The sequence below is a fragment of the Myxococcales bacterium genome, assembly GCA_016706225.1.
GTDB lineage: Bacteria > Myxococcota_A > Polyangia > Polyangiales > Polyangiaceae > JADJKB01.
The window spans coordinates 345729-403105 of the sequence record JADJKB010000008.1; the positions used below are offsets into that span (position 1 = coordinate 345729).

50 protein-coding genes and 2 pseudogenes (2 of these 52 cut by a window edge) are annotated in these 57377 nt (G+C 68.0%); 30 read left to right on the forward strand and 22 right to left on the reverse strand.

What is annotated here, in order from left to right; all coding sequences use genetic code 11:
* The 8 genes from kdpA to IPI67_15570 form a co-directional block, all read left to right on the forward strand.
* Window positions 1–1025 carry the 3' portion of a potassium-transporting ATPase subunit KdpA gene (kdpA, locus tag IPI67_15535; GenBank protein ID MBK7581607.1) on the forward strand. The gene continues 718 nt to the left of window position 1, outside the view, so the window shows 1025 of its 1743 coding nt (coding positions 719–1743); the start codon falls outside the window, past its left edge; the stop codon is at window positions 1023–1025.
* A gap of 11 nt (window positions 1026–1036) precedes the next feature.
* On the forward strand, window positions 1037–3148 hold the full coding sequence (gene kdpB / locus IPI67_15540; GenBank protein ID MBK7581608.1) for a potassium-transporting ATPase subunit KdpB: 2112 nt from the start codon (window positions 1037–1039) through the stop codon (window positions 3146–3148).
* A gap of 12 nt (window positions 3149–3160) precedes the next feature.
* Entirely contained in the window at window positions 3161–3748 is a 588-nt protein-coding gene (gene kdpC, locus IPI67_15545) for a potassium-transporting ATPase subunit KdpC (GenBank protein MBK7581609.1), read from the forward strand.
* Window positions 3749–3775: 27 nt separating this feature from the next.
* On the forward strand, window positions 3776–6475 hold the full coding sequence (locus tag IPI67_15550) for a sensor histidine kinase KdpD (GenBank protein MBK7581610.1): 2700 nt from the start codon (window positions 3776–3778) through the stop codon (window positions 6473–6475).
* On the forward strand, window positions 6472–7173 hold the full coding sequence (locus IPI67_15555) for a response regulator (protein ID MBK7581611.1): 702 nt from the start codon (window positions 6472–6474) through the stop codon (window positions 7171–7173). Before IPI67_15550 ends, IPI67_15555 begins: the two co-directional genes overlap by 4 nt.
* Before the next feature lie 146 nt (window positions 7174–7319).
* On the forward strand, window positions 7320–7820 hold the full coding sequence (locus tag IPI67_15560; protein ID MBK7581612.1) for a transcriptional repressor: 501 nt from the start codon (window positions 7320–7322) through the stop codon (window positions 7818–7820).
* A complete protein-coding gene (gene katG / locus IPI67_15565) occupies window positions 7817–10006 on the forward strand; it encodes a catalase/peroxidase HPI (protein ID MBK7581613.1) in 2190 nt (729 codons plus the stop codon). The genes IPI67_15560 and katG overlap by 4 nt, the downstream gene beginning before the upstream one ends.
* Before the next feature lie 20 nt (window positions 10007–10026).
* Window positions 10027–10494, forward strand: a complete 468-nt coding sequence (locus IPI67_15570; protein MBK7581614.1) for a DNA starvation/stationary phase protection protein — start codon at window positions 10027–10029, stop codon at window positions 10492–10494.
* A gap of 19 nt (window positions 10495–10513) precedes the next feature.
* Here IPI67_15570 and IPI67_15575 read toward each other — a convergent pair whose 3' ends face one another.
* Window positions 10514–12217 (reverse strand): hypothetical protein, encoded by a 1704-nt coding sequence (locus tag IPI67_15575; GenBank protein MBK7581615.1) that lies wholly within the window; start codon window positions 12215–12217, stop codon window positions 10514–10516.
* Window positions 12218–12738: 521 nt separating this feature from the next.
* Between IPI67_15575 and IPI67_15580 the strand changes: the two are divergent.
* Window positions 12739–12825 (forward strand): annotated as a pseudogene (locus IPI67_15580) (lipoprotein Hlp).
* Window positions 12826–13584: 759 nt separating this feature from the next.
* Here the strand turns inward: IPI67_15580 and IPI67_15585 are convergent.
* Together IPI67_15585 and IPI67_15590 are read right to left on the reverse strand one after the other, a co-directional pair.
* Entirely contained in the window at window positions 13585–14325 is a 741-nt protein-coding gene (locus tag IPI67_15585; protein ID MBK7581616.1) for a hypothetical protein, read from the reverse strand.
* 481 nt (window positions 14326–14806) lie between these two features.
* The gene (locus IPI67_15590) at window positions 14807–15199 is read right to left on the reverse strand and encodes an RNA-binding protein (protein MBK7581617.1); all 393 of its coding nucleotides are present in this window, start codon (window positions 15197–15199) and stop codon (window positions 14807–14809) included.
* 305 nt (window positions 15200–15504) lie between these two features.
* Between IPI67_15590 and IPI67_15595 the strand changes: the two genes are divergently transcribed.
* Complete coding sequence (locus tag IPI67_15595; GenBank protein ID MBK7581618.1) at window positions 15505–15819, forward strand: hypothetical protein; 315 nt, start codon at window positions 15505–15507, stop codon at window positions 15817–15819.
* Complete coding sequence (locus tag IPI67_15600; GenBank protein MBK7581619.1) at window positions 15816–16451, forward strand: DTW domain-containing protein; 636 nt, start codon at window positions 15816–15818, stop codon at window positions 16449–16451. The genes IPI67_15595 and IPI67_15600 overlap by 4 nt, the downstream gene beginning before the upstream one ends.
* Here IPI67_15600 and IPI67_15605 read toward each other — a convergent pair.
* Window positions 16448–18442, reverse strand: a complete 1995-nt coding sequence (locus IPI67_15605) for a PAS domain S-box protein (protein MBK7581620.1) — start codon at window positions 18440–18442, stop codon at window positions 16448–16450. The two genes, IPI67_15600 and IPI67_15605, sit on opposite strands and share 4 nt — an antisense overlap.
* A gap of 145 nt (window positions 18443–18587) precedes the next feature.
* On the opposite strand from IPI67_15605, the gene IPI67_15610 reads away from it, so the two are divergent.
* Window positions 18588–20237: a fumarate hydratase gene (locus IPI67_15610; protein ID MBK7581621.1), complete on the forward strand. Its 1650-nt coding sequence runs from the start codon at window positions 18588–18590 to the stop codon at window positions 20235–20237.
* Window positions 20234–21958 carry an arginine--tRNA ligase gene (gene argS / locus IPI67_15615; protein MBK7581622.1) on the forward strand — a complete coding sequence of 575 codons (1725 nt, stop codon included), beginning with the start codon at window positions 20234–20236 and terminating at the stop codon, window positions 21956–21958. The genes IPI67_15610 and argS overlap by 4 nt, the downstream gene beginning before the upstream one ends.
* A gap of 9 nt (window positions 21959–21967) precedes the next feature.
* On the opposite strand, the gene IPI67_15620 is transcribed toward argS, so the two are convergent.
* Window positions 21968–22384, reverse strand: a complete 417-nt coding sequence (locus IPI67_15620) for a hypothetical protein (GenBank protein ID MBK7581623.1) — start codon at window positions 22382–22384, stop codon at window positions 21968–21970.
* Between the two features lie 214 nt (window positions 22385–22598).
* On the opposite strand from IPI67_15620, the gene IPI67_15625 reads away from it, so the two are divergent.
* From IPI67_15625 to IPI67_15635, 3 genes are read left to right on the forward strand one after another with little or no spacing between them, the layout of a single operon-like run.
* Window positions 22599–23282, forward strand: a complete 684-nt coding sequence (locus IPI67_15625; protein ID MBK7581624.1) for a pseudouridylate synthase — start codon at window positions 22599–22601, stop codon at window positions 23280–23282.
* Window positions 23283–23304: 22 nt separating this feature from the next.
* A complete protein-coding gene (locus IPI67_15630; GenBank protein MBK7581625.1) occupies window positions 23305–23949 on the forward strand; it encodes a hypothetical protein in 645 nt (214 codons plus the stop codon).
* A 31-nt stretch (window positions 23950–23980) separates the two neighbouring features.
* On the forward strand, window positions 23981–25423 hold the full coding sequence (locus IPI67_15635) for a hypothetical protein (protein ID MBK7581626.1): 1443 nt from the start codon (window positions 23981–23983) through the stop codon (window positions 25421–25423).
* Window positions 25424–25660: 237 nt separating this feature from the next.
* Here the strand turns inward: IPI67_15635 and IPI67_15640 are convergent, their stop codons facing one another.
* The 3 genes from IPI67_15640 to IPI67_15650 all read right to left on the reverse strand — a co-directional run bounded on the left by IPI67_15640 (window position 25661) and on the right by IPI67_15650 (window position 28956).
* On the reverse strand, window positions 25661–26527 hold the full coding sequence (locus IPI67_15640) for a hypothetical protein (protein MBK7581627.1): 867 nt from the start codon (window positions 26525–26527) through the stop codon (window positions 25661–25663).
* A gap of 44 nt (window positions 26528–26571) precedes the next feature.
* Window positions 26572–27447 (reverse strand): SUMF1/EgtB/PvdO family nonheme iron enzyme, encoded by an 876-nt coding sequence (locus IPI67_15645; protein MBK7581628.1) that lies wholly within the window; start codon window positions 27445–27447, stop codon window positions 26572–26574.
* A 198-nt stretch (window positions 27448–27645) separates the two neighbouring features.
* Window positions 27646–28956, reverse strand: coding sequence for a 6-phosphofructokinase (locus IPI67_15650; protein MBK7581629.1), 1311 nt, complete (start codon window positions 28954–28956; stop codon window positions 27646–27648).
* Between the two features lie 181 nt (window positions 28957–29137).
* Here IPI67_15650 and IPI67_15655 point away from each other — a divergent pair, with 181 nt between their 5' ends.
* Complete coding sequence (locus tag IPI67_15655; GenBank protein MBK7581630.1) at window positions 29138–30397, forward strand: DNA repair exonuclease; 1260 nt, start codon at window positions 29138–29140, stop codon at window positions 30395–30397.
* Entirely contained in the window at window positions 30394–33591 is a 3198-nt protein-coding gene (locus IPI67_15660) for an AAA family ATPase (GenBank protein ID MBK7581631.1), read from the forward strand. Before IPI67_15655 ends, IPI67_15660 begins: the two co-directional genes overlap by 4 nt.
* A gap of 153 nt (window positions 33592–33744) precedes the next feature.
* On the opposite strand, the gene IPI67_15665 is transcribed toward IPI67_15660, so the two are convergent.
* From IPI67_15665 to IPI67_15695, 7 genes and pseudogenes are all read right to left on the reverse strand, one after another.
* A complete protein-coding gene (locus IPI67_15665) occupies window positions 33745–34521 on the reverse strand; it encodes a pentapeptide repeat-containing protein (protein MBK7581632.1) in 777 nt (258 codons plus the stop codon).
* Between the two features lie 88 nt (window positions 34522–34609).
* A complete protein-coding gene (locus IPI67_15670; GenBank protein ID MBK7581633.1) occupies window positions 34610–34942 on the reverse strand; it encodes a DsbA family protein in 333 nt (110 codons plus the stop codon).
* A 311-nt stretch (window positions 34943–35253) separates the two neighbouring features.
* Window positions 35254–35820, reverse strand: a pseudogene (locus IPI67_15675) (2-hydroxychromene-2-carboxylate isomerase).
* Complete coding sequence (locus IPI67_15680) at window positions 35817–37121, reverse strand: peptidoglycan DD-metalloendopeptidase family protein (GenBank protein ID MBK7581634.1); 1305 nt, start codon at window positions 37119–37121, stop codon at window positions 35817–35819. Before IPI67_15680 ends, IPI67_15675 begins: the two are co-directional and overlap by 4 nt.
* A complete protein-coding gene (locus IPI67_15685; GenBank protein ID MBK7581635.1) occupies window positions 37118–37660 on the reverse strand; it encodes a hypothetical protein in 543 nt (180 codons plus the stop codon). The genes IPI67_15680 and IPI67_15685 overlap by 4 nt, the downstream gene beginning before the upstream one ends.
* A gap of 58 nt (window positions 37661–37718) precedes the next feature.
* The gene (locus IPI67_15690; protein ID MBK7581636.1) at window positions 37719–38315 is read right to left on the reverse strand and encodes a cupin domain-containing protein; all 597 of its coding nucleotides are present in this window, start codon (window positions 38313–38315) and stop codon (window positions 37719–37721) included.
* Complete coding sequence (locus tag IPI67_15695; GenBank protein MBK7581637.1) at window positions 38312–39004, reverse strand: sigma-70 family RNA polymerase sigma factor; 693 nt, start codon at window positions 39002–39004, stop codon at window positions 38312–38314. The genes IPI67_15690 and IPI67_15695 overlap by 4 nt, the downstream gene beginning before the upstream one ends.
* Between IPI67_15695 and IPI67_15700 the strand changes: the two genes are divergently transcribed.
* Window positions 39003–40592 (forward strand): FAD-dependent oxidoreductase, encoded by a 1590-nt coding sequence (locus tag IPI67_15700; protein MBK7581638.1) that lies wholly within the window; start codon window positions 39003–39005, stop codon window positions 40590–40592. The genes IPI67_15695 and IPI67_15700 overlap by 2 nt on opposite strands.
* A 9-nt stretch (window positions 40593–40601) precedes the next feature.
* On the opposite strand, the gene IPI67_15705 is transcribed toward IPI67_15700, so the two are convergent.
* Window positions 40602–42314, reverse strand: a complete 1713-nt coding sequence (locus IPI67_15705; GenBank protein ID MBK7581639.1) for a right-handed parallel beta-helix repeat-containing protein — start codon at window positions 42312–42314, stop codon at window positions 40602–40604.
* A gap of 147 nt (window positions 42315–42461) precedes the next feature.
* Between IPI67_15705 and IPI67_15710 the strand changes: the two genes are divergently transcribed.
* From IPI67_15710 to IPI67_15740, 7 genes are all read left to right on the forward strand, one after another.
* A complete protein-coding gene (locus IPI67_15710) occupies window positions 42462–45542 on the forward strand; it encodes a thioredoxin domain-containing protein (GenBank protein MBK7581640.1) in 3081 nt (1026 codons plus the stop codon).
* Window positions 45543–45564: 22 nt separating this feature from the next.
* Window positions 45565–46029: a hypothetical protein gene (locus IPI67_15715; GenBank protein MBK7581641.1), complete on the forward strand. Its 465-nt coding sequence runs from the start codon at window positions 45565–45567 to the stop codon at window positions 46027–46029.
* Window positions 46030–46267: 238 nt separating this feature from the next.
* Complete coding sequence (gene nirK / locus IPI67_15720) at window positions 46268–47365, forward strand: nitrite reductase, copper-containing (protein ID MBK7581642.1); 1098 nt, start codon at window positions 46268–46270, stop codon at window positions 47363–47365.
* A 9-nt stretch (window positions 47366–47374) separates the two neighbouring features.
* Window positions 47375–48202, forward strand: coding sequence for a formylglycine-generating enzyme family protein (locus IPI67_15725; protein MBK7581643.1), 828 nt, complete (start codon window positions 47375–47377; stop codon window positions 48200–48202).
* Window positions 48199–48846: an SCO family protein gene (locus tag IPI67_15730; protein MBK7581644.1), complete on the forward strand. Its 648-nt coding sequence runs from the start codon at window positions 48199–48201 to the stop codon at window positions 48844–48846. Before IPI67_15725 ends, IPI67_15730 begins: the two co-directional genes overlap by 4 nt.
* A gap of 108 nt (window positions 48847–48954) precedes the next feature.
* Entirely contained in the window at window positions 48955–49185 is a 231-nt protein-coding gene (locus IPI67_15735; protein MBK7581645.1) for a hypothetical protein, read from the forward strand.
* 92 nt (window positions 49186–49277) lie between these two features.
* Window positions 49278–50192, forward strand: coding sequence for a hypothetical protein (locus IPI67_15740; GenBank protein ID MBK7581646.1), 915 nt, complete (start codon window positions 49278–49280; stop codon window positions 50190–50192).
* A gap of 15 nt (window positions 50193–50207) precedes the next feature.
* Here IPI67_15740 and IPI67_15745 read toward each other — a convergent pair whose 3' ends face one another.
* Window positions 50208–51188, reverse strand: a complete 981-nt coding sequence (locus IPI67_15745; protein ID MBK7581647.1) for an endonuclease/exonuclease/phosphatase family protein — start codon at window positions 51186–51188, stop codon at window positions 50208–50210.
* Between the two features lie 172 nt (window positions 51189–51360).
* Between IPI67_15745 and IPI67_15750 the strand changes: the two genes are divergently transcribed.
* Window positions 51361–52581 (forward strand): HAMP domain-containing histidine kinase, encoded by a 1221-nt coding sequence (locus IPI67_15750; GenBank protein ID MBK7581648.1) that lies wholly within the window; start codon window positions 51361–51363, stop codon window positions 52579–52581.
* Window positions 52578–53102, forward strand: coding sequence for a response regulator (locus IPI67_15755; protein ID MBK7581649.1), 525 nt, complete (start codon window positions 52578–52580; stop codon window positions 53100–53102). The genes IPI67_15750 and IPI67_15755 overlap by 4 nt, the downstream gene beginning before the upstream one ends.
* Window positions 53103–53123: 21 nt before the next feature.
* Here the strand turns inward: IPI67_15755 and IPI67_15760 are convergent, their stop codons facing one another.
* From IPI67_15760 to IPI67_15780, 5 genes are all read right to left on the reverse strand, one after another.
* Window positions 53124–53465: a hypothetical protein gene (locus IPI67_15760; protein ID MBK7581650.1), complete on the reverse strand. Its 342-nt coding sequence runs from the start codon at window positions 53463–53465 to the stop codon at window positions 53124–53126.
* 90 nt (window positions 53466–53555) lie between these two features.
* Window positions 53556–54128, reverse strand: coding sequence for a redoxin domain-containing protein (locus IPI67_15765; GenBank protein MBK7581651.1), 573 nt, complete (start codon window positions 54126–54128; stop codon window positions 53556–53558).
* Window positions 54113–55027: a transporter gene (locus IPI67_15770; protein MBK7581652.1), complete on the reverse strand. Its 915-nt coding sequence runs from the start codon at window positions 55025–55027 to the stop codon at window positions 54113–54115. The genes IPI67_15765 and IPI67_15770 overlap by 16 nt, the downstream gene beginning before the upstream one ends.
* Window positions 55017–55436 carry a FixH family protein gene (locus IPI67_15775; protein ID MBK7581653.1) on the reverse strand — a complete coding sequence of 140 codons (420 nt, stop codon included), beginning with the start codon at window positions 55434–55436 and terminating at the stop codon, window positions 55017–55019. Before IPI67_15775 ends, IPI67_15770 begins: the two co-directional genes overlap by 11 nt.
* Window positions 55437–55456: 20 nt before the next feature.
* A complete protein-coding gene (locus IPI67_15780) occupies window positions 55457–56413 on the reverse strand; it encodes a hypothetical protein (GenBank protein ID MBK7581654.1) in 957 nt (318 codons plus the stop codon).
* 310 nt (window positions 56414–56723) lie between these two features.
* On the opposite strand from IPI67_15780, the gene IPI67_15785 reads away from it, so the two are divergent.
* Window positions 56724–57335, forward strand: a complete 612-nt coding sequence (locus tag IPI67_15785) for a TetR/AcrR family transcriptional regulator (protein ID MBK7581655.1) — start codon at window positions 56724–56726, stop codon at window positions 57333–57335.
* 15 nt (window positions 57336–57350) lie between these two features.
* On the forward strand, window positions 57351–57377 hold the 5' end (the start) of the coding sequence (locus tag IPI67_15790) for an outer membrane lipoprotein-sorting protein (GenBank protein ID MBK7581656.1). The gene runs 801 nt beyond the window's last position; the window shows 27 of its 828 coding nt (coding positions 1–27); it begins with the start codon at window positions 57351–57353; its stop codon lies off the right edge, out of view.

The window sequence follows — 57377 nt, forward strand, 5'->3', positions numbered from 1 at the left end:
TCGGCACCAATGGCGGCGGCTTTTTCAACGTCAACTCGGCTCACCCTTTCGAGAACCCGACGCCGCTCTCGAACTTCCTCGAGGTGCTCGCGATTCTGCTCATTCCGGCTGCGCTCTGCTTCAGCTTTGGCGCGCTGGTCAGGGACCGACGCCAAGGCTGGGCCGTGTTCGCTGCCATGCTCGCGGTCTTCATCCCGCTGCTCGTGGCCACGACCTGCTTCGAGCAAGCAGGCAACCCGCGCTTCACCGGCGAAGGTGTCGATCAGGCCACGTCCACGCTCTCCGCCGGCGGCAACATGGAGGGCAAGGAAGCCCGCTTTGGCATCGCCAACAGCGCGCTGTGGGCGACGGCCACCACGGCGGCCTCGAACGGCTCCGTGAACGCCATGCACGACAGCTTCACGCCGCTCGGTGGGCTCGTGCCGATGTGGCTGATGCAGCTCGGTGAAATCATCTTTGGCGGCGTCGGCTCCGGCCTCTACGGGATGCTGGTCTATGCGGTCATCGCCGTCTTCATCGCGGGCCTCATGGTGGGGCGCACACCGGAGTATCTCGGCAAGAAGATCGAGGCGTACGAGATGAAGATGGCGTCGCTCGTCATCCTGCTCCCGGCGGCCGCGGTCCTCATCGGCGCTGCCGTCGCGTGCGTCGTGCCCGCCGGCACTGCGCCGCTCGGCAACCCCGGAGCACATGGCTTCAGCGAGATCCTCTACGCTTTCTCGTCGGGAGCGAACAACAACGGGTCCGCTTTCGGAGGCCTCAGCGTCAGCGGCACGTTCTACGCGACGGCGATCGGCCTCTGCATGTTGATCGGGCGCTTCTGGGTGATCGTCCCGGTGCTCGCCATCGCCGGCTCCTTCGCCAAAAAGAAGCTCGTGCCTGCGAGCGCCGGGACCCTGCCCACACACACGCCGCTCTTCGTGGGCCTGCTCGTCGGGACCATCGTCCTGGTGGGCGCGCTCACATTCATCCCAGCGCTGGCGCTGGGTCCCATCGTCGAGCACCTCCAGCTGTCGGGCCGCTGAAGGAGGAAACCATGTCTGATTCCGCACATCACCCGAGACCGCTGTTCGAGCTGTCCATCGTTCGGCCGGCAATCGTCGATGCGTTCAAGAAGCTCGATCCCCGGTGCATGCTGAAGAAGCCCGTCATGTTCGTGGTGGAGGTCGGGAGCGCCTTCACGACGCTTCTGTTCGTCCATGCCGCGTTCACCGGACGAGGCGATGCCCATCCCGGCTTCATCCTAGCCGTGGCACTCTGGCTCTGGTTCACGGTTCTCTTTGCAAACTTCGCCGAGGCGATGGCTGAAGGCCGCGGCAAGGCGCAGGCAGACACGCTCCGCAAGGCCCGCCAAGACGTGATCGCCAAGCGGCTCAGGCGCGGCGTCGAGCATACGGAGCAGCTGGCCGACCCGGCGCGCCGCGCTGACGCACTCGACGAGGTGGCATCGTCGTCGCTTCGCATCGACGACGTCGTATTCGTCGCCGCTGGCGAGTTGATCCCCGCCGACGGCGAGGTCATCGCGGGCGTCGCTTCGGTCGATGAGAGCGCCATCACGGGCGAGAGCGCACCGGTCATCCGGGAAAGCGGAGGCGACAGAAGCGCTGCGACCGGGGGCACGCGCGTCTTGTCAGACTGGCTCGTCATTCGTGTGACCACGAACCCTGGCGAGACGTTCCTCGACCGCATGATCGCCATGGTCGAGGGCGCCAAGAGGAAAAAGACGCCCAACGAGATCGCGCTAGACATCTTGCTCGCGGCGCTGACCATCGTCTTCCTCCTCGCGACGGTTACGCTGCTCCCATTCTCGCAGTATGCGGTCGCGAGCTCCGGTCAGGGGAGTCCGGTGCCGCTCACCATCCTGGTCGCGCTCCTGGTGTGTCTGATCCCGACGACCATCGGCGGCCTTCTCTCGGCCATCGGCATTGCAGGGATGGACCGGATGATTCAGGCCAACGTCATCGCGACGTCCGGCCGAGCCATCGAGGCAGCAGGCGACGTCGACGTGCTGCTTCTCGACAAGACGGGCACTATCACGCTGGGCAACCGGCAGGCGACCGACTTCCTACCGGCCGATGGCGTCAAGGAGAGCGAGCTCGCGGACGCGGCGCAGCTCTCATCGTTGGCCGACGAGACCCCTGAGGGGCGCTCGATCGTCGTCTTGGCAAAAGAGAAGCACGGACTGCGCGGGCGGGAGGTGGAGGCGCTCGGCGCGACGTTCGTGCCGTTTACCGCGCAGACCCGTATGAGCGGTGTCGACCTCGGCGGGAGGAGGATCCGCAAGGGCGCGACGGACGCGATCGTCCGATTCGTCGAGGAGAGCCGTGGCACTTTCCCGGCGGAGGTCCGCGCGATCGTCGACGAGGTTGCCAAGCTGGGGGCGACGCCGCTCGTGGTCGCGGATGGCTCACGCGTGCTGGGCGTGGTCCAACTCAAAGACATCGTGAAGGGCGGGATCCGGGAGCGCTTTGCTGAGATGCGTCGCATCGGAATCAAGACCGTGATGATCACCGGCGACAACCCACTCACGGCTGCGGCGATCGCCGCAGAGGCCGGCGTCGACGACTTCCTCGCTGAAGCCACCCCCGAGGCGAAGCTCGCAATGATCCGGGACTACCAGCGGAAGGGGCACCTCGTCGCGATGACGGGTGACGGCACCAACGACGCCCCCGCGCTCGCTCAAGCGGACGTCGCGGTCGCGATGAACACCGGCACGCAGGCGGCGAAGGAAGCCGGGAACATGGTCGATCTGGACTCGAATCCGACCAAACTCCTGTCCATCGTCGAGATCGGCAAGCAGATGCTGATGACCCGCGGGGCTCTGACGACGTTCAGCATCGCAAACGACCTCGCGAAATACTTCGCGATCATCCCGGCGGCGTTCGTCGCGACCTATCCGGCGCTCGGCGCGCTCAACGTCATGCGGCTGCATTCACCGACGACGGCGGTGCTCAGCGCCGTCATCTTCAACGCGCTCATCATCATCGCGCTCATCCCGCTTGCGCTCCGGGGCATCCAGTACCGGCCCGCCCCCGCGCTCGCGCTTCTCCGCAGGAACATCCTCGTCTACGGCTTCGGCGGGGTCCTGCTCCCGTTTCCCTGCATCAAGCTCATCGACCTCGCGCTGACGGCGAGCGGCGTGAGTTGAAAGGAGTCGTCGATGTTCGCCACGCTACGTCCCGCAGCCTCCCTCCTCGCGCTCTTCACGCTGCTTACCGGCGTTGTTTATCCGCTGGCTGTCACCGGAGGCGCGCAGGCCCTCTTCCCGGCGCAGGCGAACGGTAGCCTCCTGAAAGCCAACGGGCAGGTCGTCGGATCTCGCCTGATCGGGCAGCAGTTCGACGACGTGCGGTACTTCTGGGGACGCCCCTCGGCGACCAAGCCGGGCGCCTACGACGCCGCGGCATCGACGGGCTCGAACTTCGGTCCAACGAACCCCGCGCTCGCCACGGCCGTGCGTGAGCGTGTAGCTGCCATCCGAACCGCGCATCCGGAGCGAGCATCGACGCTGGTCCCCGTCGACCTCGTGACTGCGTCGGGAAGCGGGCTCGACCCGCACATCTCACCTGCGTCTGCGCTCTACCAAGTGCACCGGGTGGCAGCGGCTCGGGGGCTGGCCCCGGACCGCGTCAGGTCCCTCGTACTCGACCACGTCGAGGGCAGGTCGCTCGGCGTCCTCGGCGAGCCGCGGGTGAACGTCGTTCTGCTCAACGTCGCGCTTGACGAACTGGCCCGAGGCGGCGCCTAACTGTACGAACGGGCGGAACTTTCACGGATGAGTGACTCAGGAGACAGACCCGATCCCGACGCCCTCCTGCGGCGCATGCGGGCAGAAGAGGCACGGGCGAGGCGCGGCAAGCTGAAGATCTTCTTTGGTTTCGCCCCCGGGGTCGGCAAGACGTACCGCATGCTCCAGGTGGCACGCGACCTCGTCGCGGACCAGCGCCTCGACGTGGTCGTCGGTGTTGTCGAGGACCACCGTCGGATCGAGACTGCCCGCCTGGTGCTCGGGCTCGAGCTGTTACCCAGGCGGAAGGTTCCATATCGCGGCCATACACTCGACGAGTTCGATCTCGACGCCGCGCTCGCGCGGAAGCCGAAGCTGTTGCTCGTCGACGAGCTCGCGCACACCAACGCCGCCGGTTCGCGCCATCCGAAGCGGTGGCAGGACGTCGAGGAGTTGCTCGACGCTGGCATCGACGTGTTGACGACGATGAACGTACAGCATGTCGAGAGCCTCAACGACGTCATCGCGCAGATCTCGCGCATTCAGGTGCGCGAGACCGTCCCCGACTCCGTGGTGGATCGAGCCGACGCGATCGAACTCGTCGACATCGCTCCCGAGGAGCTCCTCGAGCGTTTGAAGGAGGGGAAAGTCTATCTTCCCGACCAGGCCAGGCGCGCCGCCGCGCACTTCTTCCAGCGCGGGAACCTGCTGGCCCTGCGCGAGCTTGCCCTGCGAAGGACCGCTCAGCGTGTCGATGAAGACGTGCGAGCGTACCGCGAGGAGCACGGCGTCGCAGTCCCCTGGCCAGCCGGAGAGCGAATCGTGGTTTGCGTCGGCCCAGCTCCGAGCTCTGGCAGGTTGATCCGCGCGGCGGCACGCATGGCGGCTGGCCTGCGCTGCCCGTGGATGGCGTCGTACGTCGAATCCACGACCGCGCGCCCCATGAGTGACACCGACCGGCTTCAATTGGAGGGGCACTTGCGGGTTGCCGAGACGCTCGGCGCTACGGTCACGCGGCTTGCGGGGCCAAGTGTCTCCGGCGCGCTGCTGGACTACGCGCGCAAGAACAACATCACGCGTCTCATCATTGGCAAGCCGACGCACTCTCGTTTCTGGGACCGCGTACGGGGCTCGCTCCTCGATGAGGTCGTCCGCGGTAGCGGTGAAATCGACGTGCACGTCATTGGCGGTGACAACACGAACGAGGCGCAACCAAGCGACGGCGCCCGGGCCAGTGGGGGTGCGACCGGGTCGCAGTACCTGTCGGCGACGATTCTCGTCTCCGGCACCCTGGGCCTCGCTCTCGTGTTGCGGGGCCTCATGGACCTCCCCGATCTCGAGATGCTGTTCTTGCTGGCCGTGATGGTCGCGGCGGTGTGGTTCGGACGCGGCCCATCCATCCTCGCCGCCGCCCTCGGTGTCGCCAGCTACGACTTCTTCTTCGTCACGCCGCTCCACACGTTCTCCGTGGACGACCGCCGCTACTTCCTGACCTTCGGGATGATGTTCGCAGTGAGCTTTGCGATGAGCGAGCTCGCCGGGAGACTTCGCCGGCAGCAGCGTGATGCACAGGCGCGGGAGGAGCGCACAGCCGTCCTTTACGCGCTGACGCGTGAGCTTTCATCCACGGGCGAGCCCGCCCGGATCGCGGCCATTGCTGCGCGGCACGCGGCGGACATCTTCTCAGCGAAGGCAATCGTGCTCGGCGTTTCGGCCGACGGTGAGCTGCATCCGCTCGGAACGTCTCCCGAGGGGGCCCAGCTCGACGTCAAGGACCTGGGCGTGGCCAAGTGGAGTCACGAGCACGACGCGCTGGCTGGGCTCGCTACCGACACGCTGCCGGGGGCGGAAGCGCTCTGCTCGCCGCTCCGCGCAGGCCAGTCCCGTCTCGGGGTGCTCGCGCTCGTGCCGCAGGACAAGGCTGAGCTCCGGTCCGACCAGCGTGGCTTTCTCGACGTCCTCTGTCGCCAAGTCGCGCTGGCACTCGAGCGCGCACGCCTCTCCGAGGAGGCGAAACAATCTGCGCTGCGCGCCAGGACCGAAGAGATGCGCTCATCCTTGCTCTCCGCGGTGTCCCACGACCTTCGCACTCCGCTTGCCTCGATTACTGGTGCCGCGACTTCGCTGCGCGATGACGCGAACCTCGGCATCGAGACGAAGGCGGAGCTCGTCGAATCGATCGTCGATCAGGCCGAGCGACTCGAGCACCTGGTCGCGAACCTGCTGGACATGACACGCCTCGAGTCGGGAGGATTTGCCCTGCGTCGAGACTGGGTCCCCCTCGACGAGATGATTGGCTCTGCCCTCACGCGCCTCGAGGTTCGCCTCGGGGCCCGCAAGGTGATGGTGTCGATCGCTGCCGACGTGCCTCTTGTCAGCGTCGACCCGGTGCTCTTCGAGCAGGTCTTCGTGAACCTCTTCGAGAACGCGGTGAAATACACCCCCGCCGGCAGCCCGATCGAGATCGACGCGCGCAGCGATGGTGAGCGCGTCGAGATCAGCGTGATTGACCACGGCCCCGGGTTGCCCTCTGGAGCCGAGACTCGCGTCTTCGACAAGTTCTATCGGGGCCCGCACATCGGGGTCTCGGGCGCGGGTCTCGGCTTGCCGATCTGCAAGGGAATCGTGGAAGCGCACGGGGGGACCATCGGCGCCGAGACCCGCTCGTCGGGTGGAGCAGTGTTTCATATCTCGATCCCTCGCGGCGGCACTCCGCCGTCCCTTCCAGCCCCGGGAGGCGCCGCATGAACGCGCTCGGCGCAGTAGTGCTCGTCGTCGAAGATGAGCCGCAGATGCGGAAGTTCATCCGGGCGTCGCTGTCCTCCCACGGGTATCGGGTGCTCGAAGCTGGGCGGGTCGCTGAAGCCGTGATGCTGCTGACGAGCCACAACCCCGAGATGATCTTGCTCGACCTTGGTTTGCCAGACGGCGACGGCATCGACCTCACAAGGCAAATCCGCGAGTGGAGTGGTGTGCCAATCATCGTGCTATCGGCCCGCGGTCGTGAGGACGACAAGGTTGCGGCCCTCGATGCCGGGGCCGATGACTACCTGACCAAGCCATTCGGCGTGAACGAGCTGCTGGCCCGCATGCGCGTTGCGCTCAGGCACGCGCAGAGCCGCGGAGCAAGGCCCGATGTCCAAACGTTCGAGTTCGGCGAACTGAAGATCGATCTGGTACAGCGAGAGGTGTTTCGCGGAACAGAGGAGCTTCATCTCACGCCCATCGAGTACAAGCTGCTCGTGCTGTTTGCCCAGAACGCCGGCAAGGTCCTGACGCATCGCCAGATCTTGAAGGAGGTCTGGGGCCCCGCTTACGCCGCGCAGACCCACTACGTGCGGGTGCACATGGCCGAGCTGCGCAAGAAGGTCGAGGCCGACCCGTCCCGGCCCAAACTCCTCGTGACGGAGCCGGGCGTCGGATACCGCCTGCGCGATCGGTCGTGAATCGTCTTGCCGAGGCGGTTCTGTCTCGCGGTCACGCCACGCTCGAGCGCCGCGGAGAAATCCCAGGTATCGGCGCCTCGGGCGGTTGACACACCCTGGTGTTGCGACTAGGTTCCTATGTGAGTAAAGTTCGCATCTAGGAACCAATGGTTAACCAGGCGCATACCAAGATCGAGCAGCGACTCGAGCACCTCAAGGCGGTCGCCAAGAAGGCGGGCGTCAAGCTGACGCATCAACGTCTCGAGATCTTTCGGGAGCTCGCCGCATCCGAGGAGCACCCCAGCGTCGACTCGATCTTCCGGGCGGTGCAGCAACGCGTGCCGACCGTGTCGGTCGACACCGTCTACCGCACGCTGTGGATGCTGCACGAACTGGGACTGGTCACGACGCTCGGGCCACTCCGTGACGGAGTGCGTTTCGACGCCAACCTCGACCAGCACCACCACTACGTCTGCGTTCGTTGTGGCCTCGTGCGCGACTTCGAGAGCGCCGACCTGAACGCACTCCGCGTCCCCGAGACGGTGAAGGCGATCGGCAGCATCGCCGATGCACATGTCGAGGTTCGGGGCGTGTGCGCGACGTGCCTGGCTCAGCGAGGGGACGAGCCATCTGGAACCGCAACCACCCCGAGGAGCAGCATCCCATGACCGACAAGAACAAGCCCGCCCCCCAACACGCCAGCTCCGGAAAATGCCCGGTCATGCATGGCGGTAGCACGACCGTGACCAGCTCGAACCTCGACTGGTGGCCCAAAGCGCTGAACCTCGACATCCTCCACCAGCACGACACAAAGCCGAATCCGCTGGGCCCCGATTTCAACTACCGCGAGGAGCTGAAGAAGCTCGACGTCGACGCGCTGACGAAGGACATGCGCGCGCTGATGACGGACAGCCAGTCGTGGTGGCCCGCAGACTGGGGGCACTATGGCGGCCTCATGATCCGCATGGCCTGGCACGCCGCAGGCACCTATCGCATCGCCGACGGTCGCGGCGGCGGTGGCACGGGCAACCAGCGGTTCGCTCCTCTCGACTCGTGGCCGGACAACGCCAACCTGGACAAGGCCCGTCGACTGCTCTGGCCGATCAAGAAGAAGTACGGCAACCGCATCAGCTGGGCCGATCTGATCATCCTGGCCGGCACGATCGCCTACGAATCCATGGGCCTCGAGACGTTCGGCTTCGGCTTCGGTCGCGAGGACATCTGGCATCCCGAGAAGGACATCAGCTGGGGCTCCGAGAAGGAGTGGCTCGCCGCGAACCGGTACGAAGGGGAGAGTCGCGAGACTCTCGACAATCCGCTGGCAGCAGTGCAGATGGGCCTCATCTACGTCAACCCGGAGGGCGTCAACGGCAAACCCGATCCGCTTCGCACGGCCGCGGACGTGCGGCTGACCTTCGCGCGCATGGCGATGAACGACGAGGAGACGGTCGCGCTCACCGCCGGCGGTCACACGGTCGGCAAGGCACATGGCAACGGCGACGCGAGCGTTCTGGGGCCGAACCCGGAGGCGACCGACGTCAGCGAGCAGGGCCTTGGGTGGAAGAACCCCAAGGGCAAAGGCTTCGGGCGTGACGCTGTCACGAGCGGCCTCGAGGGGGCTTGGACGACTCACCCGACGCGCTGGGACAACGGCTACTTCGAGATGCTCTTGAACCACGAGTGGGAGCTGAAGAAGAGCCCCGCCGGCGCCTGGCAGTGGCAGCCGGTGAGCATCAAGGAAGAAGACAAGCCCGTCGACGTCGAGGACCCGTCGATCCGCCACGACCCGATCATGACCGACGCCGACATGGCGATGATCAAGGACCCCGCCTACCGAGCGATCTCCGAGAGGTTCCACGAGGATCCGGCGTACTTCTCCCAGGTGTTCGCGCGGGCGTGGTTCAAGCTCACGCACCGCGACATGGGTCCGAAGGCCCGCTACTTCGGCCCCCACGTGCCGAAGGAAGACCTGCTCTGGCAGGACCCGGTTCCTGTCGGCAATGCCAAGTACGACGTCGAAGCCGTGAAGGCGCGCATCGCCAAGAGCGGTCTGTCGATCAGCGATAGGGTCAGCACCGCGTGGGATAGCGCGCGCACCTTCCGCGGCTCGGACATGCGCGGCGGCGCCAACGGCGGGCGCATCGGCCTGGCTCCGCAGAAGGACTGGGAGGGCAACGAGCCCAGCCGCCTCGCTCGGGTGCTCGGCGTGCTCGAGGGCATCGCCAAGGAAACCGGCGCCAGCGTCGCCGACGTGATCGTTCTGGCGGGTAACGTCGGCGTCGAGCAGGCAGCCCGGGCTGCCGGCTTCGACGTGAGCGTGCCGTTCGCACCTGGACGCGGCGACGCCACCGACGCGATGACGGATGCTGCTTCGTTCGCTGTGCTGGAGCCAATTCATGACGGCTACCGCAACTGGCTGAAGCAGGACTACGTCGTCAGTGCGGAGGAGCTGATGCTCGATCGCACGCAGCTCATGGGCCTGACTGCACCCGAGATGACGGCTCTCGTCGGTGGCATGCGCGTGCTCGGCACCAACCACGGTGGCACGAAGCACGGCGTGTTCACGGATCGGGTGGGCGCTCTCAGCAATGACTTCTTCGTGAACCTGACCGACATGCGCTGGGTGTGGGCGCCCGCCGGGAACGGCCTCTACGAGGTTCGTGACCGCAGAACGGGCGAGGTGAAGTGGACGGCCACCCGCGTGGATCTGGTCTTTGGATCCAACTCGATCCTGCGCGCGTACGCCGAGCTCTACGCGCAGGACGACAACCAGGAGAAGTTCGTCAGGGACTTCGTTGCGGCGTGGACCAAAGTCATGAACGCGGACCGCTTCGACCTGGCCGGCCGGGCTTGAACCGCACCAAGGAGAACACGATGAACATCGACATCGGCATCGAAACCAGCAAACGCCAGGAAATTGCGGGCGGCCTCGCGCGGGTGCTCGCGGACTCGTACACGCTCTACCTCAAGACCCACAATTTCCACTGGAACGTCACTGGACCGATGTTTCAGACGCTGCATCTCATGTTCGAGACCGAGTACAACGAGCTCGCGCTCGCGGTGGACCTCATCGCCGAGCGCATCCGGGCCCTCGGCGTCCCCGCTCCGGGCACCTACAAGCAGTTCCTCGAGCTGTCGTCCATCAAGGAAGCCGAGGGGGTTCCCAAAGCCGAAGACATGATTCGGCTCTTGGTAGCGGGTCACGAGACTGCCGCTCGCACGTCGAGGGAGGTCTTCAAGGTGGCGGAAGCCGCCAACGATCAGTCGACCTGCGATCTGCTCACTCAGCGCCTGCAGGTTCACGAGAAGACCGCGTGGATGCTGCGGAGCTTGCTCGAGTAGCAGCTCACGCTTCGGTTCCTCACGCGCTGCGACGACGTCGAACGAGCAGCAGGCCCAGAAGTGCCAGCGCCCCGAGCGCGTGCGAGGAGTCTCGCGCTCGGCCGGGCACTCGACATCCACAACCCGAGTCGTCTCCGCTGCCGGAGCCACCCTTTCCGCCAGGACCGGCATCCGAGAGCCCACTGCCTCCGGAGCCGGGTTTGCCGCCCGTCGCGGCTCCGCCGGAAGACGTCGAGCCCGCAGCACCGGCGGCGCCGCCCGCTGTCACGGCGCCGGCCGTCCCGGCTACACCCGCACTGCCAGCCGCGCCGCCGCTCTGGCCCGCATTGCCACCGCTACTGGCGCCGCCTGCGCCGCCGCTCGTTGTGCCACCGCTCGCCGCGCCGCCCGTGCCGCCGGTTGCAACGCCACCCGATCCGCCGGTCGCACCGCCACCCGAGCCGCCGGTCGCAACGCCGCCCGTACCACCGGTCGCAACGCCACCCGATCCGCCGCCGCCGCCCGATCCGCCGGTCGCAATGCCTCCCGTTCCACCGCTCGACGTTCCACCGCTCGACGTTCCGCCGGTCGCACTGCCGCCGCTGCCGCCGCTCGACGTTCCGCCGCTGCCGCCCGCGCCACCGCTGCCGGACACGCACGTCGACCCCTGGCAGCTCTGGCCGCTCGCGCAGGTGCCACAGCTTCCGCCGCAGCCATCCGGGCCGCATTGTTTGCCCGCGCACGACGGCACACACGCGCAGCCCGCGCCCATGGCGGGTCGCGTGCTGTTCCAGTCCGCACAGCTTGCGGCCGGACCGATGCCCAGCGAACCCGTCGAGGGGTAGGTGACCTCCTGATTCCCGGAGTCGCGAAACACGAAATAGTAGCGGTGACATCCGCTGCCCATGCCGGCGATCTTCGCCGTCCACGCGCCGTTCAGCTGCGTGCCGCGCCCGAGTGTCATGCTGGTGCAAGCGCCGTCGACGTTGACGCGCGCGGCGGACGGAGCGGCGGTGTCGTACCAGTTCGCCCAGACGTCGATGCTCGCGGCTTGACGCGGATAGTGCGACCCGGAAGGGATCTTGTAGGCGGTGCCACCGCCCGAGAAGTCGCCCACCGAGCGTCCTGCGCTGCCGGTTCCAACACTGCCCGTCGACTTCAAGATCAACCAGCGGTGACCGTTGCTCGACGAGTACTGGCAGGCAGTGGCCGCCGAGTTTTCATACAGCCACTGGTAGAAGGCCGAGTTTGGGTCGGTCGAGCTGGCGATGATCTCCCCGCTCGCCGAGGGGCCGAAGAGCTTGACCCGCGCGCTCCACGCCGTGCACGTCGGGCTGCAGGCCTTGGTGCCACCCACACACGCGCACGACGCCGCGCCGTTGCAGGTCGCGGGGTAGATGCTGCTGATGTTCGGCACCACGGTGCAGGCGGAGTCGTGGGCGAAATAGGCCTGCTGCACCATCTCTTCCGCGTGGAAGCGCGCGGCTCGGTTGAGCTGCGGGGAGTACCAGACGGGACCGATGGGCGTGTAACAAGCCTTCTCGCCGCAAGGCGCGCCGCAGGTGGTCATTTCAGTCTGCGGTGCGGAGCGCGCGCGATTCATCCACTCGTGCATCACGCGTTCGGCCCAGTTGGGGAAGCCGTCCGCCGAGCTCTCGCCAAAGGCGCCGGCCGGAACCGCCCATGACAACCCCACCAACAGCGCGCCACCGGCAACCCGCAGTCCTAGCCAACGCTTCGCCATCGTTCCCAAGCTACCGGCTTCCGCACCGGGTGGATAGCGCCGCACTTGGCGACTCGAAATTCGGCAAGTCGAGCAGCATTGCAGTGCCCTTTCAGACCGTCATCGCCCAGCAAACGCCGTTGGTTTCGTCGGCATCAGCCGCGACCCGGCGGGCGAACGGCGCAATGTGACAGAGTGGACTCCGCCAGGCGCATGGTACCTGCGGGCCATGAAGGCGGAGCGCGAGCGTGGCCAGTGTGCCATCGAAACACCGACACAGCAGCAGATGTGTCAAGGGAAGTGACGGGACAGGCGCGCGCGGGATCACCCAACCACTCGCGGCTCCGTCAAGAGCAGCCAGCCGTGTCCCTGCCCTGAGCGCGCTCAGGTGGCGTCCCGTCGCGCGTTGTCGCCGACCGGCGCGGCTGGTATGGACCGCGAGCATGCGAACGATTGGCGCTTCATTGCTCTTCGTGCTGATGACGGCAGCGGGTTTGGCGCGCGCCCAAACCGGCGCGACCGCGGCCTTTCCGCCAGACCCCGCAGCTGCGCCCGCGCCCGCAACGGATCCCGCCGCCGCGCCCGCGCCCGCGGACCCCGCAGCCGCGCCTGCCCCCGCGCCTGCGCCCGCTCCGGCTCCCGCTCCAACGCCCGCCCCTGGGCCCGCTCCTGTCGGTTACATGCAGGCTCCGCCGCCCGCGTATCCGCCGGCGCCGCTGCCGCCTCCTCGCCGCGAGCGCAGCGGCATCGTGGGCGTCGGGCGTTTTGGTTTTGTGCTGGGCGGAGCCGGCACCGGCAAGACCGAGTGCAGCGGGAGTCCGGGCGCCTGCAACAGCACGGGCAGCTCCGACGACTACGACGACAAGTCCGGCTTTGGGCTCGGTGCGGATCTTCTGTTCCACCTCTCGCCGGAGTTTCGGCTCGGCGCAGGGCTGCTCTACGTTCCGAACACCTCCGTCGAGGCCGACGGTTCGAGTCGGGAGACCGATCTCGGGAGTGATCTGTCCGTGATGGCGGTCGTCGAGGGCGTGTTCGACGTTGGCCCCACCACGGCGATCACGCTGCGGGGGCAGGCCGGGCTGTTCGTGCTGTTTCCGGGTGGCGATCTCGACGATGCGATCGATCAGCTGAAGAACAATTGCAGTGGTGCGATCACCGGAAGCTGCGACGTGGATGATGGTCCCTATCCGGGATTCACCTTCGGCGGGGGCCCCGGAGTGCGCTTTCAGCTGGAGAAGGTGGCGCTGCGGCTCGACCTGCTCTTGCAGTGGTACTCGGTCAAGAACGTACTGCGCGCGCAGGCCGACAATGGGTCCGAAAACGTCGATGTTGGCCTGACGTTCACCGGGACGCGCTTCTTCCTGGCGGGTGGCATCGAGCTCTGACGCTCACAGCTCGAGCCCGAGGAGGATCATCGAACGCGTGCCGGCGACGTCGTTCTTCAGCTCGAGCGTGGTGCCGCCCGAGGTCGTCTTGCTCCGCCAGAACGGGTAGCGGACCGCCTGCCCGAGCAACTCGGCCCGGAACGCGACGCTGCCGGCGTCGACCAGCAACCCGAACCCGAGCCCGACATGGGGCCCGAAGAACGGTCCCTCATTGGTGTCGCACGCGGCTCCGGGTGTGTTGCGGCAACCCTCGCGGCTGTCGTCGATCAGGTCGCCATGGTCGTTGCCCACGAAGAGCGCGGTGAGACCCAGCTGACCGCGCACCGTCAGCCCCACGCTCGGCCCGACCGGGAACGCTCCTTCGACGACCCCGAAGAGGGACGCTTCGAGCCCTGACTCGATCTCCTGGGTGAAGCCTGACAGCTGACCCGTGTACGTGAGTTTGTACTTGGGGTCGGGGACCACCAGCGACCCAACGCCCAAGCGCAGGCGCGGGCTGACCCGAAACAGCAGATCTGCACCGAGCACGAACGAAGCTTCGTCATCGTAGTCGATGCCGGGGCTCGACCCGCTGCAGGAGCCGACGGGCGTTCCGGATTCGTTACACTCGCTGTCGATCTGACCGGAGCCGCTGGTCACGAAGCCAAGCTTGAAGACCGGAATGATCGAGTGGGTCGCGAGGCGTTGTTCGAGGGGTTTGGCAGCCGCCACGGCCGGCGGGGGCGAGGGCGGGTTGGAGTCCATGCTCTGGTACGCGGCGGGAGCCGGAGCGGGGGCCTGAGCCGGGGCGGGGGCCTGAGCTGGAGCGGGGGCGGGAGCAGGCGGCGGGTCGGGCGCGGGCGCGGGCGCGGGTTCGGGCGCAGGCGCGGGTTCGGGCGCAGGCGCAGGCTGTGCGTGCGAGATGGATACAACCAGCCACGCCGCGGCGGCGGCAGTTGAGATTCTTCGTTTCACCCCATCACCCTTCCTTCGGACCGCGTCTCGCGCGGGGGCCGACCAGGAACACTATCAAAACCCGGCGCTCGCGGCAGCTCAGGCGAGGAACGCCTACGAGCGCCAGCAGATCCGCGCTCGCATCAACGAGCTCGACGGCTGATTGCGTCTGGCATGCGGGCTGCGACGACGCCCGACTCCCACCCCTGGAACGCTGGCCACGTAACGTCGCGCGGCGAGCGTTGCCGGCGGCGAACCGACGCTGAAGCGCCGGTCCGCCGTCAGGCCGATATCACCAGCGACCACCGCGATCGCCGCCGCCGCCGCGGCCGCCACGGTCGCCGCCACGGTCGCCGCCACGGCCACCGCCGCCACCGCCGCCGCCGCCGCCGCCGCCGCCGCCGCGGAAGCCGCCGCCGCCGCCGCCGCCGCCGCCACGGCGCTCTTCAGCGACGTTGACACGGAGCGGGCGACCATCGAGGTCGGCGCCGTTCAGCGCGTCGATGGCCTTTTGGGCAGCCTCGGCAGTCGCCATCGAGACGAAGGCGAAGCCGCGCGAACGGCCCGTCTCGCGATCGAGGACGAGCTTCACTTCGGCGACGTCGCCGTGCTCGGCGAAGGCGCGCTGAATCACGTCTTCAGTGGTGTGGAACGCAAGGTTGCCCACGTACAGTCGATTGCTCATTGTTCTGCTTCTCTCGTTTGCGGCTCCGTGACGCCGGGGGGCGTCCACTCGTCCATCCCATGGGCCGCCGCTGCTCACAGGAGGTGGCGGCGCCAGCCGCCGCCCGTTTCGTGACCGTGCCCCGAAGAAACCGACCTTCCGCGTTCCCAACCAAACGAGAGAGCAGTGAGCCGAGTGCCAGAGACGTTCGCGACGGGCAGGACTTAACACGCGCGGAATGGCTCCGCAATCTGGCTTTCGGGGGTCGGGACAGGTCCCAGTTGGCGCCCGAAATGCTATCTGTGCCGGGAAGCCGGAGGATCGAGATGACTTGGCACTTTTCGCGGGTTTGGCTGCTCATGGGGCTGGCGCTGGTGGGCTGCGGAGGCGGTGCGGTCACCCCCGCCATGGTGTCGGCGGCTCAGAAGCGTTGGCCGGACGCCACCCAGCAGTCCCTCGAGGCCGGGCGTGGGCTGTTCACCGAGAAGTGCCACGAGTGTCACGCGCAGCCGAACCCCAAGGACCACACCGCAGAGGCGTGGCCGAAGCTGCTCGACAAGATGGCAAAGCTGGCCAAGCTCTCCGACGACGGCAAGGAGAGCGTGCTCCGCTACGTGCTGGCCGCGCGAGACGCGGAGTGACCGGCGCCATCCGCAGTCGGCGGCTCGAACGTTGCGCCGGCTGTGGTCTCGACGTCACCCTCTGCATCTGCCGTGAGTTGCCCCGGCTTCGGACCCGGACCCGCGTGCTGGTCCTGATGCACAAGACCGAAGCACTGAGAACCAGCAATACCGGACGACTCGCGCTGAAGATGCTGGACTCGGCCAGCGTCGTGGTGCGGGGGGCTCGCGGAGAGCCCATGCCAGCCCCACCTCCGGGCTCACGCCGCGTCGTGCTCTACCCGGGACCGGAGTCGCGCGAGCTCAGCGCTCTCGACGCCAACGGCGACGAACCCCTCACGCTCGTCGTGCCGGACGGGAGCTGGAGCCAGGCGCGCCGCATGCTGCGGCGTGAAGCCTGGGCAATCGGTGCCGAGGTCGTGAGACTCCCCCCGCACGCTGCGAGTCGTTACAACCTCCGGCGTCAGGTTCGCCCGCAGGCGGTCTGCACTCTCGAAGCCATCGCTTGCGCGCTTGGTCTGCTCGAGGGTCCCGAGCTCCGAGCGGCGCTCGAGGCGGCGCTCGAGACTTTCCTGGTGCGCGCGCGGCACATGCGACGATCGGGCGGCGCGTTCTCGCCGGTCTTCGCGGCGAATCGCAGCGAGTCGCCCTAACCTGCGGTCCGCTTCGGATCAGCGCGGCGCTTCAGCAACTCCGCGATACTCGTCAGCAGCGCTTCGAGCCGGAACGGTTTGCCCAAGAAGCGAGTGGTCGACTGATCGGTCTCCAGCTCGAGCCCGGCGTCGCTGAACCCGCTCAGCAAGAGCGCGGGCAGCTCGGCTCTGGTTTCGCGCATGCGTTTCAGCGCCTCGAGGCCTCCCAAACGCGGCATGGTCAGGTCCAACACGACCACGTCGAACTCGGCCGGAGTCGCTCGAAATGCCGCCAGCGCGGCCTCGCCGTCCGCCGCTCGGGTCACGCGTAGGCCCGCATTGCTCAGGCTCCGCTCCAGAACCTCGAGCAGGCGGGGTTCATCGTCGGCGCACAGGGCGTGGCCGGCGAGTCGAGGGGGGCTCGACTCGCGAAGCGGTTCGGAAGTGGGCACCACTTGCGCAGCGTCGACCTTCGGCAGGTAGACGGTGAACGTGGAGCCGCGCGCTGGCGTGCTCGTGACGCGAATGGCGCCGCCGTGTGCCCGAACGATGCCGGCGACCGAGGCCAGTCCCAGGCCGCGTCCGGTGAACTTGGTGCTGTAGAACGGATCGAAGATGCGCTGGATGTCGCTATCCGTCATGCCCGAGCCCTCGTCACTGACCGCCACGAGCACGACCTGGTCGGGCAAGTTCGGCGCCGCCACGGCGAGGGACGACCGCTCTGTCGGCGAGAGCTGGGTCTGTCCCACTCGAAGTGTGACCTTTCCTGTTCGCCCACCCAGGGACTCCGACGCATTGGTGATGAGGTTCAGGAGCACCTGTCTCAGCTGGGTGGGGTCCACGGGTGTGCGCGATATGCCGTCCGGCAGGTCCAGCTCGAGGCGTGTGTTCTTGGAGATCGAGACCAAGAGCAGCTCCGAGATCTCTCGGACCACGTCGCCGACGTCGACCTGCTCGACGACGCGCGGGCTCTTGCCACTGAAGGCCAGGATCTGGTGCACGATCTCACTGGCGCGGACGGCAGCGGCGCGAGCGTGGGCGAGGGGGGCCTGCGTCGCTTCGGGAGGCGCACCTCGGTTGAGTTCCTGCTCCAGCAGATCGACGTTTCCCAGGATGACTTGCAGAAGATTGTTGAAGTCGTGGGCGATGCCACCTGCGAGCACGCCGAGGGTCTCGAGCTTCTGGGTGTTGTACATCTGCTGCTCGAGCCGCATGCGTTCGTCAGCAGCCCGGTGACTTGCGGTGAGATCTCGAAATACCGTGATGCGGGTGGATCGACCGCTGCGGACCAGGCTCTTGCCGTGGATTTCGCACGGAAACTGGCTGCCGTTCTTGCGCACGGCGACGACCTCGTAGGCCTCCGTCGCGCCGCTGCGGATGTGTTCCATCACCCGTGCGCCGCTCTCCGGCGTAGTGAAGTCGAGGGCGGTCTTGCCGAGCACTTCCGCCCGCGAATACCCGAGCAGCTCGGCGAAGGCCTCGTTCGAGTCGAGCACACGCCCGTCTTCCGAGATCGTGAGCGGGTGGAGGTAGCCGTCGACCAGGCTCCGAAGCCACTCCTCGCTCTCTTTCAAGCGGCGCTCCGTGGCTTTCAGCTCGGTGATGTCGTGGGTTACCAGGATTGCACGCTCGACGCGGCCCCGCGCGCCGACGGGGCTGATGCGATTGAGGTAATGCCGACCCGAAACCGAGCCGACCGACTCGTAGCTGGCCGGCTCTCCGCGTTGGATCACGGTGCCGAGCGCCTCGTCGAACGCTGCGTGGTTGTGAGGTTCCATCCAGCGTTTCACGCTCGACCCGAGCATGTCCGCCAGCTTGTGTCCCGGCGCCGGGCGATTCATGAACGTGATCAGTCCTCCGGGGTCCATCTCCAGGATGTAGTCCGGTGCGTTGCGGGCGATGCTGTCGAGGCGAGCGGCGCTCTCGCGGAGCTCGGCCTCGAGCTGGTCGCGTGACTCGAGCTCGGTCTCGAGCTGGCGAATGCGCGCGAGCTGTGTGTCTCGTTCGTCCACCGGGTGCCTTCGGTGCTACCACCCCTGCTCGGGCCGTGTCAGCCGCCGGCCGCGAGCTTGCAAAAGCTGCGCCGGTTCGGCTCACTCTTCCTGCACCCGTGAAGGCCGCTCGACGCCCGCTCCGCTCGGCATTAAGCGCGTCGCCATGGCCGAATTCGCATTTCAGGAGCTGCTGCCGCTGGGCCACGACCCAACGCCGATGCGCGTCGTCACGCGCGATCACGTATCGACCTTCGAGGCCGCGGGTCAGCGCTTCGTGCGCGTGGAGCCCGAGGCTCTGGCGCGGCTGGCGCGCGAGGCGATGCACGACATTGCGCACTATCTGCGTCCCGGTCACCTGGCGCAGCTCCGCCACATTCTCGAGGACCCGGAGGCCTCGGACAACGATCGCTTCGTCGCACGAGAGCTGCTCGAGAACGCAAACATCGCCGCGGGTGGCGTGCTGCCGATGTGTCAGGACACGGGCACGGCCGTCGTGATGGGCAAGCGGGGACAGCTCGTCATCACCAGCGGCGGGGATGAAGAGGCCCTCGCTCGCGGCATCTACGATACCTATCAAACCTCCAACCTGCGCATGAGCCAGCTGGCGCCCCTCGACATGTACCGCGAGGTCAACACCGGTCAGAACCTGCCAGCGCAGATCGAGATCTTTGCGACCGACGGCGACGAGTACAAGTTCTTGTTCATGGCCAAGGGCGGCGGCTCGGCCAACAAGAGCTACCTCTACCAAGAGACCAAGGCGCTCTTGAACCCGACGAGCATGCTGCGTTTCCTGGAAGACAAGCTGCGCTCACTCGGCACGGCTGCCTGCCCGCCGTACCACCTGGCGATCGTGGTGGGCGGTACCAGCGCCGAGTACGCGCTCAAGACCGCCAAGCTCGCCTCGACGCGCTACCTCGACTCGTTGCCCACCGAAGGCAACGCCCTGGGCAGGGGCTTCCGCGATCTGGAGCTCGAGGCCCAGGTGCTCGAGCTGGCCCAGCGCACGGGGATCGGCGCGCAGTTCGGCGGCAAGTACTTCTGTCACGACGTGCGCGTCGTGCGCCTGCCGCGGCACGGGGCGTCGTGCCCGGTGGCCATCGCACTGTCGTGCTCGGCGGATCGCCAGGCGGTCGGGAAGATCAGCGCCGAGGGTGTGTTTCTCGAACAGCTCGAGACCGACCCAGCGAAGTATCTGCCGGAGACCCGGCCCGACGAGCTGAAAGGACCGGTCGTGCGCCTGGATCTGACCCGACCAATGAGCGAAATCCGGGCGACCTTGAGCCAGTATCCGGTCAAGACGCGGCTGTCCTTGTCGGGGCCGATGGTCGTGGCCCGGGACATCGCCCACGCCAAGATCAAGGAGCGCCTCGACCGCGGGGAGGGCATGCCGGAGTACCTGAAGACCTCGTGTGTCTACTACGCCGGCCCGGCAAAGACGCCCGAGGGGTTTGCCTCGGGCTCCTTCGGTCCGACGACGGCCGGGCGAATGGACTCGTACGTCGACGCGTTCCAGGCCGAGGGCGGAAGCTTGGTGATGTTGGCCAAGGGCAATCGCTCCAAGCAGGTCACCGACGCCTGCAAGAAACACGGTGGGTTCTACCTGGGTTCGATCGGCGGACCGGCTGCGCGCCTGGCACAGGACTGCATCAAGAAGGTCGAGGTGCTCGAGTATGCGGAGCTTGGCATGGAGGCGGTCTGGAAGATCGAGGTCGAAGATTTTCCCGCTTTCATCGTGGTGGATGACAAGGGCAACGACTTCTTCGCGGAGTTCGCCAGCGGCGCGGAGAAACGTCTGCCAGTGGTCCAATCGTGAGTGAGCCTCGCGAAGCGCTCGCGCCGGTGTTCCGTGCGGCGCTCGTGGCGGCGTTCGGGGCCGAGCACGCCGGCGTCGATCCGGTGCTGCGTCCGTCGCAGCATGCGGATTTTCAGGCCAACCTCGCGCTGCCCCTGGGAAAGAAGCTGGGCCGACCGCCGCGTGAGGTGGCCGCGGCTCTCGTGACCGCGCTCTCGGGCGATGACCTGGTCGAACGGGTGGAGGTTGCAGGACCCGGGTTCATCAATCTGTGGATCGGCAAGGCGTGGCTCTCGCGCGCGCTCTCGGCCGCCGCCCGCGGCAACTTGGGCCTCGCAGAGGCCGCCGAAGTGGAGACCGTCGCCATCGACTACTCGTCGCCCAACGTCGCAAAAGAGATGCACGTGGGGCACCTGCGCTCGACCATCATCGGGGACGCGCTGTCGCGGGTGCTGGAGGCCGTGGGTCAGCGCGTCGTCCGGCAGAATCACCTGGGCGACTGGGGTACGCCCTTCGGCATGTTGATCGAGCACCTGCTCGACGTTGGCACCGAGGGTGCGGAGCACTCGGTCAGCGACCTCAACGCGTTCTATCAGGCTGCGCGCAGGAAGTTCGACGAGGAGCCGAGCTTCGCGGAGCGGGCGCGCTCGCGTGTCGTGCTCTTGCAAGGGGGCGACCCCGCGACCCTCGAGCACTGGAAGCGGCTGGTGGACGCATCGAAGGCATACTTCGCCCGTGTCTACGCGCTGCTCGGGATCGGGCTGACCGACGCCGACATCGCGGCCGAGAGCCTGTACAACCCCAAGCTCGCTGGCGTCGTCAGCGAGCTCCGGGAAAAGGGCCTCGCCGTCGACGACGGCGGGGCGGTGTGTGTGTTCCCACCGGGTTTCAGCGGGCGCGAGGGCGAACCTCTGCCGCTGATCATTCAGAAGAAGGACGGTGGTTACGGTTACGCGACGACCGATCTCGCCGCCGTTCGCCATCGGATCGACACCCTGGGCGCGTCGCGCATCATCTACGTAGTGGGCTCACCGCAGGCGCAGCACCTGGCGATGGTGTTCGAGGCGGCCCGGCTCGCGGGTTGGCTGTGCCCGCCGGCGCGAGCCGAGCACGTGGCGTTCGGCTCGGTGCTCGGCACCGACAAGAAGATGCTGAAGACCCGGGCCGGCGAGACGACGCGGCTGATCGATCTCTTGAACGAAGCGATCAGCCGGGCCGGAGCCGTCGTGGCCGAAAAGAACCCTGGGCTCGACCCGGCGGAGCGCGAGCGCATTGCCAGGAGTGTGGGGATCGGCGCGGTGAAGTACGCGGATCTCTCCAGCGATCGTCTCAAGGACTACGTCTTCGACTGGGATCGCATGCTCGCGTTCGAAGGCAACACCGCGCCCTACGTGCAGTACGCCCACGCGCGGATCCGCTCGATCTTCCGCAAGGGCGCGGTCGAGGCTCCCCCGCCGTCTGCCATCGTCATCGCGGAGCCCGCGGAGAAGGCGCTGGCGCTGGCGCTGCTCGCGTTTCCGGGCGTGGTCCAGGATGTAGCCACCACACTCTACCCGCACAAACTCTGCGGTTACCTGTTCGAGCTCGCGACCGCGTTCAGCGGTTTCTTCGAGAGCTGCCCGGTGCTCAAGGCGGAGAGTGAAGAAGTTCGGGCGTCGCGCCTCGCGCTCAGCGAGCTGACCGCGCGCGTGCTCGAGCGGGGCCTGGGACTGCTCGGTATCGAAGCGCCCGAGCGCATGTGACGCGGCCCGTCAGGGAGCGATGGGCGACTGCTCCAGCGCAGCCACGCGCCTCGGGGTCGGGTCGCGCAGCACATACAGCGCGACGTAGAGCGGCAGCGCGAAGGGGCCCGCGAACAGGAACCCGGCGACCCAGACCGCGACCGCCCAGCTGGGCAGGCGAGGATCCCGCGAGGCGTGCACGGCCAAGATCACGGTGAGACACAGCTCCACGACCACGACGCAGGCGATGAGCGCGGCGAAGGCGATGAAGTGCTCGGCCTCGAAGGGGCCATTCAGGAGATCCCCCGGCGCGGGCGCGCCGCCGAGCCCGTGCGCCGCGATGTCGAACACGATCAGCTCGTAGCCGATGTAGCACCCGAGCCCGACGGCCGAGAGCAGCGGAAAAACGGCCGCGCACCCCAGCCCGAGCTTGCCGGCGGTCTTCAACTCGCGGTCCTTCGAGCAATGCGGCTCACGGGGCGGGGATGGTAATCAAGTTTCGCTGCCGGCGGCAGTCCGGGTTCGTCGATCGGGGGCGAAGCGCGCGCTCGGCGGCCGCTCATCGGCGCCCGCTCTGTCCGCGTTCGCTCGCTGAGCTAGGCTCTTTGCCCTCGACCGCCCAGCCTGGGAACCACGGTCAGCCTTCGTCACGCCCATCAGCATGGAAACCCTCCGCATCCTCTACCGGGACGACACACTCCTGGTCGTGAACAAACCTGCCGGGCTCCTCACCCACCGGAGCGAGCTTGCGCCGGACTCCGACGTCGCGATGACGCGGGCGCGCGACGCGATCGGCGCCCGGGTCTGGCCCCTTCATCGTCTCGATCGCGGTACGAGCGGAGCGCTGGCGTTTGCGCTCTCCGAACCCGCCGCACGAGCCCTGCGCGCTCGGATGGAAGCCGGCGAGGTTGACAAGGAGTATGTCGCGCTGGCTCGCGGGATCACACCCGAGGCGATCGTCGTCGACTACCCCGTTCCACGTGCCGAAGGCGGGGAACGCGTATCGGCGATCACCCGGTTTCGCAGGCTGTGCGCCCTCGACGGTTGCTCTCTGGTGGAGGCTCGCCCGAGCACGGGCAGGTACCACCAGATCCGACGCCACCTGTCGCATCTCCGTCATCCCATTGCTTGTGACTCCAACTACGGCACCGGCTGGTGCAACCGGAAGATCCGCGCCGAGACTTCGTTGAAGCGACTCGGGCTCCACGCGCTCAGGCTGACCTTTCATCTTGCAGGCGCTGAGCTCGTGGTGCGGGCGCCGCTGCCCGAGGATTTTGCGGGCGCGCTCCGAAGCCTGGGGGCGCCGCCCGAGCTGGTGCACGCGCTTGTCGCTTCCCGTGTTTGACGAAAGAGGTCAAGCTCGGCCCATGAAGTTTGGGCCCGCCGTGCTCGGTCTTGGTCTCCTGGTCGCGGCCTGTGGCGCGGCATCGCCGCCGGCGCAGACGGGCCCAGACGTGGCCGCGGTGCCCAGCGCTTCGCAGACGGCAGAACCGGCGGGTGGCGCGGGAGCGTCTTCGCTGGAGAACCCGCCCGCCCGCGTTGTCGATCCGGGAGGAGCGAACACGAACGGTTCGGCGAAAGCCGATCTGAATGCCATCGGCAGCGCGCCGGTGCTCCACCCCAGCGTGAAGCTCGAGACTGCCTGTGTACCCGAGCCCGCGCCGACGGGTCAGCTCGACGCTTGCGGCACCCGCGGGCGCACTTCGCTCGAAGTGAATGGCTCGACGAGCATGCTCGCGAAGAGTGGAGACTGCGAGCCTCAGACGCTTGCGCGGCAAGGAATGTACGCGTCGCTCGCGTGTGTTCACGACGATTTCTTGCACGCCGGCAGCGAGTGTTTTGCGTGTCGGATGCTCGGTGCGGGTTGGAGTGTCAGGGCTCGCATCCCCGAGCTGACCGCCGCGCAGTCGGTCGAGTTGCAGCGGCACCTGGGGCTCGACGCCTCGCGGCCTTTGACCAGCGCCGCGGCGTGGAAGCGCGCGATTGAAGCGGCGAAGCCCGCTCAGCCTTGAGCCCGCGTCGCTTCCGCGTACCATGAGCTGCATGTCGATGTTGCGAGCGGGTGGGGTCGGGGCTCTCGTGTCACTGGCTGGCCTCGGAGGCTGCGGCAGTGAGGGCGATGGCGGAACAAAGGCGACGGGCGGCGCGTCGAGCGGCGGCGCGTCGAGCGGCGGCGCATCGAGCGGCGGAAGCTCCGGCGCGGCAGGCTCCGGGGGCAGCGTGACGAGCGGAGGAGGCACAACGAGCGGCGGCGGAGGAGTCGCGGGGACCGGCGCGACCGGCGGCGCGGGCGGAGTCGGCGGGACCTCTGGGGGCGGCACCGGTGGTGGCGCGGGCAGCTGTCTGGCGGGGGACTTCCTGGCGTCTCTGGGCAAGTCGAAGCTGCTGGTCGGCGCGTCGATGGCGGACGACGTTGCCAAGAGTGCGCCCTTCGATCTGCGTTACCTGTACCTGAGCGGCGGGGTCGCAGACGGTGCCGGACCCTGCGCAAAGTGCGACAGCGGCTGCAACGCGGGCGGGAAGAGCTGCGCCAACAGTGGGCCGGGCTGCGCGTGGTGGGGCTGCTGGCAGTACGACAAGGATCCGCCCGGAGCCTACGTGCGCGATCTGGTGAACAAGGCCAAGGCCGACAAACAGATCCCGATGATCACCTATTACATGCTCCTGCAGGCGAGCGGGGTCGGGGAGGGGACGCCGGAGGTGACCCAGGCGAACAACGCGACCTTCATGGCGCGCTATTACGCCGACTGGCGCTTCGTTGCACAGCAGCTCGGAAACGAGCTCGCGTTTCTGCACATAGAACCGGATTTTTGGGGCTACGCCCAGCAGGTCAACGCCGACCCGACCAAGATCCCGGCCGCGGTTGCCAGCGCGAACCCGACGGACTGCGGCTCGCTGCCGAACACCATCGCCGGCATGGGTCAGTGCATGATCACGATGGGCAAGAAGTACGCGCCAAAGGCGAAGCTGAGCCTGCACGGCTCGGGGTGGGCCACGAAGTTCGACGTGCTCCTCAACAAAGATCCGAAGTTCGATGTCGCCGGACACGCCGCCCAGCTCGGAAAGTTCCTGGCCGCTGCGGGGCCGAATGCGGATTTCATCACCGTCGACGCATCCGACCGCGATGCCGCTTGGTACGACACACAAGGTCAGAACCGCTGGTGGGACGCGACCAACACCAAGCTTCCGAATTTCACGCAAGCGTTCGTCTGGGCCAAGGCGCTCGGCTCGAGCGCCAACAAACCGATCTTCTGGTGGCAGCTTCCGGTCGGTAACATGAGCTTGCCGAACCAGAACGAGAAGTGGAAGGACAACCGCGTCGACTATTTCATGACTCACATGAACGAGGTCGCGGCCGCGCACGGCGTCGGCGCCGCGTTCGGCTCCGGTGCGGGCGGGCAGACCAATCCGAGCACGGACGGCGGTAACCTCGTCAGCAAAGTGAAAACGTACGCGAGCGGCGGCGGCCAGGCGGCGTGTCCCTAGACTCGACCCGAGCGCTTTCGCGCAGCGGAAGCACTGCTGCGAGAGGGTCTCTTCGAGGTTACCCCCGGCGCGCGACCTGCCAGAAAATTCGCGACTCATCCCAGGCCAGAGGAGGCATCCGCCGGCCTCGCCGGTAGTTCAAGTGGGTTTTCGCCGCTCATGCCGATCGCGATCTGAGCGTCGCAAGACTGCTCGAGTCGAGCCTGGAGCGACGCTGAGGTGCAAATCGACGTTGACTCAGGCCGGGCAATCCCACTTGTTGTTCGAGCCGGTCCAGCGACAGTGACAGTACTTGGTGCCGTAGGTGCAGGTCGCGTTCTGGTCGTAGCACTGCGATTCGTCACCGGGCTTCGTGCCGGGGCAGGTCAGGCACTGCCAGTCTTTCTGATAGTCACAACCGCAGGCCGTCGAGGCGTAGTTGCAGGCCTGGCCGCTCGCCGGACAATTGTTGCCGTCGTTCGGCGCGGTGGCCGGGCAAGCGTTGCAGTGCCACGTTCCGCCCCAGCAAGCGCACTGGTCGCCGCCGTATTTGCACTCGGCGATCACTTCGGTGCACGCGCCGCTCGGCTTGTTCTTCGGGCAGAGGACTCCGATGGTGCCGCCGGTGCCGCCGGTGCCGCCGGACGCGCCGCCGGTGCCGCCGGACGCGCCGCCGGTGCCGCCGGACGCGCCGCCGGTGCCGCCGGACGCGCCGCCGGTGCCGCCGGACGCGCCGCCTGCTCCGCCGGACGCGCCGCCCGCTCCGCCGGACGCGCCGCCCGCTCCGCCGGACGCGCCACCCGCTCCACCGGAGGGTGTCGTGCCTCCGCCGCCCGCCGCTCCGCCTGCCTGCGTGCCCCCGACGCCTCCTGCTCCGCCGGGGGGCGCGCCCGCGGTTCCGCCGGCGCCCGCGAGCGCACCGCCGCTTCCTCCGCTCGCTCCGCCGGCGCCACCGCTCGCGCTCGTACCGCCCCCACCGCTCGTGCTCGTGCCGCCGCTCGCGGTGCCGCCAGTCGCCGGTTTGCCGCCGGTCGCCGAAGCGCCGCCCTCTTCTTCGACGCCGCACGCCGCGAGCCAGCCCAACGCTCCCAGCCCCAAGACCCACCAGGTGACCGATCGACGCATGCCTCAAATTAACAGGTTGGAGCACACGGCGCTACGCACGCGCGTCAGTTGCCCAGATCGGAGCAACAGCGATAGCCGGTCTCGGTGCCGTGGTACCAAGCGTCGTGCCCGTATTGTGCGGCGCGGCAGTGGTTGCGACTCGGCTGCCAGTACGCGCCCTTCAACGCCAGGTGTGTGGGACCGGGGCCGTCGCGGGCCACCACCTCTTCGAGGTTTCCGCTCAGGTCACGCACGCCAGACGGGCTCACGCAGCGTGGGTGTGCGCCGGCGGCCGCGCGTTTGTCGCGCAGCTTTCCCGCATCGTCGACCAGGTCACCGTGGTCCGTGTTGCACGCGCTGGCGTCCCGCTCGAACCCGTACGGGTAGGGTGACATCTGCTCGCCCTCGCAGGCGAAGTTCCACTCACTCTCGCGACACACGCGTTTGCCCTCGCGCGCGCAGCTCTTTTCCGCGCTGCGCAAGCTCACGTCGTTGTCCGGCAGACTCGCGCCGGCGGTCACGTGTTCGTCGCGGTCGATGCAGAAGCGGAGGGGAGTGCGCTGGGGCGAGAGGCATCGGCTGGGTGCGTACACCGCGCAACGGTAGGTGCCGAAGCGGGCCTTGGGTGAGTCCAGATAACGCAGACAGCGCTGCTCGACCTCCGGGCAGTAGCTGCCCTCGACCCGCTGCATCTCGGGTGGGCAGCTTGCGCCTGCGGTTGGGGAGCCCGGAGGTGCGCTCGACGCGCCGCTGCGGGTGAAGATCGGGGCGCGCTCGAGCGGCGCCGAAGGCGGGTCCGCCTCCGCCTCGAGCGGGGCCTCGAGCTCGGGCGACGAGTGGGACGGTGGTGCCGACGCCCCGAGCTCCGCGCTCGCCAACGACAGAGCCACCACGGAAAGAACGGCGGACCAGGGAGCGAGCGCGCGAAGAACGGGCAGCATGCTCCAGGCTCGCCTTTCAAGGAACGTTCCACACGCCGCTCCGCCGCAAGGGCACGGATCTAGGTCGCGCTCATGGGGGTGGCGAGACAGGTTGGCAGCAGCGGCTGAGGGTGTTTGCCATCATGCCGTGGGCCCGAGGACACAGGACCGCACGCAAACCGGAGCCGGGGCAGCGGGGCGGGGCGCTCGAGGTACGCCTCAGCCTGGGCTCACCGGCGCCGGCACGGGCGTCGATTCGGGCGGGGAATAACCCGGCAGAAACTGGATGGGGGGCGGCTCGTTCTCGACCAGGTACTCGAAGCGCGCGCGGAAGTCTTCCAGCGACATGTTGGCGGTCGCGGCGAGTTTTGCGAGCTCGTGCGCGTCCAGGAAGTCGTCCCGCCGCAGGCGCAGCATGTACCGCCGCGCGATGCGATAGTGCTCCGTCGTGATGTCGACCATTCGCACCTTCATGCGCTGAGTCTCCGGATCGATCATCTTGGCCAGGGCGAGAGGTCGGAACACCCCGCGATGGATCGTGACCAGGGCGTCCGTACCCCCTTCGAGCAGGTACTCCGCCGCACAGTGCCCGAGGTCACGCGTGTACTCCATGTCGTACGGGATGGGGTCGGTGCAACGCAGCTCGTAGCCGATGTTCTTCGCCACGATGGTCGACTTGATCCCGTACTCCCGCAGGCGCGCCACGACGCGCGTTTTCAGGATCTCGCCGAAGTTGATCTCCGCGATGCGGAGGTTGTCGTGAGCGTCGCGCTCGACCTCGGTCAGACCGCGCAGGTCGTCGGGGTGTAGTTGCTCGACCAACCCTTCGGCCAGGACCGCGGTGCCGTCGCTGCGCCCGTAGGAGAGCCGCTTGATGATGGCTCCGGCCAGGGTGTCGACGATGGTGTCGAGACGGATCTTCGGCCCCTGGAACTCTTCCGGGATCAAGGTCAGCGTGGCGCCGGCCGCCTTGCCGATGCCGAGGGCGAGGTGCCCGGCCTTGCGACCCATGGTGATGATGAAGTACCAGCGGCTGGTCGTGTAGGCGTCGACCTGCAGGTCCTTGACGATGCCGACGCCAACATGGCGAGCCGTCTGGAAGCCGAACGTCGGGAGGTTCTCCGGCAGGTCCAGGTCGTTGTCGATGGTCTTGGGCACGTGGGCGACGGCGATCCTCCCCTGAGCTTGCTGGCTCAGCTTGAGCGCCGTGTACGCGGTGTCGTCCCCGCCGATCGTGACCAGGCGGTCGACGTTCATCCGCAGCAGGGAGATCACGGTATTCTCCAGCAGCTTCTGCTCTTTGGTCGGATTGGTCCTGGAGATCCCGATGATGCTGCCGCCGCGGAAGTGAATGCGGCTGACCTTCTCGACGGTGAGCGGCGTCACGTGCTCGATTTCACCTTGCATCAGCCACTTGAAGCCGTCGCGGATCCCGATCACCGGGACCCCCGCGAGGCACGCGCGGATGGTGGCGGCACCGATCACACTGTTGATTCCAGGCGCCGGTCCCCCTCCGACGCAGATGGCCATGGCGTAGGGTCTAGTCACGGAACGGAACATTCCCCGAATCGGGGCGGTCGAGAAGGATGAAATGGAGTCGCGCGACTCCCCGCGGGATTTCCCGGGTTCTTCGGCTGTGACAAACTGCGTCCGCCCATCACGCCCGGGTGTGGGGTGGGCGGCCGTCGGCATGGTATGAGCCAGGGCACGGATGAAGATCGTCCACGCCGCCGATCTGCACCTCGACAGCGCGCTCTTGGGGCTCGAGCGCTACGAAGGGGCACCGCTGCACCGCATCCGCGGGGCTACCCGGGTCGCGTTCCAGAACCTGGTGGCGCTGGCGCTGGACGAAGAAGCGTCGTTGGTGCTGCTCGCCGGCGATCTCTTCGACGGCGACTGGAAGGACTACTCCACAGCGCTGTTCTTCCGCTCGCAGCTGCTCACCCTCGACCGCGCGAACGTGGACGTGGTGTGGATCCGCGGCAACCACGACGCGACGAGCCAGCTACAGAAACACCTCGACCTGCCGAAGCGCGTCCGGGAGCTGCCCGTGAAGCGCGCGGGCAGCGTGGTCCTGGACGACCTGGGGGTCGCGGTGCACGGTCAGGGCTTCGCAACCCGGTCGGTCACCGACAACCTGGCGAGCGCGTATCCCGCACCGCTGTCCGGCCTCTTGAACATCGGGCTCCTGCACACCAGCGTCACGGGTCGGGAGGGTCACGCGCCGTACGCACCCTGTTCGCTGTCGGAGCTCGTCGACAAGGGCTACGACTACTGGGCGCTCGGCCATGTGCACCAACGCGAGGTGCTCTCCGCCGAACCGTGGGTGGTCTTTCCCGGCAACCTGCAGGGCCGGCATGCCCGCGAGACGGGCGACAAGGGGGCGACCCTGATCGAGGTCTCGGATGGCCGGATCCTCGGCGCCGAGCCGCGCGCGCTCGATGTCGTGCGCTTCTCCACTTGCAGGGTCGATGCTCAGGGCTGCGACAGCCCCGAAGAGGTGCTCGACAAGCTGCGCGGCGCGCTCGTAGAAGAGCTGGATGCAGCCGGCGGTCGCCTGCTCGCCGCGCGGGTCATCGTCGAGGGGGCGACCCGAGCTCACGCCACGATCTCGCGCGACCCGGAGCGCTGGTTGGCGGAGGTGCGAGCGCTCGGCACCGAGCTGGGCGGTGAGGACTTGTGGGTCGAGAAGATCCGCTTTGCGACGCGGGACTACCTCGATCTCGCGGAGCTCTGCAGCAGGGACGACGCCATCGCGCAGGTGTTCCGCGGCCTCGCGGAGCTGCGTCAGAATGGCGACGCGCGGGCCGGCATCGCCCGGGAGCTCGCCACGCTCGTCACTCGTCTGCCGCAGGCGCTCAGATCGGGACCCGACGCGCTCGACTGGGAGAGCCCCGCGGGCATGGAGGCCCTGCTGGAGGACGTCGAACAGCTGCTCTTGCCGCGCCTCTCCGGGGGAGACGAGGGGTGAGGCTGCTCGAGCTCGGACTCCTGCGTTACGGCGGCTTCACCGACGCGCGCCTCGATCTGTCCGCTCCCGGGCTGCACATCATCTTTGGGCGAAACGAAGCGGGCAAGAGCACCGCGCTCCGGGGCATCACCGCGCTCTTGTACGGCGTGCCGCACTCCACACCCGACACGTATCTTCACGACTCGCTCTCGCTGTCGGGCGTCGTATGCGCCGCCGACGGAACCGAGCTTCGCTTCGAGCGGCGCAAGGGACGCAAGAACACACTCCTCGCACCGGATGGTACTCCGCTCGACGAGAGAACCCTCTCGCACTGGCTCGGTGGCGTCGGCCGGTCGGTGTTCGAGACGGCGTTCGGCTTGGACCACGCGCGCTTGCGCCAGGGTGGGGAGCTCTTGGCGACCGGGGGTGGCGACGTTGGCCAGAGCCTGTTCGACGCGGGCATCGGCGGGGGCAGCGTCAAGCGGGTGCTCGATGAGCTGGGCAAGGAAGCGGAGGCGCTGTTCAAGGCCAGCCAGAACGCCCGCTCGCCGGAGATCAACGCGGCGCTGCGGCTGCACGCGGAACAGGTCAAAGCGGTTCGCACTGCGGCGACGCGCCCCGAGGCCTGGCCGGAGCAGCAGAAAGCTCTGGCGCGCGCGGGGGCGGAGCTGGCCGCGATCGAAGCGCGGCGGACCGAGATCCGGCAGAGGTTGTCCGCGGCACAAGAGCTGGTGGAGGTGCTGCCGCTGATCGGGAGACGCGAGGCGGCTCGGGCGGAGCTGGCCGCCGTGGCGGACGCTCCACTCTTGCCGGATGACGCGACCGTGCGCCGCATCGAAGCGGAGAAGACGCTGCTGCTCGCCGAGCGCGAAGAGCGGCAGATCGCTGCCGAGCTCGCGGAGGTCGACCGCGAGCTGTCGGAGCTCTCGATCCCGGAGAGTCTGCTCGCGCTCTCGGACACGGTGGTCGATGCGCTGCAGGCGCGACTCGGTGAGTATCGGGGGCACCAGACGGATCTGGTCAAGCGTCGAGCCGAGCTCGGAGCCTCCGAGGCACTCGTGGCTCGGCACCTGGCGGCTCTCGGCCGATCCATCGCGGACGACCCGCGTGCCCTGCTGCCGAGTCGGCCGCTGGTGGCACGGCTCAAGACGCTGGTGGCCGATCGCACCCGCCTGGCGGTCGAGGCCGAACAAGCGGAAAAACTCAGCGCGACCGAGCGCGCGCGGGTCGAGGAGCTGGAGGCCGAGCTCGGGCTCGCGCCGCGGGAAATCGCTGAGCTCGGCGTCGCGCCCGAGCACTTCGATGCAGTCTTGCCCAGTCGCGAGGCAATCGAGGATTTTGCGGATCGCTTCGCCGCGGCGGCTCGGGTCCGCGAGCGGCTCGATGAGCGCCGTGCCGCGCTCGACGGCGAGCGGACGCGGGCTGAAGAAGAGCTTCGGGCGCTACAGCTGGCGGGGGATGTCCCAACGGAGGCGGAGCTGGCGAGAGTTCGTGCCCAGCGGGATGGGCATTTCTCCGAGCTGCGTCAGGCGCTCGAAGCCGGAACGGCGGGCGCCGACAGTCCGGTCCTCCAGGCGCTGGCCGCTGCGGAGCGACGCGCCGACGAGACCGCCGACCGTTTGCGTCGCGAAGCAACCCGGGTGCTCAACTTCGCGTCGCTGGAGGCAAAAATCGCACGAGCTCGGGATGCGTCCAGCAGCCTTCAGGCGGAGCAGGCGGAGGTCGATGCGCGAGCGGCAACGCTCCAGACCGCCTGGCGCGAGCTGTTTGCTGCGCTGGGGCTCGAGGCGCAGTCGCCGCGGGAGATGCGAGGTTTGCTCGAGCGCTGGCAGCACGCGAGGGAGAAGCTGCGCGGCATCGAGCTGGCACTCGCGCGCGCGCGCGTGCTCCGCTCATCACTCGAGGCCGCCGCCGCAGAAATCCGCGCGAGCTCCCAAGCCTGGCAGGCCCGCTGGGCCGAGGCAGTGAGCCAGCTCGGGTTGGGGGCGGACGCGAGCCCCGCGGAAGCGGACGAAGTGCAGACGGCGCTCGACGAGGTGCGGGTCGAGCTCGACAAGAGTGATTCGTTCCGGCATCGCATTGCTGGCATGGAGCAGACGTCGGCCGGGTTCGAGCGCGACGTGCTCGAGCTGGTCACGGCTCACGCGCCCGAGCTTTCGGAGCTCGGCGTCGAGCGGGCGGCGGCGGAGTTGATCTCACGCCACCGGAGCGCGCGGCAGGCCCAGCGTCGCCGCGAAGACCTGAGCGCACGCCGCACCCGCGCCGGCGCGCGCACGGTCGAGCTCGAGCTGGGTCGCGCCGCAGAACAGCGCGAGTTGTCGGCACTCATGGCGCAGGCGGGCGTGAACGACAGCAAACTCCTGGCGGAGGCCGAGGCCCGCTCTACGTCGCGCCGCGCCGCCGAGCGGGAAATCGTCGAGGTCGAGCGCTCTCTGTTCGAGAGCTGCGGCAGTACTCCGCTGGAAGAGATCCGGGAGCGTGCCCTCGGTGTCAGTCTGCACGAGGCCCGCGCCCGCGCCGTCGCGCTCGAAGAAATGTTGCTGGAGCTCGACGCCGAACGAGACTCGGCCCGCGACACAGAGCGCGCCGCCGCCCTCGGTCTCGAGCGCTTCGATGGCAACAGCGCGGCCGCGGACAACCAAGCCGAGGCCGAAGCCACGCTGGCAAAGATCCGCAGCGCTGCCGAGCGCTGGGCCCGCGTGAGGACTGCGGAGCTGGTGCTGCGCAACGAGATCGAGCGTTACCGCGCCACGCACCAGGGTCCGCTGCTCGAGCGAACCAACCAGATTTTTCCTCGGCTCACCCTGGGGGCTCATGCAGAGGTGAGGGTCGATCTCGATGCCGAGCCACCAGCCCTGATGGCCGTTTCGCACGAGGGAGTGAAGGTGCCGATCGCTCGGCTCAGCGACGGCGCGTGTGATCAGCTCTACCTGGCGCTCCGCCTCGCGAGCGTGGAGCACTACGCCCGGAGCAACGAGCCGCTGCCGCTAATTCTCGACGACGTGCTGATCAACTTCGACGAAGAGCGGGCGCGGGCGGCCCTCGGGGTATTGGCAGAAATCGCAGCCAGCATGCAGATCCTACTCTTCACCCACCACGAACACGTGGTCCTGGCGGCGGAGCAGACCCTGGGCGCGGACGCGGTCAACGTGCACGTTCTGTCGCGGGGCGAGGCGCCGGCTCGGCGCAGCCCGGCTCCGCATCCGACCGTCTGAAGAGCTGTCCAAGAATTGGCCTGGCGCAAGCCGGCGAGGCCGGCCCGCGTGGGGTGGGGCCCCAACGAATTCACTTCGTTGGGGCGGGGAGGCGCGTGCCTCCCCGATGACAAAGTGAAAGAGCTGTCCAAGAATTGGACAGCTCTTGAGCGCTCAACTCTTGCGCTGGGTGCCCGAGCCGCGCTCGGCGCGGGCTTTCTCCCAGAGCTCGTCGATGCGGATCCCGTCGAGCGTGAGCCCGCTGATGTTGCAGTCTTCGAGGACGACGTTCCGCAGGTCCACGTTGCGCAGTCGCGCCCCGGACAGGTTGGCATCTTCGAGCACCGCGTCGGCGAGATCGACGTCGAGCAACCTCGCCCCGGTCAGCTTCGCGTCCGTCAATGTGCAGCCGGCTGCGTTCACGTCCTCGAGGATCGCACCCGCGAGCGTCGCGTCCGTCAGGGTCAGGCCCGACAGGTCGCAGTTCTTCAGCGAGGCGCCCGCGAGCTTCATGTTGGAGAGTGCCGCGCGGGAGAGATCGACGTTCTCCAGCTTTGCCCCGCTGAGGTTGGCGTCCGAGAGTGACAGCCCCGAGCCGTCGATGTCCTCGAGCCGGGCGCCCGCCAGCTTGGCGTCCGTCAGGACCAGCTTTTCCGCGTCGATGTCCCGGAGCTCGGCATGTGCCAGCTTGGCGTCGGTCAGGGACAGGCTGGAAAAGTCGGCGTTTGCGATGCGGCTCGCCTTGGCGTCGATGTCGTCGACGTCGAGCCCGACGAGGGTGGTGTTCTTGACTCGAACCCGCGACATCGAGCCGCCTTCGAAGCGTGCGCCGTCGAGAGAGGAGGAGGCAAACCGGGCTTGCCCGAGCTCGACGTTGACGAAGCGCGCGCCAAGCAGGCTCTCGCCTTCGAAGCGCCGTGCGCCGTCAGGGGGCTTTGAGGTGTGAGACATAGCTAACGCCTGCGAGCCTCACATGGGTCCGGGCTGCTCGTCCACGGTGGGCAATTCGGCGCGGGTTCGCGCAGCCCACTCCGGCGGGTCACCCGATCTTGGGTCGCCAACCCCCGAGGGCCTTCTCCACGAAGAGCAGCCGGTCTTGCCCCCAGAACACCGAGTCGCCCACGACGAACGCGGGCGCGCCCGGCACACCGCGCGCGATTGCCTCCGCGGTGTTGTCGCGCAGGCTCTGTTTGATCGCGTCCGACGTGGCCGCGGCCACCAAGCTGGGGTCGAGGGCCTGTTCGGCGAGCACGGCTCCGAGGATCGCCGCGTCGGCGATGTCCCGGTCGTCGCGCCACGCGGCATCGAAGAGCGCGCGGCACAGGCGCGCCCCATCCGGCCCCGCGGCGAGGGCGACGCGGAGCGGCAGCACACTGCGGATCGGGAAGTGACTGGGAAGCGCAAGCGCACGCCGCGCTCCACGGCGAACCGCTCGAGGTCCCGCTCGAAATACCTGCGTTTTGCCTCCGGGAAGCTGAAGAGTGGCACGTCGGCAGTGCCGATGGCTCGGAACAGCGCGCCGAGCAAGAACGGACGAAATCGCACGGCCGCGCCGACCCGTGCCGAGAGCGACTCGATGGACGTCGCGGCGAGATAGGCGAACGGGCTCGAGAAGTCGTACCAGAAATCCACGCTCGCCCCGGCGGGCGCGGAGGTTTGCTCGCGAATCGGGGGAGCGCCGCCGAGCGCGCGTTCGACGAAGTCGAGGCGGTCTTGCCCCCAGTACAGCTCAGCATCGACGAAGAACGCCGGAGCTCCGAAGACCCCACGGGTGACGGCCTCATCCGTGCGCGAGCGAAGCTCGTCTTTGTAGTCGTCCGCTCGACGCACCAGAGCTTGGCCGTCGAACCCGACCGAGGTCAGGGCTGCTTCGACGACGGTGGGGTTGGAGAGATCGCGTCCCTCCGCCCAGTAAGCATCGAACAGAGCCCGGCTTGCACGCGGCAGATCGCCGGACGCGAGCGCGGCGCGCAGGGCGAGCACAGTCCGGTTCGGATGTCCCGCGGGCATCACCAGGGGCACGTCCCAGTGTTCGGCCCAGCGAAACATGTCGAGCCCGTTCATGCGCGCGCGTGGGGGGGCGAGGCTTGCCATGGGCTCGCCCCCGAGGGCCTTGAACACACCGCCCAGGAGGAAGGGTTTGTGCACCAGCTCCGCCCCGGTCCGCTCCGCCAGCGCTTCGATCTGCGTCGACGCGAGGTACGCGTAGGGGCAGGAAAAATCGTAGAACCACTCCAAGCGGCGCGTCATCTACCGGGTCTCAGCGCACGGCGTCGGCGTTCGTCGAGTGAGCGCGAGCGCACCTCGCTCTTGCGCCGGGCCCCGAGCACGAGCAACGCGAGCGCGAAGCCCGCGCCGCCAAGCGGACGGCTCGGCCCGGTTGCTCGACAGCTGCACCCGCCCTCGACGTCCTCCGTGGACGGCGCTGCGGATGTGGCAGCGCTGCCGCCGCCGAGCCCCGGCTTCGTTCCGCCCCCGCCGAGCGCGCTGCCGCCTGCACCGATGGCCGCGGAACCGCCGTTCGCGTTGCCGCCCGCGCTCGCGCCGCCCCCGCTGCTCGCGCCGCCCGCGCCCGCGTTCGCGACTACGACTTCTACGTGCAAGGTTGCGCCGAACGCTCCCTTGCCCGTGCGGTCCATGCGGTAGTCGCCGCTGTAGTTGCCCGGCGTCGTGGGTGCCACGAACGCGAGCACCCAGTTCTTTTGTGCGCCGGGTTTGATGCTCTCGGCCGCGCCGAGATCTGCCGGCAGCGTGGCGCCGAGCACGTCGCCGCCGACCTGCGCGAGCGAGTAACCGCCGGCTGTCGACCAGGTCGTGTTGCCGTCGTTGTCGAGCACCCAGCTCTTCTGGAAGTTGGCACCGGGCGCGACAGTGAGGGTGCCGCTCGGTGACTCAGTCGCCAGCTTGCTGCTGTCGACCTCGGGCGGCGTTGGGTTCTCACATTGATCCGCCGGCAGGGCCTTGTAGGCACCCTGGGTCAGCCACAGGCTCGCGCTCGCGCCGCACGAACCGGCGAACGGCTCGAGCGACGTCGCCCCGGAGTTTCTGGGTTCGAAGTGCAGGTGGGGTCCGGTCGAGTTGCCGCTCGAGCCGACCTTGCCCAGGTGGTCCCCACACTTCACCGTGGCCCCGTTTGCGACCACGAGCGACCCGAGCATGAGGTGGCCGTAGGTCGTGGTGTTGCCGTCCGCGTGCTGGAGCCGGACGTAGTTGCCGAAGCCACTGCCACAGCCGCAGTCGCCCGTCGAACAATGGTCCGCGCAGCCGTCGTTCACGAAGATCACCTTGCCGTCCGCGGCAGCCACCGCCCAGCGGCTGCCCGCATCCATGACGGGCCAGCTGCCGATGCCGAAGTCGCTGCCCTTGTGCCCGTTGTAGGTGGTGGTGCCGCAGTTCCAGTCTTTGAGCCCAGCCCCCGTGTCTTCGTCGCGATACGCGGTGACGTACGGTTGGGTCCCCGAGGTGGGGAGCTCCATCGGAAAACGGTACTTCTGCGCGGCTGCCGGTGCGGCAACGAACAGCATCGCAAGCGCGAGGAGTGCGCGTCTCATGGCGCGTCATCCTCCGTCGCCGCGCCGGTCGCGACGTCGACACGCCAGCGCTTGCCGCTACCGTCGTCGTAGTGCAGTGCCCCGTCCGAAAAACTCGGCTCACGCGCTGGAGGGGGGACGAACCCGCTCCAGGGTTTTCCGGCGGCGAGGCCGATGTTGGTGAGCTGCTGGGTTTCGCCGGTGTTCGGCTCGACCACGAAGAGGGACGCGACGGTGGTTCGCCCCGAGACGAAAGTGACGCGCCCGTCGGGCAGCACGAAGGGCAGCTCGTCGAAGCCCGGAGCGGGGGTGAGCGGCGCGCTCGCGCCACTCGCCTCGATGAGCCAGAGATCACTCTCACCCGGATCTCTTCCGGTTCGCGACTCGATGCGTCGACCGTCCGGCAGCGAGACCGGGTGGCCGAGCACACCCTCTGGGTGATGATCGCGTTCTGGCACAGCGGCCAGCGTCTGCTCGACGCGGCCCGGATCAGGGGGCGCCTCGCCGCCGCCGCAGCTGAACAGGGCCGCCGCGATCCACAGCCAGCGACGACGACCCATGGGACCGAGCGTACCTCAGCGCGGCGCCGCAGGCGACCGCTCGGAGCCGGGCGGGGTGTCAGCCGAAGCGCTGACCGCCGATGGTGATGCCCGCCTCGAGCACCACGGCGTACAAACACGGTGCATCCGGCAGCACACGGTACGAGTGGCTGCTTTCTGCCGGCATCTCGTGCCAGTCGCCCGGCCCGACGATGCGGCCCGACGAGTCCCGATAGGCACCGCGAAGCACGAACACTCGCTCGGAGCCGAGGTGTACGTGCTCCGGGAACTCGACCCCGGCCGCAATTTCCACGAGACCGGCGTCGGCACCCGCGAGGGCCGGTCCCGGTTCGAAGTGGAACAGCGCGAGCCCGGGCATCTTGTCGCGCTCCCACCGGTTCGTGTCCTCGGCCGCATCGAACACGGCCCGCACCCGAGCGAGCTCGAGCTCGACCATCTGCGCGAGGCGATCGAAGAAGGGCGCGTAGCGCTCGGCTCCGGTACCAATGCTCGTCAAAAGCCGGGCGCGAGCCTCGGGGCTGGGAGTCGAAGCTGGCAGTCCCGCCGCGAGCGCCACCACTGCCTCGCGCGCGTTCCGGACGGCGTCCGGCCGTACCGCCTCACCATCGAGGGCTTCCCGCACGAAGCTGGGCAGGTCATCGAGCGGCGTGCTCATCCGTCCTCCGGAGAATTCATCACAGCGCGCAGCCGCGAGAGCGCGCTCGCGACCCGCGACTTCACGGTCCCGATCGGGATCCCCACTCGCTCGGCGATCTCGCTCGAGCTCAGGCCCTCGAAGTAACCCAGGTACAGCACGTGCTGGTGATCCTCCGGCAGCGCCACCAGCATCCGCCGCACTCGGGCGTGATCCGGCAGCATCGAGGCGTCGTCCATCGAACTGGCGAGCAACCCGAGGTGCCGGGACTCTTCCATCGGGACTCGGCGGGCGACCTCGGCCGACTTCCGGTAGTCGATGGCTCGGCTTCTGGCCCGGAGCGCCAGCCAGGTGCGCACGCTTCCCCGCTCCGAGTCGTAGTCGGCCGCGCGCCGCCAGGCCTCGAGGAACACGTCGTGGACCAGATCTTCGGCCGCTCCGGCGTCGACCACGATGCGCCGAACCAGGGACAAGAGCAGCGGGGCGTGCAGGTCATACAACAGGCCGATCGCGGCCTGGTCGCCCCGGGCCATCGCCTGGACCCAGGCGGCGTCGTCGGGCTCTTCGCGCGGGTCCGCCACCACCACGCCACCGTACCAAGTCGGTGGGGGGCACGCCACGGGCGACCTCGGGGTCAGGGCGAAGCCCAACACCTCCCCAGTACGAGCGACGAAGCCGTTCGGATCAGAGGTATAGGTGGCATCGCACATGGGATCGAGGTTCCCCGAAGAAATCAGCGTCGAGCTCGGGCTCGACGACGCGGACGACTCCGCGGCTCTCAGAGATCGCGTTGCGCGAGCGCTCGGGGTCGGAGCGGCCGAGCTGCCGGAGCTCGTCGTGCAGAAACGGTCCCTCGACGCCCGCCGGGGGCGGATCCGCTTCCACTTGCTGGTTGGCATCGGGCAAGCCGCGCCGACCGCGCTCGGCGAGCCGCCACCGCGCGAAGTGCAAACACCCGCCCGGGTGATCATCGTGGGGGAGGGCCCGGCGGGCATGTTCGCCGCGTACCAGCTGGCGCGGCGCGGCGTGGCGTCGATCGTCCTCGACCGGGGCAAACAAGTGCAACCGCGCCGGCACGACCTCAAGGCCTTGAATGCGAAGGGTGTGGTGGATCCGGACAGCAACTACTGTTTCGGCGAGGGCGGCGCGGGCACGTACAGCGATGGCAAGCTCTACACTCGCGCGCACAAACGCGGGAACGTCCGGGACGTGCTCGAGGTGCTCGCGCTGGCCGGTGCTCCGAGCTCGATCTTGACCGATGCTCGGCCCCACATCGGCTCCAACCGCCTGCCGCAGGTCGTCACGCAGATCCGCGAGCGGCTCGAGGCTGTCGGTGTCGAATTTCGCTTCGGTGCGAAGGTCACGGAGCTGCTGCTCGAAGAGCGCGGCGGCCGGCGTGCAGTTCGCGGTGTGCAGCTCGCCGACGGCAGTGAGCTCGCAGCGTCGGCGGTGATACTCGCGACGGGCCACTCCGCCCGAGACGTGTTCGCGCTGCTCTCGCGAGCCGGGGTCGCGCTCGAGCCCAAACCCTTCGCGCTCGGCGTCCGCATCGAACACCCGCAGTCCCTCGTCAATCAGATCCAGTACGGCGCTTCTGCTGGACACCCCAAGCTGCCCTCGGCGGCGTATCGCCTCGCGGCGGAGGTTGGGGGACGCGGAGTATTTTCGTTCTGTATGTGCCCCGGCGGCTGGGTGGTTCCCGCGAGCACGGAGCTGGACGGGTTGGTGGTCAACGGCATGAGTCTCGCGCGGCGTGACTCGCCGTACGCCAACTCGGGTCTGGTGGTGGCTGTCGAGCTCGAAGATCTGATCGCCGCGGGCTTCACTGGCCCGCTCGCCGGGGTGGAGTTTCAGCGTCGCATCGAACGAGCGGCGTTCGAAGCGGGTGGCGGCGCGCTGGTCGCGCCGGCGACGCGCGCCACGGATTTCGTCGCCGGGCGCGGCTCGAGCACAGTCCCGAAGTCGTCGTACATCCCGGGGCTGATGGCCGGCAACGTCGCCGAGGTCGTCGACGTTGCTGGCGTTCGCATCGCCGAGCGCATTCGCAGCGCGCTCCGCGCCTTCGAGAAGAGCATGCGCGGATACCTGACCGAGGAGGCCGTGTTGATCGGCGTCGAGTCCCGCACCAGTGGTCCCGTGCGTGTGCCACGCCACCCCGAGACCCTCGAGGCCGTCGACCTGGCGGGGCTGTACCCGGCGGGCGAGGGCGCGGGCTTCGCGGGTGGTATCGTCAGCGCGGCCGTCGACGGCCTGCGCATCGGCGAGGCCGTTGCGTCGCGGGTCGATGTAGCGGGTTGAGCGCGGCACCTAAAGCGCCGCGGGGTTCGGCCCAGCGCGTCGCCGCCGAAAGCACAGCAGCGCCAGAGCCCCAAGCCCCGCGGCGAACGCCCACGCCGTTCCACTGCCCGAGCTGCCTGCGACGAAACAACCACAGCCGCTCGATGAGCCACCGTCGTCGTTTTTCGTTCCACCGGTGCCTGCGCTGCTGGTGCCACCGGCGCCGCCGCTCGTGACGCCGCCGGCTCCGGTCGCGCCCCCGGTGCCAGGGACGCCGCCGCTGCCGAAGCCGCCCTTGAACGCCAGCGCCAGGGCCCAGTGTTTGGAGAGATCGGCTTGCCACTCGTACGCGCCCACGTCGGGGCCCGCTCCGGACGGACGCGGCGCGAGATCGAAATCGTCGGCGGGCGCCGTCGGGCCGTCGGCGGCGTCGATCAGCGCCGAGCCCGCCTTCAGCATGAAGTCCGCGCCCGGCAGCGTGGCGGACGGGTTCACGAACAGCGCGCTCGCCGCTGCGGGCAAGGGGATCATCACCGGCGGCGCTGCCTCGGCGTAGTCCTGCCCTTCGAAGTAGTTGGCCTTGGCGACCATGCTGCCCACGGGATCGGGCATGCGGTAGCCGAAGCCGCTCGCTTGCACCGCCAGGAAGGCGTTGCCGGTGACCACCACCGACGCATCCGCCTTCTGGCAGCCGCGGATCGAAAAGGCATGGTCGCTCGCGTCGTAGACCGTGTTGTTCACCACGCGCAGGTTCTTCATGTCCGGCGCTTCGTCTTCCAGTCGCGCCGCGATGCCCTGGTTCGAACCGAGGATCAGGTTGTTCTCCACGAAGGTCCCGGGGCCGGCGTAGATGGCGACGTTCGAGTGCCCCGCCTGCGCAGCGGCACTGCCCACGATCAGGTTTCTGCGGATCACGTTGGCGTCGCCCGCGTTCTGATAGTGCGCGGCGCCGGCGCCATACGAGGTGATGCCGTAGTTCTCGGTCTGCCCCGACACCCCGCGCGGGCAGGCGTAGAGCACGTTGTCTTCCATCGTGCTGGCGTACACGCCGTACATGAACTTCAGGCAGTCACCCTCTTGCCCCGTCGTGTCGTGAATCAGGTTCCGCCTGAGCACGATGTGGTGAACGTTCTTGGTCGCCGACCCCGCGCTGAACCCGCCTGCGGTGAACGCTTGCCCGCCGTTGTTCCCGTCGCCAGTGTTGGTGCCGGTGTGGTGGATCTCGTTGTTCTCGATCAGAATGTCATGCACGTCGCTCTGGGTCTGGATCTGGATCCCGATCCCGGTCACGTCCTCGATCAGGTTGTCGGAGATGACAATGTCGTTCACTCCGGAGTCGATCAGGATCCCGGCCTGGGTGTCGGAGCCCTTGGCCGACAGGTGCAGGTTCATCAGCGTGATGAAGGCGCAGCCAGTGCGGAGCCGCACCGCTTCTTGATAAGCATCGGTGTTCGCGATCACGTGCGGGAGTTTTCCGCTCGCGTCCGCCTTGCCGATGATGGTGATGGGCTGGGCCTGGGTGCCCGCAATGCCGGCGCCGCCCGAGTGCTGCAGATCCAGGTCGATGCCCGAGTAGTCACCGGGCAAGAGCGTGAGGGTGTCGCCAGGCTTCAAGGCGTCGAGCTGCGCGGCCACCTCGGCCTGGGAGACCCCCGGCGAGAGTGTGTATTCGGCGGCGAGCGCGCGGCCGGTTCCGAGGACGACGAGCAGAGCCGAGAGCCCCGCGCCGAAGCACTTTTGCATGCCGCCATGCTACGCGAAGCCTGCGCCGCGCCCAGGGCTTTTGCCGCGTTGCTGGCGCTCCTGCACTCTGCCCGCAAGCTGCGGCGCCCAGCCCGAGGTCCGCGAGTACCGCTGGGTGGCGCGGCGCGTCGGGGTTAGGCTCTCGCAATGGACAGCTTCGAGCCCGGTTCGGTGTTTCGAGACTTCCGCATCGAGCGACGGTTGGCGGACGACGCCGGGAACGCCCTCTACGCCGTAAAGCGCTTGGGCGAGCAAGCAGCGCTGCGAGTCTACGCTTCATTTGGCGCCCTCGATGGCTCCGAGTCCGGCAAGCTGACCGAGGCGGCCCTCGCGGGTGCGGCGGTCGGCAGTGTGCACGTGCCCAGCGTGAAGCTCTGCGGCATCGACTCCGCCACGGGGCTCGCGTGGGTCGCGCTGGGCTCGTTGGAGGGGCAATCACTGGCGGGGCTCCTGGCGCGCGGAACGAGCTTCGACTCCGCCTCCGCGTTGAGCATCGTTCGCCAGGTGGCGGAGGCCTTGGGCAGCGCCCACGCGACGGGCCAGGCTCACGGAGAGCTCACGCCCGCGAGTGTGTTCATCGGCGAAGTTCCCGGTGCCGACGGAGCCCCTGCCGTCAAGCTGCTCGATCTGGGTAGTTTGCGCTGGTTGAACGAACACCGGCAGGGCGGCCACCTCGGCTCCCCCGAGTGGCGTGCACCGGAAGAGCACCAGCAGGGCGCAGCGCCAAGTCCCCACGCCGATGTCTGGGCGCTCGGGCTGCTCGCATTCCGGCTGCTCACCGGTCACAGCTACTGGAATGCTCCGGACGGCGGCGCGGTGGTGAACGAGATCACGGCCGAGCCGCTCCCCAGCGCGACGAAGCGTGTCCGCGATCTGAACCTCACGGCGACCCTGCCCGAGGGCTTCGACGAGTGGTTCGCCGGCGCGGTCACGCGGGATCTAGGCCGGCGTTTTGCGAACGCAGGCGACGCTGCGCGCGCTCTCCGGGGACTCACCAACAGCAGCGATGCGCCTGGACGACCCGTTGGCGCCCCGCCCTGGGGCAGCGGCTCTCCCACGCCCTGGGCGGCCGGCGCCGTGGCAGGAACCAATCCCGCAGCCGCATCCCCAGCACGTTACGGTCCAGCCGAGCCGTCAGCACCCCGTGCACCCTACGGCTACGGTGCGCCTGGGGCAGGCCCATTCCGCGAGCTGCCCGACGCCGCGGCCCAACAGGCGAGCGATCGCTCGGGTGCGGGACTGGCCATCGGCTTGATCGTGGGCGCGTTGGTGCTCGTTGGAGTCCTGGCGTTCGGTGCCCTGACGGGCTTCGTGATGTACACCCGAGCCAGGAAGCCCCTCGCCACGCCAAAAGCCACGGCGACGGCCACGGCATTTGCCGTTGCGGTTCCGGCCGGCCACGACTCGGCCCCGATCCCGGTTCTGGCTTCGGACCCCATCTGGGGAAACAACACCGCACCGGTCACCATCGTCGAGTTCTCCGATCTGGAGTGCCCGTTCTGCGCACGCGCCCACACCACGCTCGAACAGGTCAAGACCAGCTACGGACCGACTCAGCTCAGGCTGGTGATGAAACACAACCCGTTGCCGTTTCACAAGCAGGCGCGTCCCGCGGCAGAGGCCGCGGAGCGGGTGCTGCGCGCCGGTGGCAGCGGCGCGTTCTGGCAGTTCGTCGATCGCGCGTACGCTGACCGCACTGGGTTGAACGACGCGAACTTCGCAACCTGGGCCGCGGCGGCCGGCGCCAACATGACCACGTACGAGTCGCTGGTCGCTTCCCCGAGTGTCGCCGCCAAGATCGAAAGCGACATGGCTCTCGCCAAGCGCATCGGCGCCCGGGGAACGCCGACGTTCTTCATCAATGGCAAGGCGCTCAAGGGCGCTCAACCGCTCACCAAGTTCCAGTCCGTGATCGACGAGCAGCTGGCGGAGGCCAAGAAGCGGATCGCCGCTGGGGCCGCACCGGAGCAAATTTACCCGACGCTGACCCGCGAGAACTTCAACAGCCCCGAGAGCCCCCCGCCGGCGGAGGCGAAGCCGGATCCCGACCAGCTCTGGTATGTCCCGGTGAACGACGACGAACCACAGCTCGGCCCCCGCGATGCGCTGGTGACGCTGGTGGAGTTCGGGGACTTTCAGTGTCCGTTTTGCAAGCGACTCGAGCCGACGCTGAAGCAGCTGCGACAGGAGTACGGCAATGATTTGCGCCTGGTGTGGAAGGACAATCCACTTCCGTTCCACAAACGCGCAGAGCCCGCCGCGCGCCTGGCGCGAGTGATCTACGACAAGCGCGGCAACAAGGCCTTCTGGACCGCCCACGACCTGCTCTTCGACAGCCAACCCCGCCTCGAAGACGATGACCTGAGTCGCATCGCATCGGCGGCGGGCACGAGCTTCGGCGCAGTCCAGGCGGCGATGACCGCTCCGGCGGTGGCCCGAAGAATCCAAGCCAGCCAGGCGCTGGCCGCCGACGTGAAGGCGACCGGCACGCCGTCGTGTTTCATCAACGGGCGGGTGCTCACGGGCGCTCAACCCCTCAGCAAGTTCAAAGAGCTCGTGGATCAGGAGCTCGCCGCCGCCCGTCGGCTGGTGGAGGCAGGAACACCGCGCGCCGACGTCTACAAGACCATCATCGGGAAGGGAGAGCGGGGCAGTCCGTTCGAATTCAAGGAGGTAACTCTGCCGACCCGGTCCGTGCCCATCCGCGGCCGCGCTTCTGCAAGGGTGACGCTGCACGTGTTCTCGGATTTCCAGTGTCCGTTTTGCGCCCGCGTGGAGCCCACGCTGGACGAGGTGTTGAAGCGCTACCCGGACCAGGTCCGCATCGCGTGGCACGACCTGCCGCTGGCCATGCACAACAACGCCGCGCGGGCCGCCGAGGCCGCCCGCGAGGTGCAGGCCCAGCGAGGAGACGCCGCGTTCTGGCTCTTTCACGACCGTCTGTTCAAAGAACAACGGGACCCGGGCGCACTGGGGCCAGAGCACCTCGAGAGCGTCGCAGTGTCGCTGGGCTGCAACCGCTCGAGCTTCGCGCAGGCTCTCGACACCGGTCGGCACACCGCCCGGGTGAAGGAAGACTCCGACGCCGCAGTGCGTGCCGGGATCAGCGGCACCCCGAGCTTCCTCCTGGCCTCCCACGGCAAGAGCTCGGGTCGTTTCTACTACCTGTCCGGAGCACAGCCGCTCAGCAAGTTCGAGCGCGTCATCGACGCCGCGCTCGCGGAGTGAGGGTGGGAGCCGTCGCACGCTGATGCCCGAGCTGTCATTCGTCAGCGTCCCGCTCGAAACGCGGTTCCGCTGCGCCCACTGCGGCACCTATCGTCGCGCGCTGGTCCAGGCGCTCGGGCAGGGCGGTCGGAACGTGTGGGAGTCCTCGGAAGCCGGCGACGAGCGCGCGCTGGCGGACGCCAAGAAACACGCCGAGCGCACTCTGCTTTTCGTGCCGTGCCCGGCGTGCGGCAAGCTGTCGAACCTCGGGCCTGGTGTGCGCCTGCGCATTCAGCTCTTGTGTTTTGTGGCAATGCCGCTGCTGGTTCTCGCAATCTGTGCGGGCTCCGCCGCATGGGTTGGAATCGACGGTGCTGCGGCGCGCATCGTCTTTGGCGTCAGCTTTGGGATCTCGATCCTGAGCGGCGTGTTTGCCTACGCCTTTCACGCCAAGCCGTGGACGAAGGCCGAGAGCCGCACCCAGTTCCTGTCAGCCAAGGAGCGTTGACCGGTCGAGCCGGGTCAGCCGCGCGCGTGTGGCGCCGGCTCGCACTCGGTCGGAATCGTGGTGGGCCGCCCTGGACAAACCCCCGCAGATATCGCGTTCCGCGCACCCCCCTTTCAATGGACCCAATTGGCCTTAGAGATCCGGCTCGGTCGCCGAGCGGGCAGGGCACGCAACTCGATTCGTATCGGGGCTCGAGCCGGCCGACCGCGAACGGCGGATGAACTCTCGGAAGGATCTCATGTATCGAATCTGCTCGTGCTTGCTCCTCGTGCTGCTCAGTGTCGCAGGCTGCAACCGTTCCCCTGGCAGTCCAGATTCGGAGCACCAGGACACCGGCGGCTCGGCCAAAGGTGACCTGGGCGCTCCAGTCGGTCCGCCGGTGCAGGCCGTGCTCAGTCGAGCCCCAGACGTCCCCCCACCCGTCGGGCGCGACAAGCCCGCACACGTCGTAGTCACACTCGAGACCGTCGAGCTCGAGCTACCGGTGGGTCACGGCGTCAACTATCCGTTCTGGACCTTTGGCGGGCAGGTTCCCGGCAACTTCATCCGAGTCCGGCAAGGCGACACCGTCGAGGTCCGTCTGAGAAACGCGCCCGACTCCAAGATGCCGCACAACATCGACCTGCACGCCGCGACCGGTCCCGGCGGTGGCGCGGTGGCGTCCTTCACGTCGCCGGGATACGAGTCGCGCTTCTCCTTCAAAGCGCTGAATCGCGGGTTGTTCGTCTACCACTGCGCAACCGCTCCCGTGGGCATGCACATTGCCAACGGCATGTACGGCCTGATCCTGGTGGAGCCCCCCGAGGGTCTGTCTCGCGTGGATCATGAGTACTACGTGATGCAGAGCGAGATCTACACGAACGGCAAGTACCGTGAGGCTGGGCTGCAGCATTTCGACGAGGAAAAGGCCATCGAAGAGACGCCGACTTACGTCGTCTTCAATGGTCGCGACGGCGCGCTCACCGGTGATCAAGCGCTGAAGGCCAAGGTGGGGGATCGCATTCGCCTGTTCGTGGGAAACGGCGGCCCCAACCTCGTGTCCAGCTTCCACGTGATCGGCGAGATCTTCGATCGGGTCTACACGGAAGCCGGCAGCCGCTACCAGGAGAACGTGCAGACCACGCTCATTCCGGCCGGCGGGGCGGCGATGATCGAGTTTCGCGTGGAAGTTCCCGGCGACTACACACTCGTCGATCACTCGATCTTCCGCGCGTTCCACAAGGGCGCCATCGGCACCCTGCGCGTGAGCGGAGACGAGAGCGCCGGCGTGTTCGGCGGCAAACCGGACCTTCGACCGTGGCAGCCCGTGCCTCCTTCAGGCTCGGCCAAACCCTAGAGGTGTGTGGTGGTCTCGTTGCCGACCTTGCTGCTAGCGGTGCTCTCAATCTGGGTCGCGACCGATCCGGGTTCGCTTCCAACACACTGGCCCGGAGCCAACGCTCCGCCGCCCAGCCCGAAGTGGATCCGCGTTCCGGCTGGCGAGTTTCGAACTCTCTTTTCGGCGGGGCCCGACGAACGAGCGGTCCGGGTCGGAGAGGTCTGGTTCGCGAAGCTACCGACGACCAACGCCGATTTCCTCTGGTTCGTGCGCACCCATCCGGAGTGGCGCAGAGGCAACGTGTCGGGTCTGTTTGCCGATTACCCTTACCTCGAGCATTGGGCCGGCCCCACCACACTCGGTGCGGTCGCGCCCGCGCAGCCGGTGACGAACGTGAGCTGGTTCGCGGCCAAAGCTTACTGCCAAGCGCTCGGCGCACGCCTCCCGACCGAAGTCGAGTGGCAGCGCGTCGCGGCCGCGAGTCCCAGCGCGCCGGACGGGCGGGGCGATCCGGCGTGGTCCAAGCAGAGCCTAGAGTGGTACTCGACCCCTTCCCACGGTCCGACGCGCTCCGTCGGACAATCAAGAGCCAACTTCTTTGGGGTGCAAGACCTGCAAGGGCTGGTGTGGGAATGGGTATTGGACTTCAGCTCGATCTTGGTGACCAGCGACAGCCGCAACCCCGGCAGCGCCAACAACCTCACGTTCTGCGGCGCAGGCGCCCAGAGCGCCCGCGACCCGGCGGACTACGCGAGTTTCATGCGCTCGGCGTTCTTGAGCTCGCTGCGTGCCAACCGAGTCACTCGACATCTGGGATTTCGCTGCGCGCGGGACGTTGGAAAGGAAACGCCGTGAGCTTCAGCCGGAAATCGTTGCTCCTGGCCCTGGCGCTCGTGGGTTGCCAGCGTGCCTCGCCGCCGAATGGGTCCACGACCGAGCCGGCCAGTCCCGGCGATTCGGCGTCCGCTTCAGCGGACGAGCAGCCGCTCAGCGACGCGAGCCTGTACGACCTTCACATGAAGCTCGTGGACCAGGACGGAAATCACGTCGGCCTCGACACGTTCGCCGGGCATCCCGTCGTCGTGAGCATGTTCTACGGGAGCTGTCCCTACGCTTGCCCGACACTGATCCGGGACGTGAAGCGCATCATCGACGCACTACCCCCTCGAGACAGGGGTCGGGTGAGAGTGCTTCTCGTGAGCTTCGATCCCAGTCGCGACACGGTTGCGGAGTTGAAGCAGCTTGCCGAACGCCACCGGGTCGAACCAGGCGTTTGGCGCCTGGCTCGCACCTCGGACGACGAAGTCCGAGACCTCGCCGCCGTGCTTGGGATCAAGTACAAGAAGCTCCCGGACGGTGAGTTCAACCACCAGAGCGTCATCACCGTGCTAGACGCCGGCGGAGTTCCGCGTTTTCGGCAAGACGGCCTGGGTGACCCTCCCGATCACGCCGCCCGAGCGCTCGGCGCGCTGGCAAGCCGACCGCCGAGCGCGATCTAGCTAGCGAGCGCTGTGGCGAAGCCCGATTCCCCACGAGCTTCGCGCGTACAGGCAGCGGACGACGGCGTCGGTTGGGTCGACGGGCCCGCGTTGCAAAGTGGTACCCCGGTGGGCGGAGAGTACCCGGGCCCCGACATCGTCGGGTGCGAGTGGAACTATGCCAACAACTTCTGCTGCCCCGCGGGCTGCACTCGGTACGCCGGTTACGACGGCGCATGTGGGCAGTACGGGTTGGGTGCGGTGGGACGCGCTTGCACGCTCGGCGCTCCGCTGCCCGCGGGCTGCCAGCCGCCTCACTACGCGACGAGCTCGTACGTTCCGGTTTGCTGTCCGAGCTGACCGCCGCCGAACGCGGCCTCGGGTGCTCGGCTGGTCCTGGCCCGTCAGTCTTCCCATTGCCCATCTGGCGCACGTCGACTACCCGTCGACCTATGTTGCTCCTGGACGAGCTCAGCTGTTTACCGCTGCGGCAAGGCGTTGTGTGGGCTGTCAGTATCTTCGTTTGTTTCTCGGCGTGTCGTACTCGGCCGCCGGCACAGACGGAGCCGGGCCCCGTGCCCATCCCCACGGCCTCCGCCGCGGCGACCGCGCAGGCCGATGGCCCACGAACCCACACGACACCCAAGGCCATCGCCTGCGGGGCCAAGACCTGTGAGCTCGGGGCGGAGGTCTGTTGCGCCGACGCCCAAGGCAACGGTCTGCGTTGCGCGCGGCGCCCGAAGGAGGACACCCAGAACCCCTGCGCCGAGAACGAGCTGGAGAAGATGTGCGACGAAAATGCAGACTGCGGCGCGGGTTCGTTGTGCTGCTTGGGCTGGGCCTGCAGCGGAGGATGCCCGCCCCGCTACGAATGTGAAAAGAGCCGCTGCAGTGCCGAGGTCGGCGAGATCTGCCTGGCGAGCGGCAGCTGCAGCGAGGGGTTCGCGTGTCACGCCGAGGCCGGACGCGAGCAGGGCAGCTGCTTCGTGAAAGACAGAGGGGCCGATTGCGGTGGCAAACGCTGCTCCGGCGAGCGGCCCATCTGTCGCTGGAGCGAGTCGAACCACAGCGGCACCTGTGTGGCTGCCGACGCTGAAACCGAGAGCGAGCCCGTCGAGGGCGTGGCCCGACTCGCCTGCAGTTCCGCCTCCGACTGCGGCGGCTACGCTTGCGGGAAGATGGCCGAGAGCCCGTTTCAGAGTTTCCACTGCGGCGGCTGGAGCCTGGCGGGAGATCGCTTCTGGCCGATGCTGTGCGTGACGGTGCGCGACTGCCCGGACCACTGGGGCAAGGCCGCTACGGGCTGCGCGCCGCCCACCGAGGGCGAGGCGCCGAGCCACACCCGGCGCTGTGTGTACCCGGAGTGAATCAGCGCGTCGGGCTCACTGGGATTTGCCGGACCAATCGAAGTCGACGGCGACGGCCTCGTGATCCGAGAGTGGTTTGCCCGCTGCATCGACGAAGCTCGGCTCCACTCGCCAGTTCTTCGGTGTCAACGTGAGCGTCGGGTTGCCGCGGAACATCACACGATCGATGCGCTCGGGCTCCGGGCAGTTGAGCGAACGACACGCGTCCTTCAGGCCAGCCCCGACCAGCACGGCCTGCAGCGTCGTTTCGTCCTGGGTGTCCTTCAAGTTCGTGTCGCCAACCACGATGACTGGCACCTTCGGCGAGTGCACTGCGATGGCTGCGACCAGCTGCTGCGCCTGCGCTTCGCGGGCCTGGTAGTCGGCCTGATCGTTGTGGCCCGCGTCCATGTGCAGGTTGTAGACGTCGACGAAGGCGCCGTCCGCGAAGTGATGGCGTCCGAAGGAGAAACCCTTCTTCGTCAGGCAGTCGCTCCCCGAACCCAATGTTCCGTTGCAGACTTGCCAGGCTTCGCGACCGAAGTCGGAGAACTCGAAGCGCGCGAGGCGGTTCAGACCGTCTCCGAGGGCACCCCCCGTGGAGAGAGGCAGCGACTTGTACGGGTGGGTCACCGCCGAAATCAGCTCGGCGTGGTACGTGAAGTCCTCCTGCACGTAGACGAGATCGAAGGAGTTGAGCAGGGGACTGATCAGCGGGGTGTTGACGATCGGATTGCCGCCGCTGATGCCCTGGGGCAGGCCGGCAACGTTGTAGGTCAAGACGGAGAACGAGCCGCTGCCTGGCGCGCCGGCTGCGCCGCCCGCGCCGCCTCCGGCACCGGCGGCGCCACCGCCGCCAGCCGCGCCGCCGGTTACCGAGCCCGCTGCGCCGCCGCTCGGAGAGCCACCGGACCCGGCGGGGTCATCGTCGGACCCTCCCGAACACCCGAGCAGCGCGCATGCCGCAGCCATCACACCGAGGCCCAGCGACGGTCGGGTGCGCGAACGAATGCCCACGCACGTTCTTACCACGGAACCACGGTTGCGGGGCGGCCGGCTCCACTGCCTCGCTGCTGGCGTGCACCGCGCTGGCAAAGGTGTCATGGTTCGGCCGCCCGGAATGGACGGTGACCGCTTCCTAGTTCTGTCCGCGCGAGCACGCCCTGCCGCTCACGAGCCAGAACTCGCGGTGCGGGGACGCTGGCTCGCGCGGGTCCGGCTCGTTGCTGCCGTCGCGCAGATGGGGCTGGTCGCGACCGGGTTCTACGCGCTGGGCGTGCCGAGAGCGTGGCCGGTGCTCCTCGCACTATTGGGGCTCGGCGTGGCGTCGAACTTTCACTTTCGCCGGTCGATCGCCCGCCAGGTCCCCATCGAGAGGACATTCTCAGTCGCACTCGTGACGGACGTCGTCGTGCTCACCGCGCTCTTGCACGGCACCGGCGGCGCTACCAACCCGTTCTCGGTCTTCTATCTGGTCTATGTGGCGCTGGCCGCCATCGTGTTGACGGGCCGCCGAGCCATGTCCATCGCAGTGCTGACGATGGTTGCCTTCGCCACGCTCTTCGTCCGCGGCAGCGCGGCCGAGGAGATGCAGCGCCTCCACCACGGCGCGGCCTTCTCCCTGCACCTGTACGGCATGTGGTTCGCCTACGTCCTCGCCGCTGCGATCGTCGGCACTTTCATCGCGCGGCTCGTGCTGGAGCTGCGCACCCGCGAGCGCGAGCTGGCCGAGGCGCAGGAGGCACGCGCGCGAGCAGAGCGCGTGGCGGCTCTGGGCACGCTCGCAGCGGGGGCGGCGCACGAGCTTGCGACGCCACTCGGCACCATCGCCATCGTGGCAAAAGAGCTGTCGCGCGCCGCCGCGGAGCAGTTCGACTCGATGGCGGTCGCGGAAGACGCGCAGCTGCTGCGCGCCGAGGTCGAACGCTGCCGGCGCATCGTCGGCGATCTTGCCGGCAAGTCCGGTGGCGATCTTGCTGGAGCGCCGTTGCCGAGCTCCGTCGGCGTCGTGTTCGACGCCGTGCGCGACGCCCTCGGGCCGGAAGCGACGAAGGTCCGCTTCGAGGGGGACGACCGCGCGACGCTACGCGTGCCCCAACGCGCGCTCGTGCGCGCCCTGGTGAACCTGGTCCGCAACGCGCTCGACGCCGCAGGCGCCGCCGAGCTTCGCTCCGACAAACAAGCGGGCCACGTCCGCTTCACGGTGCATGACGCGGGCCCCGGCTTGCCCCCAGAGGTGTTGACTCACCTCGCGGAGCCCTTCTTCACGACCAAGGGTGGCGACCGCGGCATGGGCCTCGGCCTCTACCTGGCGCGCAGCTTCGCCGACGCGAGCGGAGGCCAGTTGAGCGTGGCCACTGGCGGCGGGGGTAGCACTTTCGTGCTCGAAGTCCCTGCGGAGGTCGCGTGACTGCGCGCACGCTGCTTGTCGTCGACGACGACGATGCGTTTCGAGAGCGTCTGGTGCGCGCGCTTGCGGCGCGCGATGTAGAGGCATTCGGCGCGGCCAGCGTCGCCGATGCAAGACGCATCTCGACGGCAGAGAGCCCCGAGCTTGCGGTCGTCGATCTGCGTCTGGGTGTCGAGGACGGCCTCGACGTCGTGCGTGAGCTTCACTCCATCGACCCCACCACACGCATCCTCATGCTCACGGGATACGGATCGATCGCGACCGCCGTGGAGGCCGTGCGGCTCGGAGCGTTCGACTACTTGCAGAAGCCCGCCGACGCGGACGAAATCTTGGCAAGGTTCGACTGCGCACGGCCAGCGCGCGGCGACGCGCAGGTTCCGAGCCTCGCGCGCGTCGAGTGGGAGCACATTCAGCGAGTAATGCTCGATTGTGACGGCAACGTCTCGGAGGCGGCTCGGCGGCTCGGTATCCACCGTCGCTCGCTGCAGCGCAAGCTCGCGAAGCATCCCGTCGCTCGCTGAGCGATCAGCATCCGGCGAGCGTCAGCGTTCGGGCGTGTGACAACCGAAGCAACCGGAGCCGTCGGGCCGCGATCCGGGCGAGGCGCGCAGGAGCTTGGCCATCTCGGGCGCCACTCGACTTGCCATGAACGCGTCGAATTTCGAGGGGGCGGCGTCCGGCGAGGCGGCCCCGGTGTTCCACGGCGTCTCTTCCAGCAGAAGCTCGGGGCTCGGCATGGCCCAACCGCGTCGGGCACCGTCGGGTCCGTGACAGCGCTCGCAGGTCAGGCGTGGGAAGCGATGCGGATCGTACTCCCGGAACAGCGCGCTCATGCGCGGCATCACCGTCGTCTCCATGTACTCGAGCTTCTGGTTGCTCGACATCGCGCTCCAGGGGGCGGCGGGTGCGTTCGCCGCACACGCGCCGACCAAGAGGCAAAGCCCCGCCAATCTCGCCTGAGGCCCGACCACCGGTCACCACTTCCTCAGCGTGCAACCGAGGGCTCTGCCCGTCGCACGGCGCGGTGTCTTGCCGGAGAGCAGATCGTCCAGGGCTTCGCGCACGTAAGGTGTTGCGTCGTCGTGCAATTTGCGTTTGTCGGAGTCGATACCGCCGCGGTACACGACGCGCCCTTGGCGATCGACGATCACTGCGTAGGTCGCGTACTCGGCGCCGAAAGCGTCCGCGAGCTTGGCCCCGCGGTCGAGCAGCACCGGGAACGTGAGCGCGCGGGCCTCGCTCGCTGCGACCTCGGGCGTCGTGCCGACCTCGGAGTCCACTCCGACGAACTGGACTCCGCGGGCGGAATACTCACGCAAGAGCTGCTTCAGACGCCCGAAATGCGCGTCGAGACACGGGCATTTGGCGGCCACGAACACGAACACCGTGAGCGGCGCCCGGTTGATCACTTCGCGATACGGGTCTTCCGTGCCGCCGCTCGAGATCAACCGGGCGTCGTTCGCTCTGGTCTGCCCCGTGGTGCAGGCCACGGTGAGGCAAGCTGCGAACATTACCAGCGCCAACCGGCGCCTCAGAGGAAAGCCCATTTGACTCCTAGCGATGCGCCCGCCGCGGCGGACTGGTTGACACCAAGCGACGACACTGGCGGGTTGGAGAACACCGAGCCGAGCGCCGAGAGCTGATCATCCACGGGCCACGCGCCGCTGATGCTGCCTTGCATCCGGCGGCGCGAACTGTCCGGGACGCGTCTTCGGTCGACGCTCGCGTCAGCCTCGAGCGCGTAGAGTGCCGACAGCGCAACGGAAGCACCGTTGTCGAACACGTAGGCCAGCGTCCCGAGCGCGCTGTACTGGGGCGCGAGCGCCATGCGCAGCCCGCCGACGCGGCGGGGCGCTCGGTAGGCGACGAGCCCAGTCAGCCCCACGAGCCATGGCCCGAACACTTGCTCGAGCGCGACCCCGCCGTTCACCTGCACCGCGCCAAGCCCGGTGGCGTCGGTTGCGAGAGGTTTGTCCGCTTTCTCCACCGCACGGCCAGTCGGCAGCGTGACGCCGGTCAGCAGCCCGATGCCCGGAACCAACCGAGACTCTCGGGCGAGCAGCAGGTCGTAGCGCGCCGACACGTTCACGTCGCCCAGCCCTCCGCCGGTCTCCGAACGCCCTCGAGTGCTGCGATGCGTCTCCACGAACGGGACCAGAACGCCGAGCTGCCCGCGGCCCAGCACTCGCGCCGCGGCATACACATTTTGCTCGAACCCCCACTCGCTGCTGCCTCTGGGCGCGGGAACATACTCGCCGCTCGCGTCGTGCGACCCGAAGACGTTGCTGGCGCGGAGCTGCACGCCGACTGCGGCGGAGTCGTGCAAGCCAAGGCGCGCCGGCGTCACCGCGCTCGACCCGGCACAGCACGCCTGCGCCCGAGCGGGAGCTGCCTGCGAGATCATCGCCAGAGCGAGCAAGCAACCGAATTTGGCGTCAGTGGACATCGAGCTGCACGATGGCCACGTCCGAGACGGCACCGGTGATGGTCATGCGAAGCTCCCAGCGGCCCGGCATGAATAGATTCACGTCCGACACGGTGTAGACGCCACTGTTGGCGGCCTTCGTCTTCGGCACGGTCGGTGTGCCGTGACCCATGGACGGCATTTCCGGCACGATATCGAAGAACAGAGCGTCCACCGGCGCTTGCGACGCCGCATCTTCGGCGAGCAAGCGCAGGGTGAGTATCCCCCGAGCCGGAGGCTGATCGGGCGAGGTCCAGACGGACACACGCAGTTGACCGGAGTCGCTGCTCACGGTCGTCAGCGGCTCGGCCTCGAAGCTCGCCTCGCCCTCTGGTTCGCTGCTGCCACAGGCGGTTGTCAGCAGGACCAGCAGCACCGAGAGGCTGGCCACCCGCGCGAATGCCCGCCCGGTCACGGCGCCGTCACCGAAAACGTGGCGAACCCGTTCTTCTTGGCCACGTCGGCTGGACTGCCATCGGTGGTGTAGGCCCTCCCGTTGACCTCGAGCTTGACGTAGACGCTGGTCGCGCTGCCGTGTGGCAAGCCGCTGAGCTCGGCCACACACCGCGCTTTGGGGTCGCAGCTCAGCGGCAACCAGGTCGTGCCGTCAACCGACGCCTGCAGCTCCAGCGACTGCACCGTCATCTGCTCCACACCTGCCGCGTCGACGAGCTTCAATCCAACCGCAGCGGGCGGCCAGACCATCATTCCCGCTTGCACGGTGGCGAGGAACAACGTGAGCTCGTGCCCGCCGGCCGTCACGGCCAAGGTGTCGCGGAACAGCAACCAGCTCCTCGGCTTCGCGCTGCCCATCGAGTCGATGGTGTCGGCGGCGTTCTTCAGCGCCGCGTGAGTGGTGTCCTGGTCCACCGGCGGCATGACCGCGAGACTCGATACGCCAACGGTTTCGGCGCCGACCGCGACGGCGAGCGACCACTCGCCTTGGGGGTTGCCACCCATGTCGACGGACGCCATTGGGAAGAAGAGCGTGCAGTCGTAGGTGCCGGGCGTGGCACTCTCCGTCACGGCGTCTTCGGGCACGGGTGCGCCGTGGGACATCATCGCCATCTTCATCAGCGGGCTCAGCTTCAGCGCCGAAGCCAACCCCGAAGCGGGCGCTCCGTCAGTGTTCTGGGTGAGCTCGAGCTCGAAGTGGGCCTTGCCCACGTGCAGGCCAGCCGGGTCGGCGACGAACTTGGCCGAGTACGCCGCCGCGGCGCCAGAGGCGCCGCCGCTCGCGCCGCCGCCAACTCCCGCGCCCGCACTACCTCCGGCGCCAGCCTCATCGCTCGATGAATCGCCGCAGGCCGCGACGAGGAACGCGCCCGCAAGGGAGCAGAGCGTCGTCAGCGGATGTCCGAGTTTCATCTTCAGTTCTCCTGTCTTCGTGCGACGCGAAGATGGTGCACAGCGGCTAGCTCGAACATGCGGCATGTTGTCGCAGCTGACGGCGATCACTCGCGGTGCGAGCGGTCGCACCGCCGACGAATCACCGGGCTGGCGCCGACCGCGCGCGGCGAGATGGGGCCGTCGGCGAGGCCATCGGGGCTCGCTCGCTCGGCTCTGCACTGCGGCGCTGCCTCGACGCTGACGGAGTCACCCGCGCCCACCAGATGGAAGGTTGACGAAATGTGAATTGACTCCATAATTGAATGCCATTCATTATTGAGTCCGGTTCATGAGCGACCGCCGAGCCAGAAAAAAGCAGGAAACGCGGGCGAAGATCGTGGCCGCGGCGACTCGGTTGTTCGCCGAGGGAGGGTTCGAGGCCACCACGATGGGGGCCATCGCCAAGGCCGCCGACATCGGCGTCGGGACTCTCTACAACTACTTCCGGGCGAAGGAGCGAGTGCTGCTGGGGGTCTTCGAGGCGCAGACGGAGACCCAGCTCGAGCTCGGGCGGCCAGTCGTGGAGGCCCCAGGCGACGACGCGGTCGCTGCGGTCTGCCGCCTGCTCGACGCCTACCTGCCGATGGTCGAGGCGTTCGACAAACCCGTGATGCGGGAGATGTTCGCCGCGTCGCTGCGGCAGCCGCCGGAGGCGCTCGAGGAGTTCGCGAGCTTGGACGCGAAGCTTGCCGGCCAAATTGGTGAGCTGCTCATGGCGCTCGTGGCGAAGGGCGCGGTTTCAGCCGAGGTCGAAATCGAGCACGCGTCCGTCGCGCTCTACGGCGCGTTCGTGCTGCCGGTGCTGCTCTTCTTGAGCATGCCCGACGTGGACTTCGAAGTGCTCCGAAGAATGGTCGAGGGGCAAGTGCGGACAATCTTCACGGGGCTCAGGCCCCGCTGAGACAGGAGAAATTGCATGTGTGCGAGCAAACGCCAGAGCTGG

Excerpts from the sequence above, each read along its gene's own strand:
- kdpB (MBK7581608.1), top strand. The coding sequence starts at position 1,037 with ATGTCTGATTCCGCACATCACCCGAGACCGCTGTTCGAGCTGTCCATC.
- kdpC (MBK7581609.1), top strand. The coding sequence starts at position 3,161 with ATGTTCGCCACGCTACGTCCCGCAGCCTCCCTCCTCGCGCTCTTCACG.
- IPI67_15550 (MBK7581610.1), top strand. The coding sequence starts at position 3,776 with ATGAGTGACTCAGGAGACAGACCCGATCCCGACGCCCTCCTGCGGCGC.
- IPI67_15555 (MBK7581611.1), top strand. The coding sequence starts at position 6,472 with ATGAACGCGCTCGGCGCAGTAGTGCTCGTCGTCGAAGATGAGCCGCAG.
- IPI67_15560 (MBK7581612.1), top strand. The coding sequence starts at position 7,320 with ATGGTTAACCAGGCGCATACCAAGATCGAGCAGCGACTCGAGCACCTC.
- katG (MBK7581613.1), top strand. The coding sequence starts at position 7,817 with ATGACCGACAAGAACAAGCCCGCCCCCCAACACGCCAGCTCCGGAAAA.
- IPI67_15570 (MBK7581614.1), top strand. The coding sequence starts at position 10,027 with ATGAACATCGACATCGGCATCGAAACCAGCAAACGCCAGGAAATTGCG.
- IPI67_15575 (MBK7581615.1), bottom strand. The coding sequence starts at position 12,217 with ATGGCGAAGCGTTGGCTAGGACTGCGGGTTGCCGGTGGCGCGCTGTTG.
- IPI67_15585 (MBK7581616.1), bottom strand. The coding sequence starts at position 14,325 with ATGGACTCCAACCCGCCCTCGCCCCCGCCGGCCGTGGCGGCTGCCAAA.
- IPI67_15590 (MBK7581617.1), bottom strand. The coding sequence starts at position 15,199 with ATGAGCAATCGACTGTACGTGGGCAACCTTGCGTTCCACACCACTGAA.
- IPI67_15595 (MBK7581618.1), top strand. The coding sequence starts at position 15,505 with ATGACTTGGCACTTTTCGCGGGTTTGGCTGCTCATGGGGCTGGCGCTG.
- IPI67_15610 (MBK7581621.1), top strand. The coding sequence starts at position 18,588 with ATGGCCGAATTCGCATTTCAGGAGCTGCTGCCGCTGGGCCACGACCCA.
- IPI67_15625 (MBK7581624.1), top strand. The coding sequence starts at position 22,599 with ATGGAAACCCTCCGCATCCTCTACCGGGACGACACACTCCTGGTCGTG.
- IPI67_15630 (MBK7581625.1), top strand. The coding sequence starts at position 23,305 with ATGAAGTTTGGGCCCGCCGTGCTCGGTCTTGGTCTCCTGGTCGCGGCC.
- IPI67_15635 (MBK7581626.1), top strand. The coding sequence starts at position 23,981 with ATGTCGATGTTGCGAGCGGGTGGGGTCGGGGCTCTCGTGTCACTGGCT.
- IPI67_15640 (MBK7581627.1), bottom strand. The coding sequence starts at position 26,527 with ATGCGTCGATCGGTCACCTGGTGGGTCTTGGGGCTGGGAGCGTTGGGC.
- IPI67_15645 (MBK7581628.1), bottom strand. The coding sequence starts at position 27,447 with ATGCTGCCCGTTCTTCGCGCGCTCGCTCCCTGGTCCGCCGTTCTTTCC.
- IPI67_15650 (MBK7581629.1), bottom strand. The coding sequence starts at position 28,956 with ATGGCCATCTGCGTCGGAGGGGGACCGGCGCCTGGAATCAACAGTGTG.
- IPI67_15655 (MBK7581630.1), top strand. The coding sequence starts at position 29,138 with ATGAAGATCGTCCACGCCGCCGATCTGCACCTCGACAGCGCGCTCTTG.
- IPI67_15665 (MBK7581632.1), bottom strand. The coding sequence starts at position 34,521 with ATGTCTCACACCTCAAAGCCCCCTGACGGCGCACGGCGCTTCGAAGGC.
- IPI67_15680 (MBK7581634.1), bottom strand. The coding sequence starts at position 37,121 with ATGAGACGCGCACTCCTCGCGCTTGCGATGCTGTTCGTTGCCGCACCG.
- IPI67_15685 (MBK7581635.1), bottom strand. The coding sequence starts at position 37,660 with ATGGGTCGTCGTCGCTGGCTGTGGATCGCGGCGGCCCTGTTCAGCTGC.
- IPI67_15690 (MBK7581636.1), bottom strand. The coding sequence starts at position 38,315 with ATGAGCACGCCGCTCGATGACCTGCCCAGCTTCGTGCGGGAAGCCCTC.
- IPI67_15700 (MBK7581638.1), top strand. The coding sequence starts at position 39,003 with ATGGGATCGAGGTTCCCCGAAGAAATCAGCGTCGAGCTCGGGCTCGAC.
- IPI67_15695 (MBK7581637.1), bottom strand. The coding sequence starts at position 39,004 with ATGTGCGATGCCACCTATACCTCTGATCCGAACGGCTTCGTCGCTCGT.
- IPI67_15705 (MBK7581639.1), bottom strand. The coding sequence starts at position 42,314 with ATGCAAAAGTGCTTCGGCGCGGGGCTCTCGGCTCTGCTCGTCGTCCTC.
- IPI67_15710 (MBK7581640.1), top strand. The coding sequence starts at position 42,462 with ATGGACAGCTTCGAGCCCGGTTCGGTGTTTCGAGACTTCCGCATCGAG.
- IPI67_15715 (MBK7581641.1), top strand. The coding sequence starts at position 45,565 with ATGCCCGAGCTGTCATTCGTCAGCGTCCCGCTCGAAACGCGGTTCCGC.
- nirK (MBK7581642.1), top strand. The coding sequence starts at position 46,268 with ATGTATCGAATCTGCTCGTGCTTGCTCCTCGTGCTGCTCAGTGTCGCA.
- IPI67_15740 (MBK7581646.1), top strand. The coding sequence starts at position 49,278 with ATGTTGCTCCTGGACGAGCTCAGCTGTTTACCGCTGCGGCAAGGCGTT.
- IPI67_15760 (MBK7581650.1), bottom strand. The coding sequence starts at position 53,465 with ATGTCGAGCAACCAGAAGCTCGAGTACATGGAGACGACGGTGATGCCG.
- IPI67_15765 (MBK7581651.1), bottom strand. The coding sequence starts at position 54,128 with ATGGGCTTTCCTCTGAGGCGCCGGTTGGCGCTGGTAATGTTCGCAGCT.
- IPI67_15770 (MBK7581652.1), bottom strand. The coding sequence starts at position 55,027 with ATGTCCACTGACGCCAAATTCGGTTGCTTGCTCGCTCTGGCGATGATC.
- IPI67_15780 (MBK7581654.1), bottom strand. The coding sequence starts at position 56,413 with ATGAAACTCGGACATCCGCTGACGACGCTCTGCTCCCTTGCGGGCGCG.
- IPI67_15785 (MBK7581655.1), top strand. The coding sequence starts at position 56,724 with ATGAGCGACCGCCGAGCCAGAAAAAAGCAGGAAACGCGGGCGAAGATC.